The organism is Solibacillus palustris (genome assembly GCF_022549215.1).
In the GTDB taxonomy this organism is placed as follows: domain Bacteria; phylum Bacillota; class Bacilli; order Bacillales_A; family Planococcaceae; genus Solibacillus; species Solibacillus daqui.
In genome coordinates this window covers 226,314-283,984 of the sequence record NZ_JAKZFC010000002.1, presented here as the reverse complement: position 1 = coordinate 283,984, position 57,671 = coordinate 226,314, and the positions used below count along the sequence as shown (strand labels likewise).

The window sequence follows — 57,671 nt, the reverse complement described above, 5'->3', positions numbered from 1 at the left end:
GATAACATCCTGCTTACTTGATAAATGGTCACCTTTTAAGAGAATCACGGAAGCATCACAGTCAACATTTGCCCCTTTTGAGCCACCCCCTCCAAATAGACCACCGAATAAACCGCCGCTCGACTTTTGTTGAACGGGATCCCAGCCTAGCCCAACTCTAATTTTATTTAACCCTGTATTGCCTTTTGTCAAATCAACTCGTTGACCCTTTTGTAAGTTAACCGTCATACCGATTCCTCCTGGCAGCTATGATTGTACAGCCTACTTTTAGTTTATATTTTTTATCATAATAACTCAAATTTACATTTCCATTATTTCAATTTTTTTGAAATACGGTCGAATAATGTCTTTATGTCTATTTTCCGTTCTATCGCTTCTTTTACTACTGGTGCGTTTAGCGTTTTGTTCAGTGTTTCATCAAAGCTTATTTTTTCAAGGCGATGTGTATTAAGTAGCTGCTCGGTAATATAATGCTCAATACTACGCGAGCCACCTGGGCTACAAATAATGACATCAAACCCAAGCATGCTTGCAAACAATAAAAGCACGGCATCTTGACGCTGCATTTGTCCACTTTCTTCTTCTTTAAAAATAAAAATCATCGGATTCAAATAACTATAGTCAAATTGCTGATACAAGCGGATCAGTTCTTCAGGAATGAGCATTAGTTGCCCGAATAAATATTGCGCTTGCTCTACTTTCGATTGTTGCGCTAATGGTTTAATATAGTCACCTTCGATCAAGCGAATCATTGTATTTGCCATATTTCGCTGTGCGCCAATTGGCATATTTTTACACGGCCATATTGACAATTGCATGATTTTTTCCACATCTAATTTCCCATTCGTACTCGCATCACGCATATGAAACTGCATATTGCTTTTATGTAATGGAAGCAGCGGGAAAGAGGTAGCCAAGTAAGTCATTTTCCGCTCACATAGCTTGCGGATTTTACGTGCATAATCCGACTGATCTAGCGATACCCCTTCTATTTTCGCAAATAGCACGGGTAAATAAACAATACCTTCCTCTTCTTCAAAACCATCACGTAAATACAAATGAGCATCCGACAAAATGAATAATTCATCATATGTTGTATTTAATAGTCTTGTTCGTGTTTCATGCTCTGCGTATTTCCATGGATAGTTCAGTGAAGAATGATTATACAAATGTTCATTCACTTGCTCTGATGCTCGCGAAGTAACCGTTTGGACACGCATCGGCTTATCAAATGGAAAATCGAATACCGTTCCTTTATTCACGAGCAATTCTGTTAAAATATCCGTAATACCAAAGGGTTCGAATATATTTTCACCATCTGGCTCAAATACGACAACGTCACAGCCAAATAAGTATAAGAAGTATAAAAAATACACTTCACTTTCCTTCGCTGGACCATACCACAACACGCGCGGCATCATAGACTCAAAAGTTGCTTGCTCTAGCCATTGTGGAAAATAATGATTTGACCATTTCGCAAAATCTAAAAAGATTCGCTGTAGCTGATTACTCATTAGACCGGGATAACGAATTTGCAGAAATTCTAGCCAGCTTTGCAATGTATTCACAAAATGATTTCGATAGGGTGTATTCATCAATGGCAATAATTGTTTTCCTGCAAAAAACGCCATAAAACGATTAATTGAAATCGGACTTTCACGATGCATTTGCAAAATATTTACAATTTCCGTCCGCATTTGTGGGTCAATTATTTTCGGCATATTTTGAAAAAGCAGCGTCCATCCAATTTCTTTATTTGTTAGCCTGTATAAATACTCCTGCATATCATACTCACTATCGTAAATTCCTACTATTTGCTTTGCGACACGTGTATATTGCAATTCCCCATTCGTTTCTAAATAAATTGGTCTTGTATGTAATTTTGTCGAAATGATTTCTTCCCATGTTTTTGTATTGTCCATGAAATCATGTGGCTTAAATCGCATCATTCCCTCACTCCAGTCTACATTCATCAAACTTTTTTGAGTCTATTATAATATACGATTAAAGTGGTTGTTTAGTTTCATTTATCATAATAAATTTTATTATGTGGCTTTCCCATAAAAAAAATCAACCACATTGCAAATTACTGCTTTGTGGTTGATCGAAATTATTATTTAAATTTACGTGCCACACGCAATAGCCTCTTTCACAATCTGGTCAATTGCCTGCATTTGATTCTTTGAGAAGTCCATTCAATTGTTAACTTCAATACTTACCTTCTAACGTATTCCGAGAGGATTTACTAAAAAATAATGTAACTATATATGTTGAACGTTTGAATCTAACATTGTTAGCAACAGTATGGCTCAACAATTTAGCTAGCTTTCAAAGCTTATCGTTTATACAGTGTTAGAATGTTGAATACAATCCTGCCTAATCAACCTCTCCATTCATATCAATCAATACTTCAGCCGTTTCATTTTCTTTTCATGATCCATCCAATAAGCGGGAGTAATGCTAACGAAATAAGCGCGCCACTAATAGACAGCATCCCATAGCTAGTTTTAGCAACAATAATCCCTGACAGTAAGCCTGCTGTTGCACCGGAAATAGCGATAAATACATCAATCGTCCCCTGTACTTTAGCTCTTTCTGCTATCGTTGTATGATCGACAATTAATGCCGTTCCACTAATTAATCCAAAATTCCAACCTAGGCCCAATAAAGCTAGCGCAATAATAAGGAAAATTAATGAATCTGTTGGCGCATAGGCAGCAACTATTCCCGAGGCTAGTAATGTTACCGATGCACCGATAATCATCGCATTTCGCCCAAATCTATCTACCAAAATTCCCGTAACTAATGATGGAAAATACATAAAGCCAACATGAAAACCAATGACTAAACCAATGCTAGCTAAATTATAACCGTGATGTGTCATATGAATGGGTGTCATCGTCATAATAGCTACCATAACCACCTGCGTTATAATCATCACACCAGCACCAACAATAATGCCATCTTTCCTTTGCCCCTGTGAATCTCCCGATAATGTAGCTTGATTGGACGGATGATTTTCCTCTAGCTGTTTTGCAATTAGCAGTGGGTCTGGTCGTAACATTAATAATAATGTTAAGCCTGCTAGTAAATAAGCAAACATCGAAAGTATAAATGGCCCTGCTAATGCAGGCATATGTAAACTCTCCGCTACATGCCCCATTGTAGAAATTAAGTTTGGCCCCGCTACCGCTCCAAATGTTGTCATAACCATCGTTGTACTAATTGCTTTTGCCCGCTGCTCTTTCGTTGCTAAATCTGTTCCAGCATAGCGAGCTTGCAAATTCGTCGCTGTGCCTGCACCATAAACAAACAATGCAATAAATAATAAGATTAGATTATTTTGTATCGCTGCGACTATGACTCCAAGTGCACCAACTCCACCAACAAAAAATCCTGCAGACAATCCGATTCGCCTTCCATATTTTTGCGAGAGCTTTCCTACACTATATGCAGTAAATGCAGACCCTAATGTAAATAATGCTGTTGGAACCCCCGAAAAAGAGCTATCCCCAATCATTTGTTGAACGAGCAGTGCACCAACAGAAATACCTGCAGCTAAACCTGCACCACCGAATATTTGCGAGATACTAACTACAATTAACACCCGGTTATACAACTTTTTAATTTCATCTCTCGACATAACTTGAGTATCCATTCTTTTCATATCCTTTCATACTCAAATATTTGGAATAATAGGTAAAGATTAATTAACAATTTTATTTTTGTCAATTTTATATAATACAAGAGGCTCTTGTCCTTCTGTAGAAAAATGGAGCATCATGGTGCACTTTGTTAAACATAAAAAACAGCATAGTTTGACCACTATGCTGTCTCTTATCATTAGACGTAACTAGAGTAAATTACGTTTAACAATTTATTATTTTACTATTTCCTGTGTATTTCTTTTGCCGAAAATTAGTTTCAATAATAGCGGCGTAACAATTGTAGTTACAATTACGACAATGATCATTGCTGTATAGTAATTCGCCGGCAATAAGCCACTCTCTAATCCCATGGCAGCTAATATCAATGCCACTTCTCCTCGAGACACCATCCCAGCACCGACACCCATTGATGATTTTGTATTAAATCCAGCTAATTTTGCACCGGCGCCAGATCCAATAAATTTAGATAAAATAGCAATTATAGAGAAAATGAAAATAAACCCAACTTGATCACCAATTCCATCAAATGAAACGGCTAATCCAATGCTCACGAAGAAAAATGGAACAAAAATTCCATAGGCAATCGGCTCTACCTTATGTTCAATTTCTTTTTTAAATTTCGTTTGAGCGATTGCGATCCCTGCAAAAAATGCACCGATAATTCCTGCAATACCTAAAATTTCTGCAAAATAAGATAAACCAAAGCAAATTATTAATCCTGCACTTAATACCGATTCAGTTACTTTGAACTTTGTAAATAATTGAATGAAGTGTGGAATCACCCATTTTGAAATTAAAATTAGCACAGCAAAGAATAAAATTTTCTTTCCAATAAGTAAGCCAACATTTGTATCAGAGCCTGCAAAAACACTCATCGCAATTGCAATTAAAACAACAACAACAATATCATCTAATACTGCTGCACCTAATAATGTCGAACCTTCTTTACTATTTAACCAACCCAGCTCTCTCAATGCTTGAACTGAAATACTTACAGATGTTGCCGATAATAATAAACCAATAAAAACCGATTCGCCAACAGACATTCCGTAATATTGAGAACCAAAGTATCCTAAAATAATGGGTACAATAATACCACCAAATGCCACATAAATGGCTGCCTTCTTATTTTTATTCATTTCTTGCAAGTCTGTTTCAAGTCCCGCTAAAAACATTAATAAAAGAACACCAATTTGACTGAATGTCGTTAATAATTCTGTTTCATGAATCCACCCCAATAAAGCTGGACCCAATATAATTCCTACAAGGACTTTTCCTAATACAGAAGGCTGCCCTAACCTCGCAGCCAAATGACCTGCTAATTTTGTAGCAAACAAAACAAGTGCAATTTGTAAAATAAACATATTTTTCCTCCTCCAACACAAAAAAGACAAGGTGGGGCCATAGTTGACTACGGCTCCACCTTGTCTTGCATATTATATTTTCTTACGTCAAAAATAACATACAAACAAATTCAAAGTCTATCAAAAAGTAAACTAATTTTACTGAATGTCTTTTGTGTTGCCTATTTAACAAATAAATATACTTAGGAAATTGATTATCCTTACATGGAATTATGTTCTCCCCATCCGTTACCAAAAAAAGTCCTCAAAAAAATTTACCATTTTATACAAAAAATTAAAGGGAATACAAAAAGTTTTGTAGAAATAAAAAAAACCAAATCAAGGAGGTTATGTGTATTGGCAAAAATTGATTCAGAAATACTTACTAAAGAAACCACTATCTTTAACCATAGTGGAAATAAAATTACTACAGTCGACAGAGAAATTGAAATCATCGCTAAATTCGATGAACCATTAGTCATTGTATTAGGTTCGGTTCTAGATGATGGGGAGTGTGACGCACTTATTCAATTATCAAAAGACCGTCTTGAACGTTCAAAAACTGGTAGTTCACGGGAAGTGAATGATATTCGAACAAGTAGTGGTGTATTTTTAACAGATACGAACAATGAAATTGTTTTGCAAATTGAAAAAAGACTTGCATCTATTATCGACATCCCGATCGATCATGGAGAAGGATTACATATTATAAACTACCTACCAGGACAAGAATATAAAGCACACTTCGATTACTTCGCTTCAACGAGTAAAGCTGCTAGCAACAATCGTATTGCTACATTTGTTTTGTACTTAAATGATGTCGAGGAAGGCGGGCAAACGTATTTTCCTAATTTAAACCTATCTGTATTTCCTAAAAAAGGAATGGCTGTATACTTTGAGTATTTTTACAACGATGTGCAATTAAATGAACTTACATTACACGGTGGTGCGCCAGTTACTCAAGGTGAGAAATGGATTGCCACTCAATGGATTCGACGACAAAAAATTAGTAATAATATTTAAATTCAATATGTTTAAGCACAAAAAGCAAGCAGATTTTGCTTACTTTTTGTGTTTACAACGTTATCTCACTTTAAATTCCTTAATAGCCTTTATTTGATTAGCTATTATTTTTCCTGTCACACCTTGTAACTCTAATGTTTCTCCCCACATTTCAGATATTTTCAGTTGATTCAATTCGAAAATAAGCTCCCAACTATCTTTTGATGATTCGACTTTTATACATTTGCGAAATTCGGTAATTTTTTCTGTTCAATCTCTTCTTTTACATATTCGGCAAATGCCCCAATGGACATTTTTGTTAAACCCTCTTGCTTATGTGCACGAATTGTTACAGAGCCCTCATGTTGCTCTTCATCACCTAGAACTAAGATATATGGGACTTTTTGCATTTGTGCATCACGAATTTTACGACCTAGTTTTTCATTTCGTTCATCTACTGACACACGTATATTTACTTGGCGTAAATCATGTAGTACTTTTTCGACGTACGGTTTATGTACATCAGAAACGCCTATGATTTGTACCTGCTTTGGTGCAAGCCACAATGGGAATGCACCACCAAAATGCTCGATTAAAATCCCAAGAAAACGATCGATGGAACCAAAGACTGCTCGGTGAATCACAACAGGACGTACCTTTTCGTTGTCCTCATTCACATACATTAAATCAAACTTCTCTGGTAGTTGGAAATCAAGCTGTACAGTCGCACATTGATGACTTCGTTTTATTGCATCTTTAATATGAATATCTATTTTTGGTCCATAAAATGCGCCGTCACACTCATTAATTTTGTAAGGGAAACCTAATTGATTTAACACGTTTTCAAGTGCCTGCTCTGCTTTGTCCCATAAGGCGAGTTCACCCATATAATTATCCGGGCGTGTAGACAATTCAATGTCATATTCGAAGCCAAATACATTGTATACATGGTCAATAATTTGCAATGCTAATGTAATTTCACCCTCGATTTGCTCAGGAGTTACGAAAATATGCGCATCATCCTGACAGAAAGTACGCACACGGAGTAACCCGTTTAGTGCACCACTAAATTCATGGCGATGCACTTGCCCAAACTCCGCCATACGTATTGGCAAATCACGATACGAATGCAAATCATTTTTGTAAATGAGCATATGTCCTGGACAGTTCATTGGTTTAAGCGCAAATTTTTGCTCATCCACTTGCGTAAAGTACATATTTTCCTTGTAATGATGCCAATGCCCCGATTGCTCCCACAGGCGTTGATTCATCATTAGTGGTGTGCGCACTTCTTTATAGTCATAGCTTGTTTGCAAGTTACGTAAGAAATTTTCTAACTCGTTTCGAATAATTTGCCCATTTGCTAAATAAAACGGCATACCTGGTGCTTCTTCAGAGAACATAAATAAATCGAGCTCTTTTCCCAGCTTACGATGATTACGTTTTTCGGCTTCTTCCAGGAACACGAAATAATCTTGCATATCCTCTTTCGTTGCAAACGCCACGCCGTAAATACGCTGTAGCATTTGATTGTTACTATCACCGAGCCAGTACGCACCGGAAATATTCATCAGTTTAAAGTACTGTAATTTATTCGTTGACACTACATGTGGCCCTCTACATAAATCGACAAACTCTCCTTGTTCATAAACTGTTACGAGTTCTTCAGTCGGTATCGCTTCTAATAGCTCAAGCTTTAAGTAATCTTCTTCAAAAATATGACTTGCTTGTTCTCGCGTTACTTCCTTACGCACTACTGGTAAATTCTCATTCACAATCTTTTTCATTTCACGTTCAATAGCACCTAAATCTTCTGGCACGAGCGTATGGCTCATCTCAATATCATAATAAAATCCATTTTCAATAATCGGTCCAACACCCAATTTTACACCTGGATATAATCGCTTAACTGCTTGTGCTAGCAAGTGAGCAGTTGAATGACGAAGTACCGCTAAGCCTTGTTGAGACACAGCATCATACAGAGAAATTTCAGCATCCACTAGAATCGGTCGTGTCAAATCGGTTGTCGTTGTGTTTACACCACCTACGATTGATTTTTGCGCTAAGCTTGGACTAATCGATTTGGCGATTTCGGTTAGCGTAATACCTTTGGCAAAACGTTTTTGTTCGCCATTTGGAAATTGAATTGCTACTTCTTGATTTGACATACTACCTCTCCTTTTCTTTTATTGGTAATTCAATTCTCCCCTGCGAAATTCCGTCCAGATATTTTTCGAGTTTAGGGCCACATGATGTGATGTTTTTAAGCTGACCTCATCTATAAAACTCATATATAACTCTGTGACATCCGCTGGGAGCCTATTACTTATCAGCCAATGTCATTTCATTGGCTGACTAATAATAAAAAAACACATACTCATCCTCAAAGGGACGAATATGTGTTTGAATACCCGTGGTTCCACCCAAATTCCTACTGCATTTTTACATCAGTAGCTCATTGATACAGATAACGCCTGTACACGTCACTAGTTTCCTAGCGCAGCTCAAAGGGAGTAAATCGATTCGTCCAATTAGGAAACTTTCAGCCGGTGATTTCCCTCTCTTGTAATCTTCACTAAAACGATTCATATCCTTTTCATTGCTTTTTAAATTGAAATTAGGTATTAATCTAACGTACTTTCAAAATATTGTCAATCACATCTTTTTGCAATTTGCAGAAAATAAGCCCTACATTTGTTGGTATGATGGGCTTGGCTTGTTTTATAATTTTTCTTGAATTTTTAACCATATTTCAATATCAGACTTCAATGGTCATTATTTTAATATCATTTATCAAGCAGAAGAAACCGAATGGACAATTGATATGTGGCTATTTTCAAACATGAAGAAGGATTTATAAAGAAGGATTTATAAAGCAGTTTTAGAATTTGGTTAAAAAATGTGGATGTTTTTTTCTTTGGACAACAACAATCAATGCAGGTGTACATTGCTCTTATGCGAAAAAGGCTATAAATGGTTATCTCTATTAAAATGTAAAAAGAAATGAATCTGAATAGACATCATTTCTTAATAAATCAGTTTATATGGTGAATCGAACAGAAGGAATTTCTCAAATGCATTCTTTTGGTACGCATTCTTTTTCGTTACTATACTTGAATAATAGCGATAGCAAAAATTCACTTATTATGCATTAAACCTTAACTAATGAAATATTTACGAACCTAATCGTATATTAGTTACCATAGTGCCCACGTACATTTTTAAAACGATCCTTGATTAATTATAGGATAAAGATTTCCGCTTTTTGCAAAAGAAACTCTGCCTGTTTCTTCAGATACTATGAGTACAAGGGCATCGCTTTGTTCCGACAGTCCTAGTGCAGCACGATGTCGTGTACCAAGTTTTTTCTCTCCTGTGTATCGATCAGATAGTGGAAGGACATTAGCCGCAGAAACAATATGATTTTGACTGACAACTACAGCACCATCATGAAGTGGATTTCCAGAAAAAAAAATTGATTCTAATAACGAATGAGTTAATTCTGCTCCAATTGGAATACCTGGCTTCAACAAAGATTGAAGGGAGTCTTCTCGTTGAATTACTATTAACCCTCCATGTCTCCTTTTTGACATATTCTGCACACAAATTGATATTTCTGGGTACTTATCCGTAAATGGGGATAAGTAACAGTTTAAATAAAATGTAGCAGCTTTCATCTCAATAGACAAAAACTCATCTTTTATTTTCTCAAAATCTCCAAGAAGACAATAGTTTCCATCCCCCATCATATCTAAATTATTTTGTAATGCATTTATGACTTTGCGAATATCCTCTTTTAATGATTGCTCCATCGGTGAAAAATCACAACCTACATTCTCCACGAAAATACACCTTCCTTTTTACTTCACTCAAATTATTTAAATTATCATAAATCGATCTGAATAAAGTTTGTCCACCACCAAATTATTTATTCAATTTATGTGTTACGATGGCTAAGTTAGTGAATAACTAAAGTAGATAGCTAGCAAATAGCTGATTGATTTTTTGAAGAAGTAACATATCATTTTTCCGTAGACAAAAAGAGCGCTCCTCTTTTAAACGGAGGTGCTTGTCGATTGTTGAAGTATTATCTAATAATCGATGGAATAATTAAATCAAATTATACTTCTTTAATGCTAATGCAATACCATCCTCGCTAGAATCTTTCGTAATAAAATTAGCGATTGATTTTAATACTTCATTTGCATTTCCCATCGCAATACCTAAGTCTACAATTTCTAGCATATCGACATCATTTTCTCCATCCCCAAAAGCAATAGCCTCTTCCTTCGTCAATCCAAAATAATTGAGCACTTTTTTAATTGCCACAGACTTTGAAACCTCGTCTACCAGTACATTCACAATGTAGGGATGCCAGCGTTTATAGTGGATTTTTGGAAAATGGGTTTTGTACTTTTCAATATCTATATCATCAGCAAACAAACAGAGCAAATATGTCTCGTTAAGATCTACTGCCTTATAAATAGGGGGAAATTCCTCTAACCGCAATGTTTCATACAGTGCTTTCATTACTTTAAGATGTTGTACCTCATTCATATGTAATTTTTCCGAATAAAAAGTAAGTGCATTTTGTTCTTGTGATGCAAACTTGGTAAATTTATTAACCGTTTCACGAGGTAGAACTGTTTTATGAATGCATGTCCCTCGATGTGTTACGTATGCTCCATTAGCCGTTATAAATGTTTCTACACCTAGTTCAGCTATTTCACCACACATTGATAATGGCCTACCTGTTGCTGCTACTACTTTCATCCCACTTATTGTTAGCTGTCTAATCGCCATTTTTGTGCTTTCTGGAATAGTCCCATCTTTATAATTTGTAATGGTTCCATCTACATCAAAGAATATTATCTTGTGCTTCACATTAACCCTCCTATAGCAATAATTCCCTTACTATTCTATATAAGTTTAATATTTCATCGTTATCATTATCTTCTTCACTTAAAAACATGTTGCGCCCCTCGAATTCACAAAACTGCTAACAGTCCGTTCGATTTATTCTTAGACTATCTTCTTCTACAATTATTGATTAAACACTTTCACATAACAAACACATTCATGTTTGCGCTTTACATGCTGAAACTGCTCTAGATCCTTCCCTGTGTAATGAGCAAAAGCTGTAACTGGATAAAATTGATCAACAGATGCGTTCATCAAATTTTTCATTTCATTTCCTTCTAAATACACGTGATAATAGGATGTTGATTTTTCAAATTCATATTTTTCATACCACATTTGCACCCATGGATCATCCCTTGTCCATGCTTCGAAATACTCTATATGTAATTCCTTTGCTTGTTGTAGTACTGCCTTTAGCAGCGCTTCTCCAATCCCTTGGCGCTGATAATCAGGGTGTACCGCAATATGCCAAATCATCCCTCCAATTGAATCTTGCTGCGTGCATACTGTCTTTGGCGTGGCTTCATACTCTACATCAATTAGCCCAACGATTTGCCCGTCGATTTCGGCAACTAGCTCAATTGCTGCATTTTCGTATGTTTCTTTCTGTTGGAGCACATTGTCAAAATAAGCCGTATTTAAAAAAGATAGTATACGGCAACGTAGCCACCCTTGTTCGTCCTTTTTTGTATAGTTACGAATTATCATAAGTTCTCCTTTCAATTCTGTGTATTGAAAACCATTTTTCTATAAATAACTCTTTTTAATGATCCCCATTCTTTTTCTAAAGCTTCATTTGCTAGTAGCTTCCACGGATTAAAGATTGTTTGTCCATGCTTGTTAAAAAATAGATTATCACCAATATAATAGGCGGCATGCTGAATCGTTCCTACGTCATCAAGCCAAGCCAAAACATCACCTGTAATCAGTTTTTTACTATCCACTATTTCATATTGGCTTAACGCTAATTTTTCTAAAAACGTTTTTTGATGAACCCATTCGTGGATTATCCATTGCTGTTTGCCATTAGAAATTGCATATAAGACGGCAGCCAAGCAATTTGCTCCTTGCTGATGACTAAATATATTTGTAAAAGGCTTTAAATGCTGTGGCAAGAGTGCTGGAGCTTTTTCACATTCCCCATTATCCCACCACTGTGAAACCATTGTTTTTAATATTTGTTCTTTCGTCTTCCAATTCAATGATTCCCACATAGCTCGCTGTAAAACGACTTGATTATTATGTATATAATCTTTTGGAATTTCTTCTATATTATCTATAAAGGTTACGGGCACCACTAATCCGCGCTCACAGTGCACTTGTGCTTGTAAAAGCATTCGTTTCTGTTCAGTCGGGATTTGCTCTATCCACTGACAATTTGCTACGATTACATAATTTACATTCTTGATATTCCAGTATTCATAGCTATTTGTAAAATCAATTTGACTGTATGTGCTATGTGTATAAAACTCTTCAATCGGCATAACAAGTACTTGTGAAAAATCGATTTGTTTATGATAAAGTTCACCACTAATAAAAAATAGATCTCTCCTTGGCATATAATTTTCAATCCATGCCGATAAATTATCGGCAGTTGGTATTATTTTCATTTAACTATCCTCCTTGGAAGTATAATCCAAATAATAAACGATATTTCTGAATAAAACAATTATTGAGAAATAACTAACAAATTGACTTATAGTAATTTTTCATATATTCTAAAGCTTATTTATTAAAAATGAATAGTTTCTTATCATGAGAGATGGAGGGACGGGCCCTTTGAAGTCTCGGCAGCGGAATTATTTCTATGCCAAATCCTGCAAGAATTTTTTCTTGATAGATAAGATGAGTATATGAATCCATACCTCTTCTTGTTTACTTAAGAAGGGGCTTTTTGTATGTATTCGATATGATTTGAACTATATTGGAGGTAGCAATGCAAAAAGGAAATCCATGGGCGTTAATCCCTTTTGTTGTGTTTTTAATTTTATTTATCGGTTCGGGCATTGTGCTTGATGACTTTTATGCCTTCCCTGTTATTGTTGCCATCACAATTTCTAGTGTTGTTGCAATTTTAATGAATCGAAAAGAAACGTTAGCGAAAAAAATTGATGTTTTTAATCACGGTGCAGGCAATCCGAACGTTATGCTAATGGTATTAATTTTCTTACTAGCTGGTGCGTTTTCTGAAACGGCTAAAGGTATGGGTGCGATTGAAGCGACAGTGAACTTTGCTTTATCAGTTTTACCACAAAACTTACTAGTCGTCGGCTTATTTATTATCGCGTGCTTTATATCACTTGCGATGGGTACCTCTGTTGGAACAATTGTGGCTCTAGCTCCGATCGGTTTAGGTATTGGTGAGCAGACAGATATTTCCATACCACTTTTAATGGCTACAGTTATTGGTGGTGCAATGTTTGGGGATAACTTATCGTTTATTTCCGATACGACGATCGCCTCAGTTCGTTCGCAAGGTGCGGAAATGAAGGACAAATTTAAGGTGAACTTTTTCATCGTTTTACCTGCAGCGATTGTAACATGTGTAATTTTAGCCATATTGACATTAAATGCGTCGGCGGAAGTGGAATATACAACCTTTGAATTGTATAAAATAGTGCCATATATCTTCGTCATTGTATTTGCATTAATTGGTCTTAATGTATTCACTGTGTTAGCTAGTGGCATTATTTTAGCTGGAATCATTGGTCTAATCGATGGGAGCTATTCCATTATGTCATTCGTGCAAGCGATTGGAACCGGTATGAGTGGCATGTTTGAAATGGCATTTTTAGCAATATTAATTGGTGGGATGGTAGAAGTCATTCGACATAACGGTGGGATTGATTTTATCGTCCATATTGTGACAAGAAAAATCAAATCGAAAAAAGAAGCTCAATTTGCGATAGCGGGTCTTGTAAGTTTAACAGACCTTTCAACAGCGAATAATACGATTGCTATTATGATTGCTGGCCCATTAGCAAAAAATATTGCGGATCAGTATCAGATTGAGCCGCGCAAATCTGCAAGTATTATTGATATTTTCTCTTGTGTCGTTCAGGGCATTATTCCATACGGCGCACAATTTTTAGTCGCCGCTAGTGTTGCAGGTATTTCCCCTATTTTAATGATGCAATACTCGTATTACTCTATTTTAGTTGGAGTATGTGGCGTGATCGCGATTTTAATTGGATATCCGAAGGCAAAAAAACAGATTTAATGAAAAGTCCGCGAACGAGTGAAAACTTGTTTGCGGATTTTTTATTTTTAAAATTTTTGAACTTTTCTGAGCGCTCATTTGTATAGCTTTTAAATAAAATAATTGGAGGTTTTTTACATGTTACAATTACACGATGTTAATAAAGCATATGCTTCTCAGACAGTGCTCCAAAATTTATCAATTTCATTTGAGTTTGGGCAATGTTATTTATTGCTTGGCGAAAACGGAGCAGGTAAGTCGACATTATTTAAATGTATAGTGGGCGATGAACCAATTAATGGGGGATCCATTACATTAAACGGTGAACAAAATGTTGCTGATTTAGCTGCTTTACAATACCAGTTTTTTGATAGCTACACCTTTTTAAAAGTACATGAGGTGATATCGTTATTTACGAAGCTCCTAGATCAGCCTGCAAATGTTAAAGAACTTTACGACATATTAGATCTAGCTGATTTTGAAAAAACGCTTATTAAAAATTGTTCTGGGGGCCAACGAAAAGCCCTATCATTGTATTTAGCGTTTTTGTTAAATAAGCCTGTCGTATTATTAGATGAACCGTTCGCGGATCTAGATTTAAAAAAGAAAAAGCAGCTTATTACATACTTACGAGGTGAAATAGCAAATGACAAATGCCTCATTATTATTAGCCATGAGATTGCTGGCTTCGAAAGTTTATTTGATGTTGTTTGTGTCATGAAGGATGGTCATTTCATTGAAATTGGTTCTTCTAAAGAATTGCAAAAAAAGTATGTTAACCCCGTTTTCCCAGGGTTAGAAGGTGTTTATTTTGAAATTACTGGCCAAGTATTAGGAGGTGCTGTACGATGATACACATAACAAAAAGCTATATCTTAGAATCTATTCGCAACGCAGGTGTTTTCTTCGGCAATATTGTGACACCATTTGTTTTCATTTTATGCTCATGGGGCTGCTCACTTGCGATAAAAGATAGCCCTGAAACATTGGATTATATGATTAAAGGACAATTTTTACCGATTTCGATTATGCTACTAATTTTTGCATTTGCCTTTTCACTTACTACGGTCTACTTAGCGGATTTACGAGCAAATAATACCTTACATTGGTTAAAACGCACGAATATATTACCGGCTACATATTTTATTGGAATGGGTTTTGGTGTATTTTTATTAATGAATGTGGCACTGATTCTCATGTTAATTGGCTATGCACTATTAATTTCGATTTCATTGAAGGCTATTATTTCAATTATCGTCATTTGCAATTTTGTATTACTAGCGATGTACCCACTATGCTTTATTATTGCAGGTGTCGTGAAAAATGGAAAAACCGCACAAAGTCTGCTCACGCCAATCATGCTTATTTTTATGTTTTCGATTACGATGCCTTCCATGTTTTTAACATTAAACGACAAACAGCCGCAGGACTATTATTCATTTTTAGCTTGGAATCCAATGCTTTATTTAACCGATACATTGCAAGTCCAACTTGAGCTACATTCGCAAACTTGGTTACCAATTTATCAATATGTCATCATCTTAAGCGTCATTTGTACATGCTTAGCCGTTTTTGCGAAAAAATTATATAGATAGGATGGATTGTTTTGGGTTTAGGATTTATTATTTCTTTAATTGCTATTGGGATTTGGACGATCATTATTTTAACGATCATGATTCCATTCAACAAAAAATACGTATTTCGTCATAAGATTACGAATAAAATCGATTATGAAAAAACCAAAATTTATTTACGCTGGAATGTATTTGATACATTAACACTCGTTTTAGCCATTTATACTATACTTTGTGTGCAGGCTTTGAACATTCTACTATCATTTGAATACACAATAGAAAATCCCTTCGTCCAATTTTTTGTCAACCAATCACAAGCATGGGTCATTGTCATTGTTGGCTATTTAATAACACGCATTTCTTCAACACTAAAATGTATAAAAGCTCAGTTTGGTGATGTAAATGAACCAGACGAATGAGCAATTGATGGAGCAGTTTCAACATGGTAACATAGAGGCATTATCTATCATTTATAAGCGGCTTCACGAACCACTGTATTGCTTTTTGTTTCGCTATACGAAAGACGAGCAACTAAGTGTTGATACCGTTCACGATGCGTTTGAATTGCTGCAAAAGAAAAAGCATTCTTTTCACACTGAAAAAGGAACCGTAAAGTCCTACCTTTTTCAAATCGGCTACCGCTTACTCATCAATAAATTAAATCGTCGAAAACGCTGGCAAACACTATTACCTTTTTTAGTACCTACTGAAAAAAAGCAACTGCAAACTGATGAAACCCTTGTTATTCAAGCGGCGATTTCGAACTTACCAGATAAGCAGCGCGCTGTCATTTTACTTGCCTATTATGACGATTTACCGATGGACGATATTGCACAAATATTAAGCATTCCTGTAGGTACGGTAAAATCACGCTTGCATCATGCCATGAAATCATTAAAACTTGAACTAAAGGAGGCTTTTGGGCATGAAAGAGGATATTAAACAAGAAGAAGAGCTAGCAAAATGGCTCGATCATTATGAAGTGAAGATACCGACGAAAAAGCTCGCGATCAAGCAATCGCCATTCCAACGCTTCATTCGCTTTTTAGGCTCCCCCGCGTCGGATCCATTAGAGAAGCTATCTGAGAGTACAGGGGGCTTTCATTTTTTAAAGCTCTTCCCATTAGCAGCCGGAGTTTTTTTTGCCATCCTACAAGGCATTTTACTGTTTTAACATCATTTTTATCGCCCGATTATGAAGCCATCACGACTGAATGTTCACAGGTGATGGCTTTTTTCGCCCTAATAATGTCTAATATAATTGACATATATAGGCGGTGATTATTTGAATCGTGTACGAGAATTTCGCAAGCTGCAACAGCTTACTCAAATTGAACTCGCTAAACAAATTGGCATCGCACGCCAAACGCTAAACATGATCGAAAACAATAAATACAATCCCACATTAGCGTTATGTATTTCATTAGCAAAAGCATTACAAACCGATTTAAACACATTATTTTGGGAAGGTGAAAACGATGAAACATCAAATCTTTAACCATTTTATTGGTGCAATTGATGAACGTGATGAATACCAACAACAAGAAATCTATAAGGAGCTTGCTTTTACAGGTATCCTTCTGTATTACATGACGATGCTACTCATGATGATTAGTTTTATCATCGATCTCGTTCAACAAACATTTTCAATTATGTCACCGGTTTTACTTGTTGTAAATATTGGTTATTCCTATCTAATCATGATCCGTCTCAACAAAAAAGAATGGATGGTAACCGATTGTGCAACTCCTGAAGAATATGAAATGAATGTACGTAAATTAAAGCGTTCTGCGACTTTCGCAGGAATTAGCTGGGGATTGATGATGATATTCTGGATGGAATATTTAATGCCCTTTATCTCTCGAGATGAAATCATGTTCTCTTGGATTGACCTTGTTATTTGGACAATCGGTGGTGCTGTTTTTGGTGTGGCGATGTATTACTTTGCTAAATCAAAGTTGGAAAAGCATTATGATTAAAATTTATCGGCTTAAATGAACCAGCAATTTAAGCCGTTTTTATTTAATTTCCTCGTGTTAAATGCTTTAACTCCTTTACTAGTTCATCAATAGAAAGCGGCTTGTCAACAACTTGTTGGTTAGCCCAAAAGTGATCGTCATGATATCGTGGAACAACATGTACATGAAAATGCGTGCCTTTGTCCATGATTTCTCCGTTATTTTGAATAATACTAACCCCATCTACATGAAATTCCTTTTCTAATAAAGCAATCATTTGTTTTTGAATTGCCAGTAATTCAATTAATAGCTCCTCATTTATTTCTAATAGCGTTTCGTAATGTGCTTTTGAAATAATTAGTAAATGGCCTATTTGAATTGGATCAATATCAAAAACCACTTTATAGTTTTCAGTTTCAATTAACACTTGATGATCTTCTATTCCTTCACAAAACACACAGTCCATTTGATTCCCTCCAATTAGTAAAATCCTCTATATTTTAACATACCAAAAACGGCATATGAAAAGTTCCCCTTCCATACACCGAAATTATTTACCCTACATATAAATGATCTTTTCGACCATGCAATATGTAATACAAAATTAAAAATGCAAAAATGAAAATTCCTAAACCGATATACATTGAACCGTAGCCAATGATCGGCTCTAAATAACCTAACAAATACGGACCAAAACCTAGCCCGACATCAAGCCCAATGAAGTATGTTGACGTAGCTAATCCCATATTTTCTGGTGATGTCACTTTAATTGCAAGCGCTTGGAATGAAGAGGCAACGTTCCCGTAACCTATCCCAATAATCGCACCTGCTAGTAACAATGTAAATGATGAATGCGCGGTACTTAATAAAAGTAAGCCGACAGCAAACAACACAATGCCTGGATACATAATAATGTTTGCCCCTTTTGCATCCATAATACGCCCTGTAAATGGACGTGTTATTAGGAGCGCTACAGCATATACAAAGAAAAATAAGCTCGAAGCTGCTACAACATCTCGTTCTTCGGCAAAGAAATTAATAAACGATAAAATCCCTGCATAGCCAAGTGCAAATAGCATAATTAAAATACCTATTGGTAGAGCCTTTAAATCAATAAAATCCCCAATATGGAAGCCTTTTTTCGTTGAAGCCGTTGGTTTTTTGCTTGGAGTCGCAATAGAAGTTGTTAGTGCCGCTAAAAATGCGATAACACCAAATGCACAACAAATTAGGAATATAACAAAATATGAAATATGCTGCGCTAACATTAACCCAACGAACGGTCCAATTGCTGTTGCCAGAGTCGAGCTCATACTATAGTAGCCAATTCCCTCACCTTTTCGAGTCGCAGGTAAAATTTGCGCAATTATTGTTCCTGTAGCTGTTGATGCAATCCCCACTGCAATCCCGTTTACTAAACGAATAACTAAAAGCGCGGAAATCCCAGCAGGTATTAAATATAAGAGTAGTGTACATACAAATAACGCTAAGCCAATCTTTAATATTTTTTTCGAACCTACATTTTGTATGACACGCCCTGTAATTAACCGCCCAATGAGTGCCCCAACAATGTAAATTCCCGAAATGAGTCCTGCTTGTGCAGTCGAGGCATGTAACTCTTTAACTGCATACGGTGCGATTGTTACAATTAACAAGTAGAAAATCATAATAATAATAAAGTTTACAATCGCGATTGTTATAAAATTTCTTGTCCATAATGGCTCTTTTTTGGAATTCAAACTCCTCACCTACTCTTTCTGTAGTAAACGCGCACGAACTGTTTCGAGTGTACGCTGTGTAATCGCCAACTCTTCTTCTGTGAATCCTTCTACAAGTCCTAGCTCAAATTGTTTGATTTCTGCCTGCAGTATTTCATAAACTTCCCGACCAGTTTCTGTTATAAAAATATCCTTTTTACGACGGTCCACTTTTGATGGCTGCAATTCAATGTATCCAATCTTTACTAAATATTTTATTGCCCGGGTGACATTTGCCTGATCCATATTTAAAAATTGCCCAACTTCGGTTAAAGACAGTTCCGGATCATTGATAAACAAATAAAGAATTGCCCATTCCGGTCTACGTAGCTCATAGGTTTCTAAATAAGCATTTAGCTGCCGCGCAAATGGATGAAACGTTAAAATCAATTCAAAAAATAATTGCTTGTGTACATGCATCTAATCACCTCACAAAAATAGTTGTCTATGACAAGTATTTTCATTATAATTTTTTTTCTTAAAAAAAACAATGGTTTTACAAACATTGTCCGGTCTTTGTAGTTGCCTAATAGTATAATTGTATATATTTGGATTTCATTTGAGGTGGTTATATGAATCTAGACAGAGCAAAAAAACAATTAATTTTAGGATGTATTTTTAATGGAATTGGTATCAGTGGGAGTAGTGTCCAACTGCTGTATTCACCCTATCTGTTTGTGAAATTTATATCGTTACTAATAGTAATCATTTGTTCCCTTGTAATCGGTGCATTTATCCGTGAATGGTTTGTTATAAAAGAAAAAACTCGAACAAATGCTTCTTAATTTGTTCGAGCTTATCTTTAGTTCTCCACCAGTTTCCGTAATTGCTGCTCACTCACCGGGCCAACAAAACGATGAATTTCAACTCCATCCTTTAACACAACTGTCGTAGGAATCGATATGACACCATAGCTTTCCCCAAAAATATCGTCTACATCGAGTAAAATCGGAAATGTGATGCTAAACTTTTCTACAAATTTTTGTAACGCTTCTTCTCCATGATCGCGCTTTGTTAAATTGACCCCGATGAGCTGTGAGTTCTCAGATAACTTTGTTGCAAAGCTTTGTAGATGGGGCATTTCCGCATTACACGGTAGACATTATGTCGCAAAGAAATTGACAATAACATACGATTCATCCTGCTCCGAGATACGGTACATTTCCCCTGTCGTTGTTTGTAGCTCCATTGCCTTACGAGCCGTTTCTTGCTTATTAATTTCAAAATCGCTCATAGTCGTATTTCATGCAACTTTCAATCAAAATTCATCAAAATCACTTCCAACTCTTCATGTAAAACAATAAAATATTTAAAAGAACATTAGGATGTGAAGGTAATGGAGTATCGACGTGAGGTTGCTTTAGTGTTTTCATTGGAAGAGGCTTTACAAAAGTTGAATAGCATGCGTGCGCACGGCTTCTCTGAATTCGAAATCCATGTATTCGCAAAAAATATTAAACCTTTACTCTCGTTAAAGATGTATACCGACATTCATGTTCATGAAGCAGGCAATCTGGTAGATCATTTTTGGAGCTTGTTCTCTCGTGGAAATTTATACGAAGTGTGTTTACGAAGTTTTGAGTTATCAAAAGAAGAACGCGCACATTATGGTCATGGAATTGAACAAGGTGCTTACTTTTTAATAGCAGAGCACGAACACCCACTCGAAAAACGACCAAATAAGGCAAATGCCGCGTGGAATACAACGAACGCTACGGATTAACAAATATGAGGTGGTACGAATAATCGTATCATCTTTTTTTTGAAAAAAACCCCTTGCTGGAAAATACACAGCAAAGGGTTTGACAATTTTTATAGTGGAATATTTCCGTGTTTTTTGTATGGACGATCTTCGTGTTTTGTAGAAAGCATATCTAATGCTTGGATTAGCTTAATACGTGTTTCACGAGGATCAATTACATCGTCAACCATACCGCGAGATGCAGCTACATATGGGTTAGCGAATTTTTCTTTGTATTCTTCAATTTTCGCTGCACGAGTTGCTTCTGGGTCAGCCGATTTCGCAATTTCACCCGCGTGGATGATGTTTGCCGCACCAGCAGCACCCATTACCGCGATTTCAGCATTTGGCCAAGCAAATACTAAGTCAGCACCGATTGATTTTGAGTTTAATGCTACATAAGCACCACCATATGCTTTACGTAAGATCACTGTAATTTTTGGTACAGTAGCTTCCGAGTAAGCATAAAGGATTTTCGCGCCGTGACGGATAATACCTCCGTGCTCTTGTTTTACACCTGGGAAGAAGCCAGAAACGTCTTCGAAAGTAATTACAGGTACGTTGAATGCGTCACATGTACGAACGAAACGAGCTAATTTATCAGATGAATCAATATCTAAACCACCAGCTAAAAACTTAGGCTGGTTACATACTAAACCTACAGACTCACCAGCGATACGTGCGAAACCTACTACGATGTTTTTAGCGAATTCTTTTTGAACTTCCATGAACGAACCTTCGTCCACTACTTGCTCAACTACTTTACGCACATCATATGATTTAGTTTGATCGATTGGCACGATATCAACAAGCTCTGAACGGAAGTTGTCCCCTTCTGGAGCAGCTTGTTTTGGTGCTTTTTCTTTATTGTTTTGTGGTAGGTAAGAAAGTAATTGCTGAATTTGCGCAATGGCTGCTTCCTCGTTTTCTGCACGGAAGTGAGCATTCCCTGATACTGCGTTGTGTACTTTTGAACCACCTAAGCCTTCAGCTGAAATTTTCTCACCTGTTACTGTTTCAATTACTTTAGGACCTGTGATAAACATTTGAGACGTTGTATCAACCATTAAAATGAAATCCGTTATTGCTGGAGAGTAAACCGCACCACCAGCACATGGCCCCATGATTACTGAAATTTGTGGAATTACACCAGAATATATTGAGTTACGGTAGAAAATATGACCATAACCGTCTAATGAAAGTACGCCTTCCTGAATACGCGCGCCGCCTGAATCGTTAATGCCAATAAATGGTGTGCCGTTTTTCGCAGCTAAATCCATTACCGCAGCGATTTTTTTCGCGTGCATTTCGCCTAGTGCGCCACCAAATACTGTGAAGTCTTGCGCGAATAAGTATACGTTACGACCGTTAATTTTACCGAAACCAGTAACAACGCCATCACCAGGACCTTCTAATTTTTCCATACCGAAGTCTACAGTACGGTGCGTGATGAATGGGTTAATCTCTACAAATGTACCATCATCTAAAAGCATTTCGATACGCTCACGAGCTGTCATTTTACCTTTCTCGTGTTGCTTTTCGATACGAGCGTCACCGCCACCAAGTTGGATTACTTCTTTACGGTCATAAAGCTCATTAATTTTATCAAACATATCTAGTGTAATTGTCATTTTTATTTGTCCCCTTTTCCGCTTTTATCACATAATTCATAAAGTACACCATACGAGTCTTTAGGATGTAAAAACGCTACTTCTGCGCCACCAGCACCAGGGCCAGGCTCGTCAGATAATAAACGAACACCCTTTTCGCGAAGTTCAGCCATGCGCTCACGAATCCCCGTTACGCCGAAAGCAACATGATGAATCCCTTCTCCGCGTTTTTCTAAAAAGCCATGGATTGCGCTTTTATCGCTCATTGGTTCTAATAGCTCGATTTTCACATTGCCCGCATCGATGAAGGCAACTTTCACTTGCTGCGACTCAACTTCTTCTACTTTTAATAATTTTAAGCCTAACGTTTCTGTGTAGTATGTAATTCTTTCTTCGATATTTCGTACTGCAATACCAATATGATCTACTTTTTCCACAATGATAGCTCCCCTATAATAAAATATAAAAATTTCGATGATGAAAATCATTTGTACTTGAGAATTCTTCGAGATTTGTTAAACTATTACTAGTTCAATATGAAGGAGCGAAATATATGAGCAATAAAAAATTCCAAAAAATCGTCGTATATTCAATGGTTATTATTATGTTAATCTCAACAATTGCAATGGGTGTAGCCGCAATCATGTAATGGATGTGTCTACATCCATTTTTTATTTCAACCCTTTAAATGATTGCTTGATAACCAAATATTCATCCATTTCTTCGATAAACTGATACATCGCAGCCATTGCTAGGAATGTTTCATGATTTTCTGGTAATGGCATTTTCGCAAACTCTTGTTTCACTTTATCCAACTTCTCTAAAAAATGACTTGCGGTATTTCCCCCGTGAACATGTTCACTTAAATCTTCCAAAAATGTAGCAATGAGTGGTGCTTGCTCTGTCATAACAGGCAATGCAGTAATTTTCGGTAATACACGTTCAATAATTTCTAGCTGCTTTTCACGCATATCGAAATACACATAGTAAATATTATCCTTACGCGTTAGATGGTTTTGTACGTCTTTGAAGGCTAATGCTTTTGCTGCATTAATAGTCTTTGTCGCTTCAATTAATTCCTTACCATCCCATAATGTATCACCGTTACGTAAATAACTTGCAATTTCAGCTAAAATTTTCTTAAATAGCTCTTCCACTTTGGATTGATGGTTTATAATGCCCTTTTGAATATCCGGCATATACATGTTGACTATGAGCCCCATTCCAAAGCCAATTGCCATAATTGCGAGTTCATTCAAGAATAAATCGAGCGTAAAGTTAGCTGTTAAATAGATGTGCATCATTATAACGGCACTCGACACGAAGCCTTCTGCTACTCCAAGCGAGACAATAGTTGGTATAAACAGCAACAATACAATGCCTAATACTACCGGATAATAACCAAATATTTCGAAAAATACAAATGCAAAAGCCATTCCAACAAGTGAAGAAACGATACGTGTATAAACGGCATGTACCGATTTTCGTTTTGTTGGCTGAATGCATAGAATTGTTAAAATGCCGGCAGCTGTAAAAAACTGCAGTTCAAAATATTGTGCAATTGCTATTGCAATAGAAGCTCCGAATGCTGTTTTCAGTGTACGATAGCCAATAGAAAACTTTTTCATTTTAGAAAAGCGCTCCTCCTATGACAAAGTGAGTTAGGTGCGCAAATTTCGCGCACCACTCTCCATCTACCGCTTATACTTCTTCGCAATATTCCTCAAAATGACCTTGTAAATTTGTTACAACACTCATTGGTTCATGGCCTTCGATTTCGTAACGACCTACTTCTGCTACAACTTGTCCATCTTTTAATAAAACAAATGATGGAGATGAAGGAATATGATCTTCACCGAAATAATAACGTGCCGCTGCTGCTGCATCTTTGTCTTGACCAGCAAACACGGTTACTAAATGGTCCGGGCGTTTGTCATAGTGTACAGCGTGTGTTGCTGCTGGACGAGCGATACCGCCTGCACATCCACATACTGAATTCACCATTACTAATGTCGTACCTTTACGTGCGAAAGCATCTTCAACATCTTCTGGTGTACGTAATTGCTCGTACCCCGCTGCTTCCATTTCTGCACGTGCTGTTGTTGTAATTTGTTGCATAAATAAATCATAATCCATATTCATAAGCTTTATAGCCCCTTTCATTATTCCCTATTATCATAGCAAGGTTATGAAAGATGTGCAAAGACTGTTGATTACAATTCATGTGTATCTTTTTTAGTGAATTAGAAATTCTAAATTTTCTAAGAAATCCACATAAGAATAGACATCATATCGCACTATTTGGCGCTTTATGTGTTCTTCTAATCAAATAACGCGTTGACACCTTGTGTTACTGTAAGACGTCCGTGCAATATTTCATCCTCGAATTTACGCACCTGTTGTTTGCGTTCTGGATTACCATAAAACGAGTCAATTAATTGGTCGGTAATCATCGAATGGAACCAGTCACGTGTTTGCTCACGACGGCGAATATTCCAATAATTTGTTTTTTTCACCGTTTGCTCAAATTCCATTAACATGTCCCATACTTTGTCTAAACCGACCTTTTCCATTGATGAAACACTTAATGCTGTACTAAGCCAGCCTGGTGTCGAAGGCTGTAAGAAATGAAGAATTTGCTTATATTCTTGCATCGTACGTCTTGCAGGGCGCAAATTATCACCATCTGCTTTATGTACGATAATACCATCTGCAAGTTCCATAATGCCTTTTTTCATTCCTTGTAGCTCATCTCCTGCACCTGTTAATACAAGCAATAAGAAGAAATCCACCATACCGCGCACATACGTTTCACTTTGACCAACACCAACTGTTTCGATTAATAACACATCGTAGCCAGCTGCTTCACAAAGTAGCATGGTCTCACGCGACTTTTTGTGCACACCACCTAATGTACCAGCACTAGGAGACGGACGAACGAAGGCATTTTCTTGACGAACTAGCTCTTCCATTCGTGTTTTATCCCCTAAAATACTACCACCTGACAGTGACGAGCTTGGGTCAATCGCCAGAACTGCTACACGCTTGCCAATTTTACAAAGCATTGTACCGAACGCTTCGATAAATGAACTTTTCCCCGCTCCCGGTACACCGGTAATACCAATCCGAATGGCATTCCCTGTATATGGAAGTAGTTCTTGTAAAAGCTTTTGTGCCTGCTCTTTATGTTCCGTATTGGAGCTTTCAATTAATGTTATCGCTTTTGACAATGCGGTGCGGTCACCCGCACGCACATCATTAGCTAGCTTTTCTATATCAAGTACTTCCTGCTTCTTTTTACGGAATTTCTTTGGGTTTGAATAGCTCATTCCATCATGACCACCCTTCACACCATCCATGACAAATAAAGCACTTTGGTCTTGATGTGGCATCGTCATTACTCTGCCACTTCCTCGTAGCCTAACTTTTTGTAAATTTCTTCGATAATACGCATTGCAGATACCGGAATTACCGTTCCAGGACCGAAGATTGCCACCGCACCTGCTTCATATAAGAAGTCATAGTCTTGCGCTGGAATTACACCACCACAAATTACGATGATATCTTCACGGCCTAATTTCTTCAGCTCCGCAACTAACTCTGGCACTAATGTTTTGTGACCTGCTGCTAGTGAAGATACACCAACACAGTGTACGTCATTTTCATTTGCCATTTGTGCTGTTTCTTCAGGTGTCATGAATAATGGTGAAATATCTACGTCGAAACCTAGGTCTGCATAACCTGTTGCAACTACTTTCGCACCACGGTCATGTCCGTCTTGACCCATTTTTGCTACTAATATACGTGGGCGACGTCCTTCAGCTTCTAAGAAATCTTCTGTCATTTGTTTTACTTCTGTAATCATTTCATCATCTGAGAAGTTTGCAGAGTATACGCCAGAAATCGAGCGAATAATTGCTTTGTGACGACCAGATACTGCTTCAATTGCATCAGAAATTTCACCAAGAGATGCACGAGCACGCGCTGCATCTACAGCAATCGCTAATAAGTTTTCTGAACCGTCTTCAGCTGCTTTTGTTAAGCGCGTTAAATGATTTTGCACTTCTTCTTCGTTTCGTTCCGCCTTCATTTTCTCTAAACGAGCAATTTGTGCTTCACGTACAATTGCGTTGTCGATATCTAAAATATCAATTGGATCTTCTTCTGCTAAACGGTATTTGTTCACACCTACGATTGTCTCTGATTTTGAGTCAATTTTCGCTTGGCGTTTTGCCGCTGCTTCTTCAACTTTCATTTTTGGAAGTCCTGTTTCGATCGCTTTCGCCATACCACCAAGTCCTTCGATTTCTTCGATTAACGCCCATGCTTTTTCAGTAATCTCATCTGTTAATTTCTCAACATAGTATGAGCCGCCCCATGGATCGATAACTTTTGTCATGCCTGTTTCTTCTTGTAAGAATAACTGTGTATTACGCGCAATACGCGCTGAAAAGTCTGTTGGTAATGCAATCGCTTCGTCTAATGCGTTTGTGTGAAGTGATTGTGTATGTCCCATTGCAGCTGCGTTTGCTTCGATTAATGTACGTGTTACGTTGTTGAACGGATCTTGCTCTGTTAAACTCCAACCTGAAGTTTGAGAGTGTGTACGTAACGCTAATGTTTTTGGGTTCTTTGGATTGAACGTGCTCATCATTTGTGCCCAAATACGACGTGCTGCTCGCATTTTTGCTACTTCCATGTAGTAGTTCATACCGATTGCCCAGAAGAATGATAATCGTGGTGCGAATGCATCGATATCAATTCCAGCTTTTAAGCCTGTACGAACATATTCTAAACCATCTGCTAATGTATACGCTAACTCAATGTCGTTTGTTGCTCCAGCTTCTTGGATATGGTAACCAGAGATTGAAATTGAGTTGAATTTTGGCATAAATTTCGCTGTGTATTCAAAAATATCCGCGATAATTTTCATCGACATTGCTGGTGGGTAGATGTATGTGTTACGCACCATGTATTCTTTTAAAATGTCGTTTTGGATTGTACCAGCAAGCTTGTCTGGTGTTACACCCTGTTCTTCTGCCGCAACAATATAGAATGCTAGTACTGGTAAAACCGCACCGTTCATTGTCATCGATACCGACATTTGATCTAATGGAATACCGTCAAATAAGATTTTTGCATCTTCTACTGAGTCGATTGCTACGCCGGCTTTACCAACGTCACCTGTTACACGTGGGTGGTCAGAGTCATAGCCACGGTGCGTCGCTAAGTCGAAAGCTACCGATAACCCTTTTTGACCCATCGCTAAGTTACGACGATAGAATGCATTTGATTCTTCTGCTGTAGAGAAACCTGCATATTGACGTACTGTCCAAGGACGGGCTACATACATTGTTGGGTAAGGTCCACGTGTATTTGGTGCAATACCAGCTACGTCATTTAAATGTTTTACATCTTTAATATCCTCAGCGTTATAGACAGAGTTCACTTCTATGCCTTCGTTTGTCATAAATGTGCTTGTAGAAGAAAGTTGTGATTGTGCTAATACGTCTTCAATAACAACTGATCCGAAATTTGCTTTACTCATTGTTGTGCCCCCTTCACAGTTGTTACAACACCGTTTAACTTTTCTACGATGTTTTGCCCTGCAAAAATAAAGCCATTTAAGCCGTTTGCAGTCCAAGCTTCTGCTTCTTCTTTATATTTACCAGCTGCGTCTAATACTAGATTCTGTTTTTTACCTTCTAAAAGGGCTGGGATTAATTGTTTTGTATCATCATCTGTTGCTGCCACAACGACGTAATCATAATCTGCAGCGGCTAACCAAGCTTTTGCCTCATCAATTGATTGGAAGCCTTCTGTTTGGTCTGCTACGATACCCGCTGTTGCAAAGAAGCCTTGTACGAAATCCGCACGTGGCTTGTAGTTTTTCAACTGACCAAATGTTAAAATCGCTACCTTAAGATTAGCTTGTTCAAAGCTTGCACGTAAGTTTTCGAATGGTAGTGCAATACGTTTCACATCTACAAATTGTTTATTTTCAATTGTTGGAATTTCATCTACTGGGTTTGCGTAAATGTTTGTTCCAATTAATGTATGCTTGCGTGTTTCTACTTGCTTAATTCGCGTGTTGTATACTTCTTCGATTTTCGAATTGATGTCGTATTCTTTTAAGCCTCCAGCTAGTTCGATTTCAAGGAACATTGCCCATGCTGCTTTTACGTAGTCCGCTGTTAATGACTCTATGAAGTAAGAACCACCTGCAGGATCAAGTACTTTTGTAACGTGAGATTCTTCTTTTGTTACTAAAGAAACGTTACGAGCAATACGTACTGATTGCTCTGTAGTTTGCGTTAAACAGTCATGAGAGTGAACAGTAATGACATCCGCGCCACCAATTGCTGCTGAAAATGCTTCATTGCCTGAGCGTAGTAAGTTTACATACACATCATACTTCGAGAAGCTACGAGCTGATGTTTCAACTACGACTGGGACAGCGCTTGCTTCATTGCCGAATGCTGAAGCAAACGCTTTCCATAAAACTTTAAAGGCACGAATTTTTGCAACTTCTGCAAAGAATTGTGTATCTACCGCAAATTGAACGAAGAATTTTTGTTCAAACGCTTTGAAATCTTCAACCGATTGCGCTAGATATGACGCTTGCGCTAATGCAATTGCAAGTTCTTGTACTGCATTTGCACCATTATTGTGATAGGGAATAGTATTAGCTGCAAAAGTATGTACATTTGGGAAACCAGCAACATCCACAGCTTCAGGTGCAATAATGTAACCGTTTACGATTTCTTTTTTAGATGCCTCAATTTTGTCGAATACAGCTAACACTGCATCGTCAGTTGATTGAACTGTAATTTTGAATGAATTTTCAGTTAAAATCGCAGCTAATTTTGCGATTGCTGTTTCTGACCATTCAAAAGCTACGGGGCTATAAATTGTAATGACTTCATTGCCACGCTCTATGCTTTCTTCTAAGTTAGCAAAGAAACTTTCTTCCGTGTCACCTACAATTTGCTGAGCAATCTCAAACGTTGGTGATTGTGATAATGTACGAATTGTTGAAACTTGCTTTTCTAATTGCTTGCCTAACTTCTCGATTAAACTTTCTTTCGTGTATAGTGGCTCGAGCGTAATGTTTTCTATTGTTTTTGTGAACAGTGATTCGAATGGTTTACCTTTTAGGGCCTTTACCGCTTCTTCTTGCCACTGATCATAGCTAGCTGATTGAAATTCAATCTCTTTCATATTAGTTGACATGTGGACGCTTACTAGCTTCCCCCCTTGTTATATTTCTGTACTATATTCTACACGAGAATGTTCTGACAATAAAGTAAAAAAAATTCCGAAAGCTTGATTTAACAAGCTTTCGGAACTATTTTAGTAGACTGAAATCTTATTTTTATCTACATTTTCGAGAATTTCTTTTACTCTAGATAGGAATTTACCGCAAATCAATCCATCTAAAATTCTATGATCTAATGACAAACATAAATTTACAATATAACGTGGCGCGATCATGTTCCCCTGTACTATTACAGGTCGTTTTATAATACTTTCCACTTGCAAGATTGCAGCTTGAGGATAATTGATTATCCCCATCGACTGCACCGAACCGAATGAACCCGTATTATTAACTGTAAACGTACCACCCTGCATATGCTCTAATTTTAATTTTCCATGACGAACAATATGTGCATATTCATGTATTTCTTTGGCGATGCCTTTAATCGATTTTTCATCGACATTTTTAATAACGGGTACGAATAACGCATCATCCGTCGCAACTGCGATTGATAAATTAATATCTTTCTTTTGAATAATTTTATCTTCCGCCCACACTGAATTCATCATTGGGAATTCTTTGAGCGCTTGTGAAACAGCTTTTAAGAAAAATGCAAAGTATGTTAAATTAAAACCTTCCTTTTTCTTAAATTCATTTTTTATGCTATCACGATATTCGACAAGTTCCGTCACATCAACTTCCATCATCATCCAAGCATGTGGAATTTCATGTGTACTTCTTAACATATTTTTTGCAATCGCTTTACGCACTTGTGTGACCGGAATTTCGATATCACCAGCAACATTTGCGATAGAATCAGGTTGTTTCGTTGATTCTTGTACTTTCGATGAAGTCACTTGAACTTCTGGGTCAGCTTGTTGCTCCACTGGTTGTTGGGTTGTTGTCGGCTTACCTGACGCAATATAGGCTTCGACGTCTTTACGAGTAATACGGTTGTTTGCACCGGTTCCTGTAACTTGTGCTAAATCTACATTGTTTTCAGATGCAAGTACGACTACAGCAGGAGAGTAACGACCACCTGTACGCTCAGTTTTCACTGTATTTTCTGCAGTATTTGTAGGTGGTAGCTCCTCTTTGCGCTGTAAGCCAGCATTTAAAATTGCTGAACTAACATTAGAGTTTTTTGGTGCTGGTGCAGGAGGTAACTCAGAGCCCTCCACATCAATCGTACAGACGACCGTGCCAACAGGTAACGTTTCACCCTCTATAGCAATTAGTTCCTTAATAACCCCCGCAAATGATGATGGAATTTCGGCATTTACTTTATCTGTCGTCACTTCTGCTAATGGATCATATTTATTAACAGTATCACCAACTTGTACAAGCCAGCGTTCAATTTTTCCTTCGGTTACACTTTCGCCAAGTTGCGGCATTACAATGTTTTGAATCGTCATGTTAGATCCTCCTCAATCATTTACTGGAAGAATATCAATTACGCCTCGGCGTAATTGTGTCCAGATTTTTTCGAGCAGGCTCGAAAAACTCCTTTAAAAATCTATGACATCCGCCGGGAACAAAGGTCAACACGAGGTTGATCACGAAGGCGTTGTCACAGGACGTGACGTTTTTAGCCTTCGTTCCACTATTAAGCATAGGCTTAAACCCCTGTCAAATAAAAGACATACTTGGGCAGTCATCACCCTTATAAAAATGGAGAATGAAGGCTGAAGCAAGTTAAAACGCCGCCAATTCACGGAGCGCGCGTTCTACTTTATCAGGATTAATCATAAAATATTTTTCCATTGTTGGTGCGTATGGCATTGCTGGTACATCAGGTCCTGCTAGACGTTGAATTGGCGCATCTAAATCAAATAAACAATGTTCTGCGATAATCGCTGCAACCTCGCTCATGATGCTACCCTCTTTATTATCTTCAGTAATCAATAAAATTTTCCCCGTTTTCTTTGCAGCATCAATAATCGCTTCTTTGTCTAATGGGTAAACTGTACGCAAATCTAAAATATGCGTGTCAATTCCATCCTTCGCCAAGCGATCTGCTGCCTGCAACGCAAAATGAACCGCTAAACCATACGTAATGACCGTGACATCATCACCTTCACGCTTCACATCCGCTTTACCAATCGGCAATGTGTAGTCATCAGTAGGCACCTCGCCTTTAATTAAACGATACGCACGCTTATGCTCAAAAAACAACACTGGGTCAGGATCGCGAATGGCTGCCTTTAACAAGCCTTTTGCATCATATGGTGTTGATGGGATGACAATTTTTAAACCTGGTGTCCCCGCAAATAACGCTTCAACGGATTGTGAATGATACAAGGCTCCATGAATTCCCCCACCAAAAGGCGCACGCACAACAAGCGGGCAGCTCCAATCATTGTTTGAACGATATCGGATTTTTGCCGCTTCAGAAACAATTTGGTTAACGGCAGGCATGATAAAATCAGCAAACTGCATTTCAGCAATCGGACGCATACCATACATCGCCGCACCAATTGCCACACCAGCAATTGCACTTTCCGCAAGAGGAGTATCTAGCACACGCTGTTCGCCGAATTGATCGTACAATCCAGTTGTCGCTTTAAATACACCACCCTTTACCCCAACATCTTCACCAAGAACGAAGACGCGGTCATCTCGTTCCATTTCTTCTTTCATCGCAAGATTAATTGCATCAATATAAGAAATTACCGGCATTACGCATCTTCTCCTTCCGCATAAACAAACTTAAGTGCATGTTCAGGTGAGGCATACGGTGCATTTTCCGCATACTCTGTCGCTTCATTGACAAGCTGCATTATGTTGTCATTTAATTGTTTAATTAATAAATCGTCTACTACACCCCGTTCTTTCAGGTAGCTTTCGAAAAGCAGAATTGGGTCTTTTGCTTTTCCTTCTGCAATATCTTCCGCTGTACGATATTGGCGGTCATCATCATCAGAGGAATGGGCTGTCAAACGATAGCTTACCGTTTCAATTAAAGACGGCCCACCCCCATTTCGCGCTCGATCTGCAGCCTCTTTCACGACTTTATATACCTCTAAAGGATTTTTCCCGTCTACTGTCACACCAGGCATACCGTAACCAATTGCACGATCAGACACTTTTGCACAACCTAATTGACGCTCGACTGGAACAGAAATCGCATATTGGTTATTCTCAACCATTATAATTACAGGAAGCTTATGAACCCCAGCAAAGTTAGCGCCTTCATGGAAATCTCCCTGATTAGACGAACCCTCTCCAAGCGTTACAAACGTAATAAAATCTTTATTTTGCATTTTCCCTGCTAGTGCAACACCTACTGCATGAGGAACTTGTGTCGTTACCGGAGAAGAACCTGTTAGAATTCGGTTTTTCTTTTGTCCAAAATGTCCCGGCATTTGGCGTCCACCTGAGTTTGGATCTTCTGCTTTCGCAAACGCCGATAACATTAAATCCTGTGCAGTCATACCAAATTGCAAGACAACTCCCATATCACGGTAATACGGTGCAATATAATCTTTTGTATGATCTAATGCAAATGCCGCGCCAACTTGTGCTGCTTCTTGCCCTTGACACGAAATAACAAATGGAATTTTCCCAGCGCGATTTAATAGCCACATGCGTTCATCAATTCGTCGCGCTAAAAGCATCGTTTCATACATTTTTATGACGTCTGCATTCGTCAACCCTAGCTGTTCATGCGTTAATTGTTGTTCTGTCATAATACAAACCCCCAATCGAGTTTAAAGAAATCCATACGATGCCATATAGCACGAGATGGCTTACTCTATGGATTTCTTAGAAGAAAACATTCAATCTATCCCGTTTAAAAATGAATTGCCTTACCTTCAATTGCTAATGCAGCTTCTCCAATAACCTCACTTAAACTCGGATGTAAATGCACCATTTGACCAACTTCCCACGGTGAAGCATTTAAAAATAGTCCAAGTGCCGCTTCAGATATTAAATCCGTAGCATGTGGTCCAATTAAGTGGGCACCAACTAGATCATTTGATAAATCATCAGCTATGATTTTTACAAAACCTTCTGATTCGCCGTAAACAATCGCTTTACCGATTGCTTTAAATGGGAATGTAGCAGTTTTCACTTTAAAGCCTTTTTGACGTGCTTGTGCTTCTGTTAAGCCTACGCTTGCTACTTCAGGAGAACTGTAAACGCCACGCGCAATATTTGCGTAATCAATTGGCATTGACTGCTCCCCTGCAATATGCTCAACAGCTCGAATCCCTTCATGGGAAGCAACATGCGCTAATTGCATGCCACCAATACAATCACCAATTGCGTATATATGACTCTCTTTTGTTTGGAAATTGTCATTCACAACAATCGAGCCATTATCTACCTGAATTTCGGTATTTTCAATTCCAATATTTTCGGTATTCGCAACACGCCCAACAGATAATAATAATGCTTGAGCCTCAATTGTAGTGTCTTCAAGCGGAATCGATACTTGCTCATTTACTTGTATTGCTGATGGGTCTAACTGCACATTAAAATGGATGTTCACGCCACGCTTAGTTAATTGCTTATACATTTCTTCGGAGATGGCTTCATCCTCTGTTGGAATTAAGCGATTTCCTACTTCTAAAACGGTCACGTCAACATCAAAATCTATGAGCATCGAAGCCCATTCAACACCGATAACACCACCGCCAATAATGACTACGGATTTCGGCAATTGTTTTAGTGTTAAAAACTCATCTGACGTTAACACTTTTTCTCCATCAACTTTTAAACCAACTAAATGGCGAGGTCTTGAACCGGTAGCAATAATTACATTATTCGGTATAAGCATTTCGTTTTCAGAGCCATCCGTCATTTCTACAGAAATCGTGCCTGGCATTGGTGAAAATATGGAAGGTCCTAAAATTCGACCATAACCCTCATAAACATCAATTTTGCCCTTTTTCATAAGATGCTGCACACCTTTATAAAGTTGATTCACAACAAGTTCTTTACGTTCCTGAATGCGATTAAACTGTAGTGCTACACCTTGTACTTCTATACCAAAATCAAGTGCTTTTTTTGATTGCACGTATACTTCGGCACTACGTAGCAAAGCTTTTGTTGGAATACAACCTGCATGTAAACACGTACCACCTAGTTTATTTTTTTCAACAATGGCCGTTTTTAAACCTAGCTGTGAGGCACGGATTGCTGCTACATAGCCACCTGTACCTCCACCTAAAATGACAACATCATACTCCTTCGCCATGTGCAACACCCCTTGTAAAATAATTTCGTTTAGTTAGCGGCCATTTAAAATATTTTTTTCATTTTTCAAGAATGTGCTACGTGTTTTGGCAACACGTGCAATTCTTTCTTCTGCCAAATGATTTGCTGCTAAGTACGTTGGAATATCTTGTTCTTTAGAAATGGCAAAAATCTTTTCTAAGCTCGTATAAATCGTTTCGACACGTTTCATTGCTCGATCACGATTGTAGCCATATAATTCATCCGCCACGTTTATTACTCCGCCCGCGTTAATTACATAGTCCGGTGCATATATTATACCCAATTCATGTAAAACTTTTCCATGCTTCGATTCTGCTAATTGGTTATTTGCCGAACCAGCGATGACTTTAGCCTTTAATTTAGGAATCGTTGTATCGTTAATAATTGCACCCAATGCACATGGCGCAAAAATATCGACATCTTGCTCATAAATTTCATCTGGTAATACAGCTTTGGCACCAAAATCGTTAACTACTCGATCTATTGCGGCTTGATTGATGTCTGTCACTACCAAGTGAGCACCTTCTTTGTGTAAGTACTCACATAATGTATATGCAACGTTACCAAGACCTTGTACTGCAACTTTACGACCACCTAAATTGTCATCACCAAACGCTTCTTTTGCTGCTGCTTTCATCCCTAAGAAAACACCATATGCAGTTACTGGTGAAGGATTACCCGAGCTCCCAAATGCTGGTGAAATCCCTGTTACATAATTGGTTTCCTCATGAATTAAATCCATATCCGAAACGCTAGTACCTACATCTTCTGCTGTAATGTAACGCCCGTTTAGTCCTTGTATGAAACGACCTAATGCGCGAAACATTTCTTCATTTTTATCTTTAAATGGGTCACCAATAATTACGGTTTTCCCGCCACCTAAATTTAAACCTGCAGCCGCATTTTTATATGTCATCCCACGAGCTAATCGAAGTGCATCTTCAATAGCATCTTCCTCAGAAGCATATGTCCACATGCGTGAACCACCTAGTGCTGGACCTAATGTTGTGTCATGAATTGCAATAATAGCCTTTAAACCCGAAGCTTCATCTTGGCAAAAAACTAGTTGTTCATAATCATACTTTTTCATGTAATTAAATATTTCCATAACACACTACTCCTTTTTTCAAGAAAGCGCTTACTTTCTCGTGTTCTGTATTTTTTTCTGCTTAAGGTTCGACAAAAACTAAAATGTGAATAACTTTTGTCTTTTAATTTACAATACTTTCAAATTCATAATGTTGCAACTATTATTCGTCAATTTTAATCAAGTTGGAAAATTCTGAAAAATCAATCGGTTATTCCAATGATTGAGAACTTACAATTATCTTATTTTCTAATTATTAATTATTCTAATAAAATAAATTGTCGCCGTTTCGTCAAATTGTCTTATTCAATTACGACTTTTTTATGTATACAATTGACAGTAATTATTGATATTGTAAAATCAATGTTGTTTTACTTAGTGGAGGGGATACATACATGGCAAGAATGGCTGCTTTTATTGTGCTTGTAATACCTGCCATACTCATGGCTGCAGGTATTAAGTTTATGCGAGATACACTTTTCGGAATATTAATTTCACCATTCCCTTGGATTTGGGTTCAATTTGTTGTTGGAGTTATTTTCTTTGCCGTTTCATTTTTATTTTTTGCTGGATTTTTACTTCATCGAGATCGTAAGCGCGGAAAAGTTGCCGATCGTTGGCAAAATAAATAAATTTCAACCAGCTCCATCAAAATTAGATACAAAAAAAGACGCCTATGGAATTCTCATAAGCGTCTTTTTGCTATTTTAATTGTGCTCTTTGAACTTTATCAGGAAAATCAGTTATCCAACCTCTTACTGCTGGGTGTGGATTTTTCAAAAATGATTCATTTCCAACAATTCCATAGAAGCGTATTCCAATTGCTGCATCTTTACAATATTGCAAATATTCGTGTTTATAAAATTTTTTATGTGCATGAATGGTATCAAAGAATCGATGTTCACTCTTCAAAGACCAATCGAATTTTTTCGTAACAATATAAGCCGTCTCCATTTCTGGTCGTGCTTCTTTAACGATTATTAATAATCTTTCATGAAATGATGAGAAATGACTGTTCTTAGGTACTTGAAGCGGTACTAAAAATTGACGGAGTGCAGCTTCATTCATTAGCAATGACTGTTTCAACTCAATATTCAAAGGAATTTGCTGTTCATTGGCCCAATCCAAAATATCTTGAAACGCTTCAATACGATGATTCGAAAAGAATCGAATAAAGCGCTTTCCTAATTTATAGCTTCTTAATTCTTCGAAGGAACTATCAGATACTTTTCGCTTTTTTCCTGCTAGTCTCTTTAAATCCAAATCATGAAATACTACCAAAATACCATCCTTTGAAATTTGGAGATCTAATTCAATTCCATCTGCGCCCAAGCTTTGCGCTTTCTTAAAAGCTGCAAAAGTATTCTCTAAACAATCATGAGATGCACCACGATGTGCAAAAACTGGAATCGTTTTCATTATACATTTAACTCTCCAGATTCAAGTAAGAATCGACCTTTTGTATTGCGTGATAACACTGCCGATTTTTTGCCAATTTGAATGAATGTTCCCGGATACGCTTCCTTAGTCACAGTTATTTCTTCTTTACCTACACTACGTAAATCGTTCATCAATTGTTTAATTTCACGGTCTATACTCGCTGCCGATTCTTTATTAGACGAAAGTTTTTGCTTTGTTTGTTCAAATGCAGCAATTTGAGGCTTCGTTAAATTATTTACAATCGGTAGAATACGATTGATTTGTGATTCAAGCTGTAAAATATCTTCTTGCATTGATTTTAATAGTGCAGCCTTTGATTGAATTAATTCAAGACCATCTGCTTTATTGACACTATTTATTATTAATTCTGTCTTACGCTCTAAACGATTGCCTGTAATTGCCGATACAATTATACTTTTTGCAATAGCTCTGCCACCAATGATTTTGCCTTTTCGATCATCCACTAGTATCGAATGCGCTTGAATATTAGAACCTAATGCATAAAATCCGATATTTACATCTCCATCGGCAATTAAGTTTGCATCGTTCACATGTTTTACGAAAATATTCCCACCTGCTTCAACTCGTGTGTCACCTAAGCCAAAAATACCTCCACGAATGAATACATCCCCATCGATTGATTTAATTAATTTAGCTCCTGAAACACCTTCAGGGGCTTCAATCGAAATATCTCCTTTTGCAATTACTGAAAATCCAGCTTGTACTGTACCACGAATTGAAATCGAACCATTAAAATCAATATTACCAGTTTCAACACCGACATCACCATTTATTGGTAAATGGTGATTTACACTAACCATACCTCTATGTTCCTCTAGTACACCATTTATTTTCGATCGTAATACTGTTTTTCCATCTTCTTCGACTTCATATGCAGATTTACGATCATATTTAAGCGATGCATCTCGGCCATGTTGTGCTGCTACAAGCTCTCCATGAACATTGTTACCTGGGATACCCGGTTTAGCATGGATTTTTTCCCCTAACAATGCTCCTTCTTCAATTTCATAGATGAAGTTCATATCATAATAGTCTGCTTTACCATCTTCGCGAATTACCGGTTTACGTTCAGGAACTTCTAAGTATGTCACCTTAGCGTCTTCACCTTTAACGGGTGCTGTTCCTTGCGCAATTAAAATTGCTTTACCACTAACTATTGTTTCAAATTTAATGTCTTGAATTCCATGAATAACATTATTTTCTTTTAATAACCTTAATACTTTTTGTTGGAAAGTTTGCGAATTAGAACGAATATAGTCCAAGGTTTCATATACAAATAACGAAGCAGACATTTTATCGCGTGAAACTTCTAATGTAACTGATGGTAGCCATGACCCAATCTCTACTGGATTCGGCGTGATTTCATTTAATACTTGTTTCAGTACTGCAAAATTCGTTAGTTTAATGCGAGGATTAAGGCGCACAATCATATCAAAATCTTTTAACATAAAGCCTGGTTCTTTAGTCTTTATATAAACCTTCTCATCTTTTTCTAAGATTTCAAAAAACTGATTCTCAAATATAGCCACGCATATCCCCTCCCATAAAGTATAGTATATACAAATATTAGGACTTTGTTTAGCTAAATATCAGAGAAACTAGCTTGATTTTTGTCACTATTACAAAAATACCACAAAAGTAACAGATGATTAAGTACTAAGTGCCTAACAATCATATATACAATATCATTTCATAGTCCCATAAATGATGATATATATCTGATATGTCGATTAAGTAACTTTCGTCTTTTCTCATGATTGAAGTAAAAGTTTTCTTCATCAGCAATATAAGCGAGCATACGTAAACGACTAACACTACTTCTTCATTGCACTCATCATTCTCACTTTTTCTATCATTTTAACCATAAACTATATTTATTAAATGATATATATGTAATATGTTACGAATTGATGAATTTCAAAGGAACATCGAAAAAATCCCAATAAAAAAAGTGCCTCGAGAAAATGAGGCACTTAAAAGAATAATATGGAGTAATCACATCATTCTAAGAAAGGAGGTAAAGACTAATAGTAAAAATCATCTTACTAAAGTCATTATACACATTCAATACATTTTTAAACATCATTTCCAAAAAAAGTTGTTAACTCGTATCCATTTCTATACGAATTTTATCGGCAATCATGGCGATGAATTCTGAATTGGTCGGATTTGACTTCATATGGTGCACGGTATAGCCAAACAACTCTGAAATGTTCTCTTAGCTGCTTCGATTCCATGTGACCTCAATGGCATGACGAATCGCACGTTCGACACGTGAAAGCGTTCCTGCTTTGTTCCAGAAGCGCCCTCGTTTGTATTATAAGGTTCGCTAAAAAAACCTGACTATTTTTGATTGATAGTAGCCAAGTTAGAACGTCCGCCCCTGTGAAATACGTCAATTACATTAACATTATTTTTTTACAATCGGTATATAAATATCAAAATGCGGATCATTCGGATCCTGATTAGTTGGATAATATTCGTGTTTAATCGGCATATAAGGATCATAGTAATCTACACCAGCTCCAATAAATGCAGTATAATCACTATCAAATAACCATTGATGTAAGTCCGTATAGGTCTTTTGTATATCTTCTCCTTTGTTATGTGTCGTCATCACATAAGTCCATTTTGGAACCCTAATTTCAATCATCCCTTCAGGAATTTCCTGCTCCTCACTCACTTCATACACCGCGTAATGTGCGAATCCATTCTCAATTACATGATACGATAAACCCAATTGAACATTGGGATTCATCTTATTCTCTAATTCATCAGCACGGTCTTTAACTTGTTGAATTACGTTTTTTAAATTTGGTGCAATTTCAGAGAAAGTTCCCTCCCATTTCAATCCTACTGCCCGATAGGATGGTAACGTTATAATTTTGTAGCTCAAATTATCCCCTCCCTTTTTCCAATGTATGGAAAGCTAATTTTCTTTTAAAGAGTTGCTCCTCAATCTAGCCAGATTGTTGAACAATAGTAATAAAACACTCTTCAACAAAGCTGCCCCAATAGTACAATAACTTCAACAAAAAGGGCATTAATCCTTCTCGGATCAAAGCCTCCGTTAGTTTAAGTACAAAATTTCATAATCTTAAATAATTTTCAAATCTTATTCGACCTCTAAAGTAAATCGATGACTTGACACAATGTTTGCTGAACTTGTTCTTGCCTGTTTTGTACGTCTTTTTCATGAACATTTGGACTAGATAGATTTCACCTGCACAACAATCCGCCTAGGCGAATCTCGATCCGTTAGAATTGTGTCTGACATCGAAAAAAAGAACGATCAACACAATAAAATGTTGATCGTTCAATTTAGTCGCTACCCTAAAACATATTCCGCTAATACGCTTTGGACTTTATAAATATTAGTCGATTTATTAAAGTTTTTCTGTATAGGTAACGCACTACCTGACACCCAAATTTTTAATTCTGCATCTAAATCAAATGTTCCAGCAGTTTCAACGGAAAAGTGAAGAATACTTTTATATGGTATAGAATGATACTCAGTTTTCTTTCCAGTTACCCCTTGTTTATCAATTAATATTAGTCTTTTATCAGTAAAGATAAATGTATCCCTTATAACTTTATACGCGTTCTTTATTGTTTCGTTAGGAATCAGCAAATCTTTTAACTCTTCCTCTAACTTATTCAAATTTACTTCGGTTGCATTTCCTATTAACCCATCGAATAACCCCATTCTACATTCCCCCTTCGATTAATTGTGTATATCACAATATATAACCCTATTTTTAACATAATTACAAGTTAACATACAAATTAGTTCCCCATATGCAAAGTCTCCACTAAAATAAAAAAATTTTGCGCGTAAATTCCGAACGTCAGATGGATGTCTAACAGTTCACCTATTTGTGAACCTGTGTCAAATATTAACTGTGCTATCATCCAATCACGATATTGGTCAAATTTCGTCACATCAAAAGCACGGAAAAACTGTTTCAATTCATTATCTTCTAACATTACCTTCATTTTGCGTTCTGGCTTCACGTTCTTGACGTTTTTCATTGGATTGATACGAATAACTTGTTCTTGATACAAATACGCAAAAAACACCTTTAAATTGCGTGTATAGTTGGCTATTGTTGTATTGGATATTTTCTTTCCATAATCGTCTCTAGCTTTTGGATTGTTATTGGCATTGTCATTGACAGTCCATTCATATTTCCCTCGTTCTCCCAAACTACGTATATAGCTTCTTAAATGTTCTGCTTTTACCAGTCTAGGTGAATCAATTTCAAATTCAACAAACATCCATTTAGCAAATAACCTTATGGTCTGTTCATAAGATTTTAATGTTTTAACTGATAATCCTTTCGCAGTACAATCCAACATAAATCGATCAATCTCTATATCAAATTCATTCAAAAAAAACACCTCCATGAACGAGATTCCCCCGTAAATGAACGTGTTTCATAGTTTACTTAAATTAATTAACATTAGTTGTATGAATTCAGTAGTTAGTTGGTATAGATACAGTGAATTCATATCTTAAGATTCTTACAAACCGCATTGTACCGCGCTTAACTTGCAACCATTTCAATTCGAATCTTATCGGCAATCATGGCGATGAATTCTGAATTAGTTGGTTTAGACTTCATATGGTGCACGGTATAGCCAAACAATTCTGAAATGTTCTCATAGCTGCCTCGATTCCATGCAACCTCAATGGCATGACGAATCGCACGTTCGACACGTGAGGATGTAGTGTTGAATTTTTTAGCGATTTCTGGGTATAAAATTTTTGTTACAGAGCTTAATAATTCAATATCGTAATACACCATTTGAATTGCTTCGCGTAAGTAAGCATAGCCTTTAATATGTGCTGGAACTCCAATTTCCTTAATAATTGAAGTAATTGTTGAATCAAGTTGACGTTGATCGATTTTTGTTCCAGTCGAAACTATATCAAGCGGGCGTTTTTCTACCTCTAATTTTTTATTCGCACAATGTAAAATCTTTTGTACAAGTTGCTCAAATTCAAATGGCTTCAGCATAAAATAAGAGGCACCAAAGTTTACAGCTTGTTTCATCACATCTTCTTGACCAAAAGCTGTCAGCATAATAACTTGTGTGCGCTCATGACGATCATCATTATACATTGCTTCCAGAACAGCTAAACCATCTAAATGCGGCATAATAATATCTAATAGTAAAACATCAACCGTATGCTCTTCTAACATTTTAATACACATTTTTCCATTGGCGGCAGTTGCAACAACTTCAATCTGTGCATGATTTGCAAAATACATCTCCATCATTTTCACTAATTCACGATTATCATCAGCAATCGCAATCTTCACCTTCGTCAAACAAAATCCCCCTTTAATATTATCATTTTCGCATTTATTCTTACATTTTACATCGATAGAAGCAGTGATTCGCCATTGTTTCCACCCAGTGCCTAAACATTTGTATGCATTTTTTAGTTATTTTTGTTATGTTTTGACATTAAATGAGTTTTCGACATAATCAAAAAAAACCCTTTTCTATCTATAAAAATGAGTATCTAGTAATACGAATTCTCTTCAAATCGACATGGAAATTAATAGAATTACATTTGTCGAATTATCATTATGTACTATTTTATTTAAAAAAATAGAAAAAGACTATACTTTGTATCAAAGTATAGTCAAATAGTTATTAATTGGGGCTTTTTTTCAGCATTTCGATAACAAGGATTCCCGCGCCTTTAGTCGGTTCTTCGACAAACATATGTGTTATCGCACCAACAAATTGATTATTTTGTATAATGGGACTTCCACTCATGCCTTGAATAATCCCTCCAGTTTCGCGTATTAATCGCTCGTCTGAAACTTGAAACGTAAACGTTGTGTCTGAAATTTCATCAATTTCAATGTCGAATGCTTCAATTTTTTCTCCATCAATTGCCGTCAATAAATGGGCAGTTCCTTGCTTTAATTGACCTTTATGCATAATTTCAAGCGGCTGATGCAAACTTTCTTGTAAAGGCTGTTCCCAACGCCCAAAAATTCCGTATAATTCATTACTAATAACCGTTCCTAATGGTGTTGTCGCTTTATCAACAACGGACACCTTATAACCTGGTTGACCGGGAACGCTTTTTTTCACTTGTGAGATGGATGCCTCAAAAATAGCTCCGTTGTTGAATGTTGGCGGTTGCTTTAAAACAGAATCAATTATTTGGTGACCTAATGCGCCATATTCTAAAGTACTTGGGTCGATATAAGTTAATGTACCAACACCATCCGTCGCATTTTTCACAAATGGTCGCAAGCGCTGTAATTGTTGCTTTGATACTTCCAATTTCCGTGAATTTTGTGCATTTTCAACTGTTATTTGCGCTTGTTCATTATCTAATAATTGTTCAAGGTTCGCTATCGTTTTTCCATTTATTTCTGTTATTCGTTCTCCTTGCTTTAACCATTCACCAGATTCAAGCAACACGTCATGCGACACATAGACATAAGGCATTTCTAGCTGTACTCCAATGGAATGCCCCATTGGAATCAGCTGTTTTGCACTTACTTGTAATGGAATAAAGATTAATAAAAGCATCACAACAATGGACCATTTCGCCTTCATAACTCACCTCCTCGATACATTTACTATGTGGAGCTTTTACAGAGTTATGAACGGTAAATTTTTGTTGAATAGTAATTGAAATTTAAAACGAGAAGCCTAATTTAACAGACTTCTCGTTGTATTATTTCATTGCTTCTTTACGCTCATTTGCCAATTGTAATAATTCAGAAGCGTGCTGTAACGTTAAATCCGTTATTTCCGCACCGCTCATCATACGACTAATTTCTTCTATACGTTCATGTTGTTCCATTTCAGTAATCGTTGTAAATGTACGATCATGCTCTACCTGTTTTTTTATGTAATATTGATGATCTGCCATCGCTGCTACTTGAGGTAAATGGGAAATACATAGAACTTGGGAATTGACTGAGATTGCTGCAATTTTTTCTGCGATTGCCTGTGCTACGCGACCACTTACACCAGTATCTACCTCGTCGAATATGATTGATGTAATGCCATTCGAAGAAGAAAAAATCGTTTTTAACGCAAGCATCATACGTGACAACTCTCCACCCGACGCCACTTTTGGTAAAGACTTTGGCGGCTCTCCGACGTTTGTCGAAATATAAAAAGCTACATAATCTTTACCGTTTGCATCAAAATGATCAAGTTGTTCAAAGTTAACGATAAATTGGGCTTTTTCCATATGTAACATCCGCAACTCATTCATAATTGCTTCACTTAATTTCAGTGCACTTTGTTTACGAACTGTTGTTAATTGTTCAGCAAATTCATTTAAATCGATTTCCATCTGCGCCAATAACTGCTCATTTTTTTGCATTGCTTCATCTCGATTTAACAATTGACTTAACTCTTCTTCTATTTTTTCGTAGTAAAAGAGAATTTCTTCTACTGTTGTACCATATTTACGTTTCATATTCTGATAGAGTGCCAAACGTTGTTCGACTTCATTTAGACGCTCGGCATCATACTCTAAGTCGTCTAACGCATTTTTAACTTGATATGCTGCATCTTGAAGCGCATAAAAGCTTGAAGTTACAGCCTCCGAAGATTCTTTAAAAATCGAATCAAGGCGCACAATGTCTTCTAATGCATTCATAGCATTTCCGATAAAATCTAATCCATTGCCCTCACCTGAAATTGATTCATAAGCCATATTGGCACGCTCAAAGATTTTATGGAAATTCATTAGACGAGTGCGTTCTTCAGAAAGCGCATCTTCTTCATCAACACGTAATGCAGCTTGCTCAAGTTCTTGAATTTGGAATTGATATAAATCAATACGTTGTGCAGCGCGTTGCTCATTAATGCTTAATTCTGCCACTTCTCGCTTTAATTGACGATACGTTTCATACGCCTCATCATAGTTTGTTTTAATAGCCTTTAAATCATGATAAGCAAAATGATCTAATAAATGAATATGAAATTTTTCATCCATTAATTCTTGGTTTTCATGCTGACCATGAATATCAATTAAGCTTCCACCAATTTCGCGTAATACAGATAATGGCACAAGCTTACCATTTACTCGACAAATACTTTTTCCAGATTCATTTAAGTCCCGACGTAAAATAATCGAACCCTCTTCGGCTTCGATGCCATGCTCCTCTAGTTTCAAATAAATGGGATGCTTCTCACTGCTAATTTCAAAATGGCCACCTAATTCTGCTTTTTTTTCACCGTGGCGAATAAACTCAGTAGAGCCACGACCACCGGCTAAAATATGGACAGCATCAATAATAATCGATTTACCTGCACCTGTTTCACCAGTTAAAACAGTCAAGCCTTCTGAAAAGCTAACAGTCAAATCATCAATAATAGCAAAATTTCGAATGCTAAGTTCTTTTAACAAACGTTTCCACCTCGGTTTATAGCATATCTAATAAGCGATTTTTAATTTCTTCTCGGTCGTTTTCCGTACGACATAAAATTAATATTGTATCGTCTCCGCAAATCGTCCCTAGCACTTCTGTCCAATCTAAGTGGTCTAATAATGAGCCAATTGCGTTAGCATTACCTGGCAATGTTTTCATCACTAAAAAGTGTGATGCCCCATCGATTGACACAAATGCATCCGCAAGTAATCGATGTAATTTTTGAATGGGATTAAAGCGTTGATCTGCAGGTAAGCTATATTTATAACGACCATCTTGTAGTGGTACCTTTACTAAATGTAATTCTTTAATATCGCGTGAAACAGTTGCTTGTGTCACATTATAGCCTGCGTTTTTCAGTTGATCTACTAACTCATCCTGTGTTTCAATCTCATTATTTGTAATAATATCGCGAATACGAATATGGCGTTGTCCTTTATTCACAAAAGTCACCTCATTAAAGTTTTTAATAATCTATGTATATTTACACTACCACTTGCATAAAAGAAATACAAGAAAAAACCGTACATACGTTCAAAAATACGTTGTTATCAACTATTATCGAAACTTCTTTCAATTTATTATGAGCATTATTACATGATGATACGCAGTGAATAGACTACTAAATTGAATAATTTTTTGACATGAGAAAAAACGCCAAACGAAGAAATTACTTCATTTAGCGTTTTAGTTATTTTAATTGTGCATGTGCATCCTTTACAATTTCATCAAAATTATTAAAGGCAACAACATCTTCTCCATCATGCGGGTTATATAAATGGAATAAGAATTCGATATTTCCTTCGCCACCTGTTATTGGAGAAAATGATGCATCTTTCACAACAAATCCCACTTCACTTGCCATTTTTGCCGTTTCTTCTAACACAGCTAAATGTACTTTAGGCTCACGTACGATCCCTTTTTTTCCGACATTTTCTCGACCTGCTTCAAATTGAGGCTTTACAAGCGCCATCACATCTCCACCTGGTATTAATACCGTCTTTAAAACAGGTAAAATTAATGATAGTGAAATGAATGACACATCAATCGTTGCGAAATTTGGTAATCCTTCTACTAAATCTTCTGGTTTTGTATAACGGAAATTTGTTTTTTCCATTACCGTTACTCGCTCGTCTGAACGTATTTTCCACGCTAATTGATTCGAACCTACATCTAAAGCGTAGCAATGACGAGCACCGTTTTGTAATGCACAATCTGTAAATCCACCTGTTGACGAGCCAATATCAAGCATTAGCTTACCATCTACAGACATGTTAAAAATTTGTAGTGCCTTTTCTAACTTTAAGCCACCACGAGATACATATTTTAAATCTGAACCTTTTACTTGTAATGGCGCATCCATCGCAATTTTTTCGCCCGCTTTGTCAATGCGAATTTCGTTGGAAAATACAAGCCCCGCCATTATTGAGCGCTTTGCTTTTTCACGTGTTTCACAAAGTCCACGCTCTACAAGTAATACGTCCACACGTTCTTTCGGTTGTTTTGTCATAAATCTATTAAACCCTACCTGACTGTTTTTTCGGTACAAGCTTTGTAATGCGTTTTACCGCCTCATCCGCTGTTACATGAATTTCTGCAAGTAATAGGTCAACTTCACCATGCTCGATAAATTCATCCGGAATACCGATACGATCTAAGTTGATATTACGGTATCCATTTTCAAATGCAAACTCTAATACCGCACTACCAAAGCCGCCTTGAAGCATGGATTCTTCTATAGTTAAAATCGGCATTTGTGCTTTCATCAGATCATGCAACATTGCTTCATCCATTGGCTTAATGAAACGAGCATTGACAACTCGTACAGAAAGTCCTTGTTCTGCTAATTTGTCAGCAGCTTCAAGTGCCATGCCAATTGTCGTACCAAACGTTAAAATGACAGCATCGTTGCCTTCGCGTAACACTTCCCAAGAACCAATTGGTAAAGCTTTCATTTCGGCATCCATTTCAACACCTAATCCGTTACCACGTGGGTAGCGAAGTGCGATTGGACCATCATTATATTCTAGCGCAGTTTTTACCATGTGCTGTCCTTCGTTTTCATCTTTTGGCATCATTAATACCATATTTGGAATATGACGAAGGAATGAAATATCAAATACACCTTGATGTGTTTCTCCATCTGCACCAACTAAGCCTGCTCGGTCAATTCCGATGAAGACATTTAGTTTTGGTCGTGCAATATCATGTAGCACTTGGTCATATGCACGTTGTAGGAATGTTGAATAGATTGCTAAAAATGGCTTCATGTTTTGGGTTGCAAGACCTGCTGCCATTGTTGTAGCGTGCTGCTCTGCAATTCCTACATCAAAGAAACGATTTGGGAAATCCTTTTGGATACCTTCCAATTTTGAACCAACTGGCATCGCTGGCGTAATTGTTGCAATGCGGTCATCTTCTGCCATACATTTTCGCACAGATTCTGCTACTAAGCTACTCCATGCTGGCCCTTTTGTAGCCGACTTAACAAATGCACCTGTTTCCATTTTATATGGACCTGTACCGTGCCATGTCCCAACCGTGTCATCTTCTGCTGGTTTATAGCCCTTACCTTTTTTCGTAAGTACATGCACTAATACTGGACCTTCAACTTTTTTCGCATATTCTAATGTTTTTTCTAACGCTTCTAAATCATGCCCATCGATTGGTCCTAAATATTTAAAGCCCATTTCTTCAAAAAACACGCCAGAAACGACTAAATATTTCAAACTATCCTTAACACGTTCAGCCGTTGCTGCCAGTTTATCGCCAACAACAGGAATTTTATGCATTAATGATTCTAAATCCTCTTTTGCACGAGAGTATTCCTTCGCTGTGCGTAAACGGCCTAATACATCATGTAACGCTCCTACATTTGGTGCGATTGACATTTCATTATCGTTTAAAATAACGATCATGTTTGTTTTTTCGTGACCAATATGGTTTAACGCTTCTAATGCCATACCACCAGTTAACGCACCGTCACCGATAATCGGTACAACAAAATTATTATCACCTTTAATATCACGCGCAACTGCCATACCCATTGCAGCAGAAAGTGACGTTGAACTATGACCTGTTTCCCACATATCATGTTCACTTTCAATTAACTTAGGGAAACCACATAGACCTTTAAATTGGCGTAACGTATCAAATTGATCTGCACGACCAGTTAAAATTTTATGGACATATGCTTGATGTCCAACATCCCACAAAAATTTATCCTTTGGACTGTTAAAAGCTTTATGCAAAGCAATCGTTAGCTCGACAACACCTAGATTCGGCCCAATATGACCACCTGTTTTCGAGCATTTCTCGATTAAAAAGGCACGGATGTCTCTAGCTAGTGCCTCAAGTTGCTTTTTATTCAAGTCTTTTAAAAAGGATGGACTAGAAATTTTAGTTAAATCCATCTCTACACACACCTTTTCATCAGTTTATTCACCGTTGTGATTTTTCTTTTTATGTGTTTACACAATTATTCTCTGTATGAACCCATTCCTATACTTCCATATGTGATACAGTTTTAATTATTATAGCAATGTCTAACACAAGACAAAAGTTTAACACACTTTAGTTTGTACGTCTCACAATATATTGTGCAAATTGATGTAATAATGATGTATCAATACTTACTTTTTGTAATGCTTCAATAGCAAAATCGTAATGTTCGGTTAATTTTTGTTTCGCACCGTTTAATGTTAAAAGTGCAGGGTATGTACTTTTTTCTGCTGCGACATCTTTCCCTGCTGTTTTACCTAGCTGCTCTGATGTGCCTTCAATATCTAAAATATCATCTTGTATTTGGAATGCCAAGCCGATATGATGCGCATACTCCACAAGTGCTTCACGGTCTTTTGTAGAAGCGCCAGCTAATATAGCGCCTGATTCAATACTAAAACGCAGGATAGCTCCTGTTTTGTTGACATGAACTGTTTCTAGCTCTTGTAAATTTAACAAGCGTTTTTCGCCATCCATGTCTAAAATTTGACCGCCAACCATACCTTCTGCACCCGCTGCAACACTAAGTAAATGCACAAGTTCTAACTTTTGTTCGGCCGATACATTTTCTAAACGTGCAAGAATACCAAAAGCCAATGTGTTTAACGCATCTCCTGCTAATGTTGCAAGTGCTTCACCATAAACAACATGATTCGTCGGTTTTCCTCGGCGTAATTCATCATCATCCATGCAAGGAAGGTCATCGTGAATAAGTGAATACGTATGAATCATTTCAACTGCCGAACCAACGACATAGCTTGAATCTAATGGTTTGTTGTACGCTTCACAAACGGCTGCTACAAAAAGTGGACGAATTCGCTTACCGCCAGCTTTTAATGAATAGAGCATAGACTCTTTTAAATGCGCAGGTGCTTCAATTTTTTCGACTAATTGATACATTGTCTCTTCGATATTAGGTATATTTACATCAATAAATTGTTTTAAAGTCGCTTCCATTCCCTATTCTTCTCCGTTCCCTTGTTGGAAAGGTTTCTTTTCTCCATCTTCTCCAACTAGTGAAATTAATTGCTGTTCAGCGTTTTGTAACGTATCATGGCAAAGCTTAGAAAGTTCCATGCCTTTTTTATAAAGATCAATGGCTTCTTCTAACGGAACGTCACCTTGTTCTAATTTTTTCACAACATCTTCTAATTCTGTCATTGCTGTAGCAAATGTTGGTTTTGTCATTTCGCTTCCCCTTCCTTTTGCACATGCGTTTTGACAATTTTCGCTTCCGCAAAACCATCTTGGAATGTCATTTTCACAACATCTCCACTTTTAAGCTCATGTACTGATTTTACTACGTTTTCATCTTTATATGCCACACTAAACCCCTTGCTCATCAATGAAAGCGGATTTAACGCCTCTAACATGCGTACCTGATTTTGAAACGTCAACTCGTTTTGGGCTAATTGCTGTTTCATTGTACGGTGTAGTTGGTCATTCGTATGTTGTAATTGCTGTTTTGCAGCTTGTAGTTGATGTTGCGGCGAATATAGCTTCATTTTACTATCAACAGTTTGTAATTTTGCCTGCTGATTTAATAAATAGAGCTTTGTTGCATTTTGTAGGTTTGCATCAACTTGCGCAAGTCTTTCTATAAAAGGACGATATAATCGCTCAGGTGTTGCAAGTGGATAAGAATTTTGTAATTTTGATAAGCGACTACGCTCAAAATTTAAACGTGATGTCATTACTTGATGCATAAACGATTGCTTTTGTAAAATTCGTTGGAATAACTCTTGCTGACTTGGAACAGCTAGCTCTGCTGCGGCAGTTGGAGTCGGTGCACGTAAATCGGCAACAAAATCGGCAATCGTTGTATCCGTTTCATGTCCAACCGCACTTATGATTGGAATTCGACTTTCAAAAATTGCCCGTGCGACGATTTCTTCATTGAAAGCCCACAAATCTTCAATCGAACCACCCCCACGCCCAACAATTAAAACATCACAAAGTCCGTGCTTGTTCGCCAAATATATATTCTCAGTAATATTGGATGCTGCACCCGCACCTTGTACGAGTGTTGGGTAAATTACTATTTCTACTTGTGGATAGCGGCGCGTGATTGTTGTACAAATATCACGAATAGCAGCTCCAGTCGTAGCAGTTAATATGCCAATGGTTTTGGGGTATTCTGGAATCGGCTGTTTAAAATTTGGATTAAATAAGCCTTCTTTTTGTAAGCGCTCTTTTAATTGGTTAAATGCTACAAATAGCCCACCAATTCCGTCAGGCTCCATCGTTTGAGCATATAATTGATAAACTCCACTTGCTTCATATATGTTGACATCACCACGGATAAATACTTTCATACCTTCTTCAGGCTTGAATGATAATTTCGCCGCTTGATTACGGAACATTGTTGAAGTAATGCGTGAGCTTTCGTCTTTTAAAGTAAAATAAATATGACCTGAGCTATGGATTTTGACATTTGATAATTCACCAGTTACATAGACATCACGTAAATGTGGATCGGCATCAAATTTTCGTTTTAAATATTTCGTTAAGGCTTTCACAGATAAATACGAAGACATTTGCATATCACTCCTTATCGTTACGTGAAGTTAATTGCGTATAAGCTAAAAATCACGATTTTGATCTACGTCAAAATCGTGATTTTTGAAGTTAGATTATTTCGCTTGACGTTCTAACTCTTTTTCAGCTGCTTGTACAGTATTTTCTAATAACATTGTAATAGTCATTGGGCCAACACCGCCTGGCACTGGTGTAATATGTGAAGCAATCTCACATACCTCAGTAAAATTCACATCGCCCACTAATTTATTTTGTTCGTTGCGATTAATACCAACATCAATCACGACAGCACCTTCTTTAATATGCTCTTTCGTGATAAAGTTTGGTCGGCCAACCGCTGCGATCAGAATATCTGCTTGTTTTGTGAATGATGGTAAATCTGGTGTTTTTGAGTGTGTATAAGTAACAGTTGCGTCTTTTTGTAACAATAACTGCCCCATTGGCTTACCAACGATGTGGCTACGTCCAACAATAACAGCATGCTTACCTGCAATTTCAATTCCTGAGTGTTCTAAAAGTTTCATGACCCCATAAGGCGTACATGGCAAGTATGTATCTTGACCTAACATCATTTTCCCAACACTAATCGGTGAGAAGCCATCTACATCTTTTTCTGGAGAAATTGCTTGGATGACTTGATCTTCATCGATATGTTTCGGTAATGGAAGTTGTACAAGGATACCGTGAATATCACTACGCGTGTTTAATTCACTAATTTGTTCTAGTAAAGCTTGTTCTGAAATATCTTCTGGTAGTTTAATTAATTCTGAAAACATACCAATTTGCTCGCAAGATTTTTGCTTGTTAGCTACATATGTTTTTGATGCTGGGTTGTCCCCTACTAATATAACCGCTAAGCCTGGTGTTACACCTTTAGCTTTTAATGCTTCCACACGAGTTGCCACTGCTCCTCGAATTTCTTGACCAATTTCTTTACCATTAATTATTGCACTTGACATGTTGTTACTCCTTCCAGTGATCACGACAATGTGGAGGGCTGTCATCCATAGAAAAGACAGGATACGTATACGTTTGGTGACAACCGTTCCAACTAAACCTTTATATATTGTGAATCTTTATAGACTTGAATACATTGATTTTATTGCTCAGTAAATTTCGAAAGTACACCATTAACGAATTTGCTTGATTTCTCATCACCATACGTTTTGCATAGTTCGATTGCTTCATTCATGACAACTTTGTTTGGTGTGTCTAGTTCATGTAGGATTTCGTACACGGCTAAACGTAATACCGTTCTCTCAATTTTAGGTAGACGGTTAAGCGTCCATTTTTCTAATTTTTGTTCTAGCGCTGCATCAATTTCCGCTTGGTTTTCAGTTGTTCCACGAACTAATTTGTTTAAAAAAGCATTTGACTCTTGTTCTTCCTCTAGAACGTGGCCAATTGCTTCTTCAATAGTAAGTTCTGTGCTGTCTAACTGAAATAAAGCTTGGAACGCTTTTTGGCGCGCTTCAGTTCGTTTCATCACTTTAAAGCTCTCCTTCATAAGTAGCATTGGTTCTTATCATAGCATATTTTCGTAGTCATAGCACAGTTTGAATGAAAAATTTTACCGTTCTGATAAGATTTATTAGATCTATTATTAAAAGCGTTCATTTACGATAAAAATGCTGTAAGTTTGAAATTGTCGCACTTTTAAATTTTAGGTTTTCAAATGCCTTCATGTAAAAAAACGACCTCTCAAATTAAGAGATCGTTTTCTTACAATGTTTTTGCTATGATTGTCGCTTTTCCTTCAGTGCAGTAATAATTAGTTACGGTAGCTCAAAGCTAATTATTTTGAAGTGGGATGACAATTGTACCTGTTTCGCGCTTGCCGTCAGTTGTTTCAGGGAACTCGAAAAGGTATGTAATTTCTGTTACTTTTTCTTTTAGCACTACAAAATTGAATTGGCGTACATTGTGTAAAAAGTATTTAATGTCCTGCATAGCCATTAATTCTCCTACAGCTTCATAATGTGCTAATGCCTGTTCAAAGTAGGCAATAATTAATTGCATGTCTTGATCGTTCGCAATGCGAATAAAATCTTTACTCATAATGTCAAAAACTCCTCAACTATATTGCATAAATTATAGCATAAAAGTATATCAAACAATTAATTCACATTGAACTGTTGTTACTTAAATACTTGTGCAGCCTTTACAGCTTTGTGCCAACCTTCGAATAGTTGCTCGCGCTTCTTTTCATCCATTTTTGGCTCGAACGTTTGATTTAACTGCCAATGTTTTTGTATTTCCTCGATATTGTCCCAGAAACCTACAGCCAATCCTGCTAAATAAGCAGCTCCAAGTGCTGTCGTTTCATTGACTGCGGGGCGCTCTACCGGAACATTTAATATATCTGATTGGAACTGCATTAAAAAGTCATTCATTACGGCACCACCATCAACTCGAAGCGTTTTCAAGTCGATATTCGAGTCCGACTCCATCGCAGCTAACACATCGCGCGTTTGGTATGCTAAAGATTCAAGTGTTGCTCGAATAAAATGCTCCTTTGATGTACCACGTGTTAAACCAAAGACAGCACCTCGCACTTCACTATCCCAATACGGCGTACCAAGACCTACAAATGCCGGTACAACATAAACACCGTCTGAATCATCAACACTTGTAGCGTAAGCCTCACTATCTGACGACTTTCTAAACATTCGAAGCCCATCTCGAAGCCATTGAATAGCAGAACCCGCAACGAAAATACTTCCCTCAAGTGCATACGTCACTTTTCCATTAATGCCCCATGCAATCGTTGTTAGTAATCCGCTCTCAGATTTTACTGCTCCTTCCCCCGTGTTCATTAACATAAAACAGCCTGTACCATACGTGTTTTTAACCATCCCTTTTTCATAGCATGCTTGGCCAAATAATGCCGCTTGCTGATCCCCTGCAATCCCCGCAATCGGTACTTGTTGACCAAAAAAATGCTTGCCTGCGATTTCACCGTAAATTTCTGAAGACGGTCGAACTTCTGGCAACATTGACATTGGGACCGATAAAATTTCAAGTAGTTCTTCATCCCATTTCAATTCATGGATATTGTACATCAATGTACGAGAAGCATTGGAATAGTCGGTTACATGGACAGCTCCGTCTGTTAACTTCCAAATAACCCACGTGTCAATTGTTCCAAATAATAAGTCGCCATTTTCGGCTTTTTCACGTGCTCCATCTACATGATCTAAAATCCACTTGACCTTAGTTCCCGAGAAATAGGCATCAATTAGTAAACCTGTTTTATCTCGAAATAAATCGTCTTGACCAGCTTTTTTTAGTTCATTACAAATATCGATTGTTTGACGAGATTGCCAAACAATCGCATTATACACTGGCTCACCAGTGTTTTTATCCCAGACAACCGTTGTTTCACGTTGATTGGTAATACCGATTCCTTCAATTTGCGTTGCCTCTAAATTATTTTCCGACAATACCTTAGCGATTACCGTTAAAATAGAACTCCAAATTTCCTTAGCATTGTGCTCCACCCAGCCCGACTTTGGAAAATACTGTTTGAATTCCTGCTGTGCCGAAAATGCTATATTCCCTAATTGGTCAAATAAAATTGCTCGTGAACTAGTCGTTCCTTGGTCTAACGCCATAATATACTTTTCCATAAAGCTCTCCTTTTTTGTATGACATGCATCATAACAACGATTTGTATTTTTATAAAGTACCATTTATATCTCGTTAAATTACTTTACTATTTTCACATCATTTAGCGCTTTCTCTAACCACTCGATTTGTTGAAGCTTTTCCTGATCAGACCATTTTAAATATTGAGCCATTTCATCAATAACCGAATCTTTAAATTGTTCCACAAAATGAATATTGAAAAATAACGCACTTGTTCTGCGGATGAAAAAATCTGTTGCGACACTCGCTGATTCATCATTCATCGCATAGTATAATTGACCATAAACAATCGCTGGTAAATCACCTGTAGCCTGTGCTACATAGTCAAACACCTTGTCGACATTCGTGCCATAAAATTTAGCTAAATAACGACTTTGTTCTTCTGATAATCCAAGCTGTTTCCCCATGATTACTCGTTTTTGTACAAAACTCTCAAAAAATCTCGAACCACTCATATCCCCACCTGATATGGGCAAGTGTTTTGTAATTGATTTGCCAAATTTTTTATTGAACTCTTGATTTAGCTGATTGACGACTAAATCCACTATTTTTTCAGCCATTTTTCGGTAACCGGTCAATTTACCGCCAGCAATCGTAATTAGTCCACTTTCAGTTTGCCAAATTTCATCTTTACGCGAAATTTCAGAGGGACCTTTCCCTTTTTCATGAATAAGCGGACGCACACCAGCCCATGCAGATTCAATTTTATCTAACGTCAAATTCAAATTGGGAAACATATATTTAATAGCTTCAATCATGTAGTTTCGCTCTTCTATTGTTACCGTTAATTTCAATGGGTCGCCATCATAAAACGTATCAGTTGTACCGACATAGGTTTTCCCATCACGCGGGATTGCAAAGATCATACGTCCATCACTTTTGGTGTCGAAGTAAATCGCTTGCCGTAGAGGAAAATCCGTTTCGTCAAACACAAGATGCACACCTTTTGATAAGATTAAATGTTTTTCGCCAATAGTATGTTCTAATTTACGGACATCATCTACCCACGGCCCAGCAGCGTTTACCACTTTTTTTGCTTTGACAATATACGATTCACCCGTCAATTGATCCTGCACTTCAACTCTCGAAAATGATAAGTTGCTCCCTTGAAAGCCTATTACCTTTAAATAATTGAGAGCTACTGCACCATTAGCAACAGCAGCCTTCAATACTTCAATCGTTAAACGTGCATCATCTGTACGATATTCTACATACATGCCGCCACCAAGTAAATTTTCCTTTTTTAATAGTGGCTCCCTAGCTGTTATTTCGTCAGCCGATAGCATATAGCGGCGCTCACCCTTTTTTACTCCGGCTAAAATATCATAGATTTTTAATCCTAATGACGTTGAAAACGAACCAAATGTACCACCTTTATGAAAGGGTAATAGCATCCACATAGGCGATGTTACATGTGGTCCATTTTCATAAACAATCGCACGCTCACGCCCTAACTCTGCTACTTCTTTCATTTCAAATTGTTTCAAATAGCGTAAGCCACCATGGACTAGCTTAGTAGAACGGCTACTCGTTCCTTCTGCAAAATCTTGCATTTCTGCTAAGGCAACCTTTAAACCACGAGATGCAGCGTCTAATGCAATACCTGCACCAGTAATTCCGCCACCAATAATAAATAAGTCAAATGTCTGTTCTTTTAAAACTGAATGTCTTTGGACGCGCGATGCCGCTGAAAAATTTACCACTTATTTTTCCTCCTCACCAAACCAAACTATTCCTGCTATATCCATATTCTATAC

The 57,671-nt window shown here is 37.2% G+C and carries 56 protein-coding genes, 2 pseudogenes and 1 riboswitch (1 of these 59 only partly in view); of the genes and pseudogenes, 12 read left to right on the top strand and 46 right to left on the bottom strand.

What is annotated here, in order from left to right:
• From LZ480_RS08435 to LZ480_RS08420, 4 genes are all read right to left on the bottom strand, one after another.
• Positions 1-228 carry the 5' end (the start) of a TerD family protein gene (locus tag LZ480_RS08435; protein WP_241368969.1) on the bottom strand. It extends 390 nt beyond the left edge of the window, so the window shows 228 of its 618 coding nt (coding positions 1-228); it begins with the start codon at positions 226-228; its stop codon lies off the left edge, out of view.
• An 83-nt stretch (positions 229-311) separates the two neighbouring features.
• Positions 312-1,949, bottom strand: a complete 1,638-nt coding sequence (locus tag LZ480_RS08430; RefSeq protein ID WP_241368968.1) for a YceG family protein — start codon at positions 1,947-1,949, stop codon at positions 312-314.
• Between the two features lie 470 nt (positions 1,950-2,419).
• On the bottom strand, positions 2,420-3,667 hold the full coding sequence (locus tag LZ480_RS08425; protein WP_241368967.1) for an MFS transporter: 1,248 nt from the start codon (positions 3,665-3,667) through the stop codon (positions 2,420-2,422).
• A 213-nt stretch (positions 3,668-3,880) separates the two neighbouring features.
• Positions 3,881-5,032, bottom strand: coding sequence for a cation:proton antiporter (locus tag LZ480_RS08420; RefSeq protein ID WP_241368966.1), 1,152 nt, complete (start codon positions 5,030-5,032; stop codon positions 3,881-3,883).
• A gap of 336 nt (positions 5,033-5,368) precedes the next feature.
• Between LZ480_RS08420 and LZ480_RS08415 the strand changes: the two genes are divergently transcribed.
• Positions 5,369-6,034, top strand: a complete 666-nt coding sequence (locus LZ480_RS08415) for a 2OG-Fe(II) oxygenase (RefSeq protein WP_241368965.1) — start codon at positions 5,369-5,371, stop codon at positions 6,032-6,034.
• A 215-nt stretch (positions 6,035-6,249) separates the two neighbouring features.
• Here LZ480_RS08415 and thrS read toward each other — a convergent pair whose 3' ends face one another.
• From thrS to LZ480_RS08390, 5 genes are all read right to left on the bottom strand, one after another.
• Positions 6,250-8,181 carry a threonine--tRNA ligase gene (gene thrS / locus LZ480_RS08410; RefSeq protein WP_241368964.1) on the bottom strand — a complete coding sequence of 644 codons (1,932 nt, stop codon included), beginning with the start codon at positions 8,179-8,181 and terminating at the stop codon, positions 6,250-6,252.
• A 1,053-nt stretch (positions 8,182-9,234) separates the two neighbouring features.
• Entirely contained in the window at positions 9,235-9,855 is a 621-nt protein-coding gene (gene cdaS, locus LZ480_RS08405) for a sporulation-specific diadenylate cyclase CdaS (RefSeq protein WP_241368963.1), read from the bottom strand.
• Positions 9,856-10,123: 268 nt separating this feature from the next.
• Complete coding sequence (locus LZ480_RS08400) at positions 10,124-10,897, bottom strand: Cof-type HAD-IIB family hydrolase (RefSeq protein WP_241368962.1); 774 nt, start codon at positions 10,895-10,897, stop codon at positions 10,124-10,126.
• Positions 10,898-11,056: 159 nt separating this feature from the next.
• Entirely contained in the window at positions 11,057-11,641 is a 585-nt protein-coding gene (locus LZ480_RS08395; RefSeq protein ID WP_241368961.1) for a GNAT family N-acetyltransferase, read from the bottom strand.
• Positions 11,642-11,652: 11 nt separating this feature from the next.
• Positions 11,653-12,543: a hypothetical protein gene (locus LZ480_RS08390; protein WP_241368960.1), complete on the bottom strand. Its 891-nt coding sequence runs from the start codon at positions 12,541-12,543 to the stop codon at positions 11,653-11,655.
• A 137-nt stretch (positions 12,544-12,680) separates the two neighbouring features.
• A riboswitch (SAM riboswitch) is annotated at positions 12,681-12,780 on the top strand.
• 89 nt (positions 12,781-12,869) lie between these two features.
• Here LZ480_RS08390 and LZ480_RS08385 point away from each other — a divergent pair.
• The 8 genes from LZ480_RS08385 (at position 12,870) to LZ480_RS08350 (ending at position 17,685) form a co-directional block, all read left to right on the top strand.
• Positions 12,870-14,153, top strand: a complete 1,284-nt coding sequence (locus LZ480_RS08385; RefSeq protein ID WP_241368959.1) for a Na+/H+ antiporter NhaC family protein — start codon at positions 12,870-12,872, stop codon at positions 14,151-14,153.
• 117 nt (positions 14,154-14,270) lie between these two features.
• Entirely contained in the window at positions 14,271-14,984 is a 714-nt protein-coding gene (locus LZ480_RS08380; RefSeq protein ID WP_241368958.1) for an ATP-binding cassette domain-containing protein, read from the top strand.
• The gene (locus tag LZ480_RS08375) at positions 14,981-15,727 is read left to right on the top strand and encodes an ABC transporter permease (protein ID WP_241368957.1); all 747 of its coding nucleotides are present in this window, start codon (positions 14,981-14,983) and stop codon (positions 15,725-15,727) included. Before LZ480_RS08380 ends, LZ480_RS08375 begins: the two co-directional genes overlap by 4 nt.
• Positions 15,728-15,738: 11 nt before the next feature.
• Positions 15,739-16,125 (top strand): group-specific protein, encoded by a 387-nt coding sequence (locus LZ480_RS08370; protein WP_241368956.1) that lies wholly within the window; start codon positions 15,739-15,741, stop codon positions 16,123-16,125.
• A complete protein-coding gene (locus tag LZ480_RS08365) occupies positions 16,109-16,648 on the top strand; it encodes an RNA polymerase sigma factor (RefSeq protein ID WP_241368955.1) in 540 nt (179 codons plus the stop codon). Before LZ480_RS08370 ends, LZ480_RS08365 begins: the two co-directional genes overlap by 17 nt.
• Positions 16,632-16,880: a hypothetical protein gene (locus LZ480_RS08360; RefSeq protein ID WP_241368954.1), complete on the top strand. Its 249-nt coding sequence runs from the start codon at positions 16,632-16,634 to the stop codon at positions 16,878-16,880. The genes LZ480_RS08365 and LZ480_RS08360 overlap by 17 nt, the downstream gene beginning before the upstream one ends.
• A gap of 111 nt (positions 16,881-16,991) precedes the next feature.
• Entirely contained in the window at positions 16,992-17,204 is a 213-nt protein-coding gene (locus tag LZ480_RS08355; RefSeq protein WP_241368953.1) for a helix-turn-helix transcriptional regulator, read from the top strand.
• Positions 17,185-17,685 carry a hypothetical protein gene (locus LZ480_RS08350; protein WP_241368952.1) on the top strand — a complete coding sequence of 167 codons (501 nt, stop codon included), beginning with the start codon at positions 17,185-17,187 and terminating at the stop codon, positions 17,683-17,685. Before LZ480_RS08355 ends, LZ480_RS08350 begins: the two co-directional genes overlap by 20 nt.
• A 43-nt stretch (positions 17,686-17,728) precedes the next feature.
• Here the strand turns inward: LZ480_RS08350 and LZ480_RS08345 are convergent, their stop codons facing one another.
• From LZ480_RS08345 to LZ480_RS19870, 5 genes and pseudogenes are all read right to left on the bottom strand, one after another.
• Positions 17,729-18,130, bottom strand: coding sequence for an HIT family protein (locus LZ480_RS08345; RefSeq protein ID WP_241368951.1), 402 nt, complete (start codon positions 18,128-18,130; stop codon positions 17,729-17,731).
• Positions 18,131-18,218: 88 nt separating this feature from the next.
• Complete coding sequence (locus LZ480_RS08340; RefSeq protein ID WP_408641603.1) at positions 18,219-19,412, bottom strand: MFS transporter; 1,194 nt, start codon at positions 19,410-19,412, stop codon at positions 18,219-18,221.
• Positions 19,413-19,841 carry a MarR family winged helix-turn-helix transcriptional regulator gene (locus LZ480_RS08335; RefSeq protein WP_241368949.1) on the bottom strand — a complete coding sequence of 143 codons (429 nt, stop codon included), beginning with the start codon at positions 19,839-19,841 and terminating at the stop codon, positions 19,413-19,415.
• 382 nt (positions 19,842-20,223) lie between these two features.
• Positions 20,224-20,511: pseudogene (locus tag LZ480_RS08330) on the bottom strand (TlpA family protein disulfide reductase); the annotation flags it as partial.
• Between the two features lie 12 nt (positions 20,512-20,523).
• Entirely contained in the window at positions 20,524-20,655 is a 132-nt protein-coding gene (locus LZ480_RS19870) for a hypothetical protein (RefSeq protein ID WP_255731347.1), read from the bottom strand.
• 102 nt (positions 20,656-20,757) lie between these two features.
• Between LZ480_RS19870 and LZ480_RS08325 the strand changes: the two genes are divergently transcribed.
• Positions 20,758-21,144, top strand: coding sequence for a general stress protein (locus LZ480_RS08325; protein WP_241368947.1), 387 nt, complete (start codon positions 20,758-20,760; stop codon positions 21,142-21,144).
• 89 nt (positions 21,145-21,233) lie between these two features.
• Here the strand turns inward: LZ480_RS08325 and LZ480_RS08320 are convergent, their stop codons facing one another.
• Together LZ480_RS08320 and mce are read right to left on the bottom strand one after the other, a co-directional pair.
• Positions 21,234-22,793, bottom strand: coding sequence for an acyl-CoA carboxylase subunit beta (locus LZ480_RS08320; RefSeq protein WP_241368946.1), 1,560 nt, complete (start codon positions 22,791-22,793; stop codon positions 21,234-21,236).
• A 2-nt stretch (positions 22,794-22,795) separates the two neighbouring features.
• Positions 22,796-23,209 (bottom strand): methylmalonyl-CoA epimerase, encoded by a 414-nt coding sequence (gene mce, locus LZ480_RS08315; protein ID WP_241368945.1) that lies wholly within the window; start codon positions 23,207-23,209, stop codon positions 22,796-22,798.
• Between the two features lie 116 nt (positions 23,210-23,325).
• On the opposite strand from mce, the gene prli42 reads away from it, so the two are divergent.
• Positions 23,326-23,421, top strand: a complete 96-nt coding sequence (prli42, locus tag LZ480_RS08310) for a stressosome-associated protein Prli42 (protein WP_241368944.1) — start codon at positions 23,326-23,328, stop codon at positions 23,419-23,421.
• A 22-nt stretch (positions 23,422-23,443) separates the two neighbouring features.
• Here prli42 and LZ480_RS08305 read toward each other — a convergent pair whose 3' ends face one another.
• The 10 genes from LZ480_RS08305 to LZ480_RS08260 all read right to left on the bottom strand — a co-directional run bounded on the left by LZ480_RS08305 (position 23,444) and on the right by LZ480_RS08260 (position 36,361).
• Positions 23,444-24,400, bottom strand: a complete 957-nt coding sequence (locus tag LZ480_RS08305) for an aromatic acid exporter family protein (protein WP_241368943.1) — start codon at positions 24,398-24,400, stop codon at positions 23,444-23,446.
• Between the two features lie 73 nt (positions 24,401-24,473).
• Positions 24,474-24,914, bottom strand: a complete 441-nt coding sequence (locus LZ480_RS08300; protein ID WP_241368942.1) for a BrxA/BrxB family bacilliredoxin — start codon at positions 24,912-24,914, stop codon at positions 24,474-24,476.
• Between the two features lie 179 nt (positions 24,915-25,093).
• Positions 25,094-26,170, bottom strand: coding sequence for a methylmalonyl Co-A mutase-associated GTPase MeaB (gene meaB, locus LZ480_RS08295; protein ID WP_241368941.1), 1,077 nt, complete (start codon positions 26,168-26,170; stop codon positions 25,094-25,096).
• On the bottom strand, positions 26,170-28,320 hold the full coding sequence (scpA, locus tag LZ480_RS08290) for a methylmalonyl-CoA mutase (protein ID WP_241368940.1): 2,151 nt from the start codon (positions 28,318-28,320) through the stop codon (positions 26,170-26,172). The genes meaB and scpA overlap by 1 nt, the downstream gene beginning before the upstream one ends.
• Positions 28,317-30,005, bottom strand: a complete 1,689-nt coding sequence (locus LZ480_RS08285) for a methylmalonyl-CoA mutase family protein (protein WP_241368939.1) — start codon at positions 30,003-30,005, stop codon at positions 28,317-28,319. Before LZ480_RS08285 ends, scpA begins: the two co-directional genes overlap by 4 nt.
• Positions 30,006-30,125: 120 nt before the next feature.
• On the bottom strand, positions 30,126-31,445 hold the full coding sequence (locus LZ480_RS08280) for a dihydrolipoamide acetyltransferase family protein (RefSeq protein ID WP_241368938.1): 1,320 nt from the start codon (positions 31,443-31,445) through the stop codon (positions 30,126-30,128).
• Positions 31,446-31,725: 280 nt separating this feature from the next.
• On the bottom strand, positions 31,726-32,709 hold the full coding sequence (locus LZ480_RS08275; protein ID WP_241368937.1) for an alpha-ketoacid dehydrogenase subunit beta: 984 nt from the start codon (positions 32,707-32,709) through the stop codon (positions 31,726-31,728).
• On the bottom strand, positions 32,709-33,719 hold the full coding sequence (locus LZ480_RS08270) for a thiamine pyrophosphate-dependent dehydrogenase E1 component subunit alpha (protein ID WP_241368936.1): 1,011 nt from the start codon (positions 33,717-33,719) through the stop codon (positions 32,709-32,711). Before LZ480_RS08270 ends, LZ480_RS08275 begins: the two co-directional genes overlap by 1 nt.
• A 104-nt stretch (positions 33,720-33,823) precedes the next feature.
• Positions 33,824-35,233: a dihydrolipoyl dehydrogenase gene (lpdA, locus tag LZ480_RS08265; RefSeq protein ID WP_241368935.1), complete on the bottom strand. Its 1,410-nt coding sequence runs from the start codon at positions 35,231-35,233 to the stop codon at positions 33,824-33,826.
• A 33-nt stretch (positions 35,234-35,266) separates the two neighbouring features.
• Positions 35,267-36,361 carry a Glu/Leu/Phe/Val family dehydrogenase gene (locus tag LZ480_RS08260; RefSeq protein ID WP_241368934.1) on the bottom strand — a complete coding sequence of 365 codons (1,095 nt, stop codon included), beginning with the start codon at positions 36,359-36,361 and terminating at the stop codon, positions 35,267-35,269.
• Positions 36,362-36,735: 374 nt separating this feature from the next.
• Between LZ480_RS08260 and LZ480_RS08255 the strand changes: the two genes are divergently transcribed.
• Positions 36,736-36,972 carry a DUF2627 domain-containing protein gene (locus LZ480_RS08255; RefSeq protein ID WP_241368933.1) on the top strand — a complete coding sequence of 79 codons (237 nt, stop codon included), beginning with the start codon at positions 36,736-36,738 and terminating at the stop codon, positions 36,970-36,972.
• A gap of 70 nt (positions 36,973-37,042) precedes the next feature.
• Here the strand turns inward: LZ480_RS08255 and LZ480_RS08250 are convergent, their stop codons facing one another.
• From LZ480_RS08250 to LZ480_RS08155, 20 genes and pseudogenes are all read right to left on the bottom strand, one after another.
• The gene (locus LZ480_RS08250; protein WP_241368932.1) at positions 37,043-37,759 is read right to left on the bottom strand and encodes a glycerophosphodiester phosphodiesterase; all 717 of its coding nucleotides are present in this window, start codon (positions 37,757-37,759) and stop codon (positions 37,043-37,045) included.
• Positions 37,759-39,330: a DUF342 domain-containing protein gene (locus LZ480_RS08245; RefSeq protein ID WP_241368931.1), complete on the bottom strand. Its 1,572-nt coding sequence runs from the start codon at positions 39,328-39,330 to the stop codon at positions 37,759-37,761. Before LZ480_RS08245 ends, LZ480_RS08250 begins: the two co-directional genes overlap by 1 nt.
• Positions 39,331-39,902: 572 nt before the next feature.
• Positions 39,903-40,085, bottom strand: a pseudogene (locus tag LZ480_RS08240) (sporulation initiation factor Spo0A C-terminal domain-containing protein); the annotation flags it as partial.
• 126 nt (positions 40,086-40,211) lie between these two features.
• A complete protein-coding gene (locus LZ480_RS08235; protein WP_241368930.1) occupies positions 40,212-40,697 on the bottom strand; it encodes a GyrI-like domain-containing protein in 486 nt (161 codons plus the stop codon).
• A gap of 432 nt (positions 40,698-41,129) precedes the next feature.
• A complete protein-coding gene (locus LZ480_RS08230; RefSeq protein WP_241368929.1) occupies positions 41,130-41,507 on the bottom strand; it encodes a PH domain-containing protein in 378 nt (125 codons plus the stop codon).
• Between the two features lie 80 nt (positions 41,508-41,587).
• A complete protein-coding gene (locus LZ480_RS08225) occupies positions 41,588-42,208 on the bottom strand; it encodes a tyrosine-type recombinase/integrase (protein ID WP_241368928.1) in 621 nt (206 codons plus the stop codon).
• Between the two features lie 140 nt (positions 42,209-42,348).
• Entirely contained in the window at positions 42,349-43,137 is a 789-nt protein-coding gene (spo0A, locus tag LZ480_RS08220) for a sporulation transcription factor Spo0A (RefSeq protein ID WP_241368927.1), read from the bottom strand.
• A gap of 331 nt (positions 43,138-43,468) precedes the next feature.
• Entirely contained in the window at positions 43,469-44,392 is a 924-nt protein-coding gene (locus LZ480_RS08215; protein WP_241368926.1) for a SpoIVB peptidase S55 domain-containing protein, read from the bottom strand.
• Between the two features lie 121 nt (positions 44,393-44,513).
• Positions 44,514-46,205: a DNA repair protein RecN gene (gene recN / locus LZ480_RS08210; RefSeq protein WP_241368925.1), complete on the bottom strand. Its 1,692-nt coding sequence runs from the start codon at positions 46,203-46,205 to the stop codon at positions 44,514-44,516.
• 16 nt (positions 46,206-46,221) lie between these two features.
• Complete coding sequence (gene ahrC, locus LZ480_RS08205) at positions 46,222-46,671, bottom strand: transcriptional regulator AhrC/ArgR (RefSeq protein ID WP_241368924.1); 450 nt, start codon at positions 46,669-46,671, stop codon at positions 46,222-46,224.
• Positions 46,672-46,918: 247 nt separating this feature from the next.
• Positions 46,919-47,737, bottom strand: a complete 819-nt coding sequence (locus LZ480_RS08200) for a TlyA family RNA methyltransferase (protein ID WP_241368923.1) — start codon at positions 47,735-47,737, stop codon at positions 46,919-46,921.
• Positions 47,738-47,744: 7 nt separating this feature from the next.
• Positions 47,745-49,640, bottom strand: a complete 1,896-nt coding sequence (gene dxs / locus LZ480_RS08195; RefSeq protein ID WP_241368922.1) for a 1-deoxy-D-xylulose-5-phosphate synthase — start codon at positions 49,638-49,640, stop codon at positions 47,745-47,747.
• A 160-nt stretch (positions 49,641-49,800) separates the two neighbouring features.
• Positions 49,801-50,685, bottom strand: a complete 885-nt coding sequence (locus tag LZ480_RS08190) for a polyprenyl synthetase family protein (RefSeq protein WP_241368921.1) — start codon at positions 50,683-50,685, stop codon at positions 49,801-49,803.
• Positions 50,686-50,688: 3 nt separating this feature from the next.
• The gene (gene xseB, locus LZ480_RS08185; protein ID WP_241368920.1) at positions 50,689-50,916 is read right to left on the bottom strand and encodes an exodeoxyribonuclease VII small subunit; all 228 of its coding nucleotides are present in this window, start codon (positions 50,914-50,916) and stop codon (positions 50,689-50,691) included.
• Positions 50,913-52,271 carry an exodeoxyribonuclease VII large subunit gene (gene xseA, locus LZ480_RS08180; RefSeq protein WP_241368919.1) on the bottom strand — a complete coding sequence of 453 codons (1,359 nt, stop codon included), beginning with the start codon at positions 52,269-52,271 and terminating at the stop codon, positions 50,913-50,915. Before xseA ends, xseB begins: the two co-directional genes overlap by 4 nt.
• Positions 52,272-52,361: 90 nt before the next feature.
• Entirely contained in the window at positions 52,362-53,225 is an 864-nt protein-coding gene (gene folD, locus LZ480_RS08175; RefSeq protein WP_241368918.1) for a bifunctional methylenetetrahydrofolate dehydrogenase/methenyltetrahydrofolate cyclohydrolase FolD, read from the bottom strand.
• A gap of 140 nt (positions 53,226-53,365) precedes the next feature.
• The gene (gene nusB / locus LZ480_RS08170; protein ID WP_241369165.1) at positions 53,366-53,752 is read right to left on the bottom strand and encodes a transcription antitermination factor NusB; all 387 of its coding nucleotides are present in this window, start codon (positions 53,750-53,752) and stop codon (positions 53,366-53,368) included.
• Positions 53,753-54,057: 305 nt separating this feature from the next.
• Positions 54,058-54,324 carry an aminopeptidase gene (locus LZ480_RS08165; RefSeq protein WP_241368917.1) on the bottom strand — a complete coding sequence of 89 codons (267 nt, stop codon included), beginning with the start codon at positions 54,322-54,324 and terminating at the stop codon, positions 54,058-54,060.
• Between the two features lie 80 nt (positions 54,325-54,404).
• Positions 54,405-55,895, bottom strand: coding sequence for a glycerol kinase GlpK (gene glpK, locus LZ480_RS08160; protein ID WP_241368916.1), 1,491 nt, complete (start codon positions 55,893-55,895; stop codon positions 54,405-54,407).
• 78 nt (positions 55,896-55,973) lie between these two features.
• The gene (locus LZ480_RS08155) at positions 55,974-57,617 is read right to left on the bottom strand and encodes a glycerol-3-phosphate dehydrogenase/oxidase (protein ID WP_241368915.1); all 1,644 of its coding nucleotides are present in this window, start codon (positions 57,615-57,617) and stop codon (positions 55,974-55,976) included.
• Positions 57,618-57,671 lie beyond the last annotated feature (54 nt).

Coding starts and splice junctions, on each gene's coding strand:
- LZ480_RS08230 (WP_241368929.1), bottom strand. CDS start 41,507: ATGGGGTTATTCGATGGGTTAATAGGAAATGCAACCGAAGTAAATTTG.
- LZ480_RS08335 (WP_241368949.1), bottom strand. CDS start 19,841: ATGCATGTACACAAGCAATTATTTTTTGAATTGATTTTAACGTTTCAT.
- LZ480_RS08430 (WP_241368968.1), bottom strand. CDS start 1,949: ATGATGCGATTTAAGCCACATGATTTCATGGACAATACAAAAACATGG.
- xseB (WP_241368920.1), bottom strand. CDS start 50,916: ATGACAAAACCAACATTTGCTACAGCAATGACAGAATTAGAAGATGTT.
- LZ480_RS08215 (WP_241368926.1), bottom strand. CDS start 44,392: ATGAAGGCGAAATGGTCCATTGTTGTGATGCTTTTATTAATCTTTATT.
- folD (WP_241368918.1), bottom strand. CDS start 53,225: ATGTCAAGTGCAATAATTAATGGTAAAGAAATTGGTCAAGAAATTCGA.
- LZ480_RS08365 (WP_241368955.1), top strand. CDS start 16,109: ATGAACCAGACGAATGAGCAATTGATGGAGCAGTTTCAACATGGTAAC.
- LZ480_RS08320 (WP_241368946.1), bottom strand. CDS start 22,793: ATGACAATTACACTAGATATGTTTGATAAAATTAATGAGCTTTATGAC.
- LZ480_RS08345 (WP_241368951.1), bottom strand. CDS start 18,130: ATGGACTGTGTGTTTTGTGAAGGAATAGAAGATCATCAAGTGTTAATT.
- LZ480_RS08395 (WP_241368961.1), bottom strand. CDS start 11,641: ATGATAATTCGTAACTATACAAAAAAGGACGAACAAGGGTGGCTACGT.
- LZ480_RS08325 (WP_241368947.1), top strand. CDS start 20,758: ATGGAGTATCGACGTGAGGTTGCTTTAGTGTTTTCATTGGAAGAGGCT.
- LZ480_RS08425 (WP_241368967.1), bottom strand. CDS start 3,667: ATGAAAAGAATGGATACTCAAGTTATGTCGAGAGATGAAATTAAAAAG.
- LZ480_RS08165 (WP_241368917.1), bottom strand. CDS start 54,324: ATGAGTAAAGATTTTATTCGCATTGCGAACGATCAAGACATGCAATTA.
- LZ480_RS08260 (WP_241368934.1), bottom strand. CDS start 36,361: ATGGAAATATTTAATTACATGAAAAAGTATGATTATGAACAACTAGTT.
- LZ480_RS08225 (WP_241368928.1), bottom strand. CDS start 42,208: ATGGAGGTGTTTTTTTTGAATGAATTTGATATAGAGATTGATCGATTT.
- LZ480_RS08380 (WP_241368958.1), top strand. CDS start 14,271: ATGTTACAATTACACGATGTTAATAAAGCATATGCTTCTCAGACAGTG.
- LZ480_RS08350 (WP_241368952.1), top strand. CDS start 17,185: ATGAAACATCAAATCTTTAACCATTTTATTGGTGCAATTGATGAACGT.
- LZ480_RS08285 (WP_241368939.1), bottom strand. CDS start 30,005: ATGTCAACTAATATGAAAGAGATTGAATTTCAATCAGCTAGCTATGAT.
- scpA (WP_241368940.1), bottom strand. CDS start 28,320: ATGAGTAAAGCAAATTTCGGATCAGTTGTTATTGAAGACGTATTAGCA.
- meaB (WP_241368941.1), bottom strand. CDS start 26,170: ATGACGATGCCACATCAAGACCAAAGTGCTTTATTTGTCATGGATGGT.
- LZ480_RS08250 (WP_241368932.1), bottom strand. CDS start 37,759: ATGAAAACGATTCCAGTTTTTGCACATCGTGGTGCATCTCATGATTGT.
- prli42 (WP_241368944.1), top strand. CDS start 23,326: ATGAGCAATAAAAAATTCCAAAAAATCGTCGTATATTCAATGGTTATT.
- LZ480_RS08385 (WP_241368959.1), top strand. CDS start 12,870: ATGCAAAAAGGAAATCCATGGGCGTTAATCCCTTTTGTTGTGTTTTTA.
- nusB (WP_241369165.1), bottom strand. CDS start 53,752: ATGAAACGAACTGAAGCGCGCCAAAAAGCGTTCCAAGCTTTATTTCAG.
- LZ480_RS08305 (WP_241368943.1), bottom strand. CDS start 24,400: ATGAAAAAGTTTTCTATTGGCTATCGTACACTGAAAACAGCATTCGGA.
- LZ480_RS19870 (WP_255731347.1), bottom strand. CDS start 20,655: ATGAGCGATTTTGAAATTAATAAGCAAGAAACGGCTCGTAAGGCAATG.
- LZ480_RS08255 (WP_241368933.1), top strand. CDS start 36,736: ATGGCAAGAATGGCTGCTTTTATTGTGCTTGTAATACCTGCCATACTC.
- LZ480_RS08375 (WP_241368957.1), top strand. CDS start 14,981: ATGATACACATAACAAAAAGCTATATCTTAGAATCTATTCGCAACGCA.
- thrS (WP_241368964.1), bottom strand. CDS start 8,181: ATGTCAAATCAAGAAGTAGCAATTCAATTTCCAAATGGCGAACAAAAA.
- LZ480_RS08270 (WP_241368936.1), bottom strand. CDS start 33,719: ATGACAGAACAACAATTAACGCATGAACAGCTAGGGTTGACGAATGCA.
- LZ480_RS08280 (WP_241368938.1), bottom strand. CDS start 31,445: ATGACGATTCAAAACATTGTAATGCCGCAACTTGGCGAAAGTGTAACC.
- LZ480_RS08190 (WP_241368921.1), bottom strand. CDS start 50,685: ATGGAAGCGACTTTAAAACAATTTATTGATGTAAATATACCTAATATC.
- LZ480_RS08420 (WP_241368966.1), bottom strand. CDS start 5,032: ATGTTTATTTTACAAATTGCACTTGTTTTGTTTGCTACAAAATTAGCA.
- dxs (WP_241368922.1), bottom strand. CDS start 49,640: ATGGATTTAACTAAAATTTCTAGTCCATCCTTTTTAAAAGACTTGAAT.
- LZ480_RS08360 (WP_241368954.1), top strand. CDS start 16,632: ATGAAAGAGGATATTAAACAAGAAGAAGAGCTAGCAAAATGGCTCGAT.
- LZ480_RS08275 (WP_241368937.1), bottom strand. CDS start 32,709: ATGCCGGTAATTTCTTATATTGATGCAATTAATCTTGCGATGAAAGAA.
- xseA (WP_241368919.1), bottom strand. CDS start 52,271: ATGCAAATGTCTTCGTATTTATCTGTGAAAGCCTTAACGAAATATTTA.
- glpK (WP_241368916.1), bottom strand. CDS start 55,895: ATGGAAAAGTATATTATGGCGTTAGACCAAGGAACGACTAGTTCACGA.
- LZ480_RS08200 (WP_241368923.1), bottom strand. CDS start 47,737: ATGACAAAACAACCGAAAGAACGTGTGGACGTATTACTTGTAGAGCGT.
- LZ480_RS08390 (WP_241368960.1), bottom strand. CDS start 12,543: ATGAAAATAATACCAACTGCCGATAATTTATCGGCATGGATTGAAAAT.
- lpdA (WP_241368935.1), bottom strand. CDS start 35,233: ATGGCGAAGGAGTATGATGTTGTCATTTTAGGTGGAGGTACAGGTGGC.
- LZ480_RS08300 (WP_241368942.1), bottom strand. CDS start 24,914: ATGAATATGGATTATGATTTATTTATGCAACAAATTACAACAACAGCA.